Source organism: Mesorhizobium sp. M0052 (assembly GCF_040323255.1).
Taxonomy (GTDB): domain Bacteria; phylum Pseudomonadota; class Alphaproteobacteria; order Rhizobiales; family Rhizobiaceae; genus Mesorhizobium.
On the sequence record NZ_JAMYUS010000008.1, the window covers coordinates 1 to 54,606 of the forward strand.

General features: G+C 63.9%; 57 protein-coding genes, 1 tRNA gene, 1 pseudogene and 1 riboswitch (1 of these 60 only partly in view). Of the genes and pseudogenes, 32 read left to right on the forward strand and 27 right to left on the reverse strand.

All coding sequences use genetic code 11. The features are described from left to right. Positions 1-294: 294 nt before the first annotated feature. Positions 295-1,422, forward strand: a complete 1,128-nt coding sequence (locus tag NKJ77_RS12385; protein WP_023682070.1) for an ATP-dependent DNA helicase — start codon at positions 295-297, stop codon at positions 1,420-1,422. Between the two features lie 20 nt (positions 1,423-1,442). On the opposite strand, the gene NKJ77_RS12390 is transcribed toward NKJ77_RS12385, so the two are convergent. Then, on the reverse strand, positions 1,443-1,862 hold the full coding sequence (locus NKJ77_RS12390; RefSeq protein WP_023682069.1) for a SpoIIAA family protein: 420 nt from the start codon (positions 1,860-1,862) through the stop codon (positions 1,443-1,445). 112 nt (positions 1,863-1,974) lie between these two features. Between NKJ77_RS12390 and NKJ77_RS12395 the strand changes: the two genes are divergently transcribed. The 4 genes from NKJ77_RS12395 to NKJ77_RS12410 all read left to right on the forward strand — a co-directional run bounded on the left by NKJ77_RS12395 (position 1,975) and on the right by NKJ77_RS12410 (position 7,843). Further along, positions 1,975-2,715, forward strand: coding sequence for a pyridoxine 5'-phosphate synthase (locus tag NKJ77_RS12395; RefSeq protein WP_023833327.1), 741 nt, complete (start codon positions 1,975-1,977; stop codon positions 2,713-2,715). A 77-nt stretch (positions 2,716-2,792) separates the two neighbouring features. After that, positions 2,793-4,706 (forward strand): potassium transporter Kup, encoded by a 1,914-nt coding sequence (locus tag NKJ77_RS12400; protein WP_023823130.1) that lies wholly within the window; start codon positions 2,793-2,795, stop codon positions 4,704-4,706. A gap of 141 nt (positions 4,707-4,847) precedes the next feature. Beyond that, positions 4,848-6,767 (forward strand): potassium transporter Kup, encoded by a 1,920-nt coding sequence (locus tag NKJ77_RS12405; protein ID WP_352445548.1) that lies wholly within the window; start codon positions 4,848-4,850, stop codon positions 6,765-6,767. A 35-nt stretch (positions 6,768-6,802) separates the two neighbouring features. Next, positions 6,803-7,843, forward strand: coding sequence for an SDR family oxidoreductase (locus tag NKJ77_RS12410; protein ID WP_023830484.1), 1,041 nt, complete (start codon positions 6,803-6,805; stop codon positions 7,841-7,843). Positions 7,844-7,893: 50 nt separating this feature from the next. Here the strand turns inward: NKJ77_RS12410 and NKJ77_RS12415 are convergent, their stop codons facing one another. Continuing rightward, positions 7,894-8,784, reverse strand: a complete 891-nt coding sequence (locus NKJ77_RS12415; protein ID WP_023714294.1) for an SDR family oxidoreductase — start codon at positions 8,782-8,784, stop codon at positions 7,894-7,896. 138 nt (positions 8,785-8,922) lie between these two features. Here NKJ77_RS12415 and NKJ77_RS12420 point away from each other — a divergent pair, with 138 nt between their 5' ends. Both NKJ77_RS12420 and NKJ77_RS12425 read left to right on the forward strand, forming a co-directional pair. Further along, positions 8,923-9,330 (forward strand): winged helix-turn-helix transcriptional regulator, encoded by a 408-nt coding sequence (locus tag NKJ77_RS12420; RefSeq protein WP_023690335.1) that lies wholly within the window; start codon positions 8,923-8,925, stop codon positions 9,328-9,330. 75 nt (positions 9,331-9,405) lie between these two features. Then, a pseudogene (locus tag NKJ77_RS12425) lies at positions 9,406-10,647 on the forward strand (FAD-dependent oxidoreductase); the annotation flags it as partial. Here the strand turns inward: NKJ77_RS12425 and NKJ77_RS12430 are convergent. Then, entirely contained in the window at positions 10,604-11,362 is a 759-nt protein-coding gene (locus NKJ77_RS12430) for a glutathione S-transferase family protein (protein ID WP_155923914.1), read from the reverse strand. The pseudogene NKJ77_RS12425 and the gene NKJ77_RS12430 overlap by 44 nt on opposite strands. 1 nt (position 11,363) lies before the next feature. Beyond that, positions 11,364-11,669, reverse strand: coding sequence for a Rieske (2Fe-2S) protein (locus tag NKJ77_RS12435; protein WP_023830486.1), 306 nt, complete (start codon positions 11,667-11,669; stop codon positions 11,364-11,366). 95 nt (positions 11,670-11,764) lie between these two features. Here NKJ77_RS12435 and NKJ77_RS12440 point away from each other — a divergent pair, with 95 nt between their 5' ends. From NKJ77_RS12440 to ilvC, 3 genes are all read left to right on the forward strand, one after another. Beyond that, positions 11,765-12,223, forward strand: coding sequence for a MarR family winged helix-turn-helix transcriptional regulator (locus NKJ77_RS12440; protein WP_023690331.1), 459 nt, complete (start codon positions 11,765-11,767; stop codon positions 12,221-12,223). A gap of 143 nt (positions 12,224-12,366) precedes the next feature. Then, positions 12,367-13,032 (forward strand): TetR/AcrR family transcriptional regulator, encoded by a 666-nt coding sequence (locus tag NKJ77_RS12445; RefSeq protein WP_081726780.1) that lies wholly within the window; start codon positions 12,367-12,369, stop codon positions 13,030-13,032. A gap of 23 nt (positions 13,033-13,055) precedes the next feature. Then, positions 13,056-14,075 carry a ketol-acid reductoisomerase gene (ilvC, locus tag NKJ77_RS12450; RefSeq protein ID WP_013531065.1) on the forward strand — a complete coding sequence of 340 codons (1,020 nt, stop codon included), beginning with the start codon at positions 13,056-13,058 and terminating at the stop codon, positions 14,073-14,075. A gap of 80 nt (positions 14,076-14,155) precedes the next feature. Here ilvC and NKJ77_RS12455 read toward each other — a convergent pair whose 3' ends face one another. After that, positions 14,156-14,440, reverse strand: a complete 285-nt coding sequence (locus NKJ77_RS12455; protein ID WP_023685169.1) for a PilZ domain-containing protein — start codon at positions 14,438-14,440, stop codon at positions 14,156-14,158. 169 nt (positions 14,441-14,609) lie between these two features. Next, positions 14,610-15,203, reverse strand: a complete 594-nt coding sequence (locus NKJ77_RS12460) for a BA14K family protein (RefSeq protein WP_023830487.1) — start codon at positions 15,201-15,203, stop codon at positions 14,610-14,612. Positions 15,204-15,360: 157 nt separating this feature from the next. Here NKJ77_RS12460 and NKJ77_RS12465 point away from each other — a divergent pair, with 157 nt between their 5' ends. Next, on the forward strand, positions 15,361-16,473 hold the full coding sequence (locus tag NKJ77_RS12465; protein ID WP_023830488.1) for an endonuclease/exonuclease/phosphatase family protein: 1,113 nt from the start codon (positions 15,361-15,363) through the stop codon (positions 16,471-16,473). Between the two features lie 5 nt (positions 16,474-16,478). Beyond that, positions 16,479-17,198, forward strand: coding sequence for an NUDIX hydrolase (locus tag NKJ77_RS12470; protein WP_023830489.1), 720 nt, complete (start codon positions 16,479-16,481; stop codon positions 17,196-17,198). On the opposite strand, the gene NKJ77_RS12475 is transcribed toward NKJ77_RS12470, so the two are convergent. From NKJ77_RS12475 to NKJ77_RS12490, 4 genes are all read right to left on the reverse strand, one after another. Next, a complete protein-coding gene (locus NKJ77_RS12475) occupies positions 17,195-17,437 on the reverse strand; it encodes a hypothetical protein (RefSeq protein ID WP_023690325.1) in 243 nt (80 codons plus the stop codon). The genes NKJ77_RS12470 and NKJ77_RS12475 overlap by 4 nt on opposite strands. 68 nt (positions 17,438-17,505) lie before the next feature. Then, entirely contained in the window at positions 17,506-18,723 is a 1,218-nt protein-coding gene (locus tag NKJ77_RS12480; RefSeq protein ID WP_023685173.1) for an ABC transporter permease, read from the reverse strand. Next, the gene (locus NKJ77_RS12485; protein ID WP_023685174.1) at positions 18,720-19,424 is read right to left on the reverse strand and encodes an ABC transporter ATP-binding protein; all 705 of its coding nucleotides are present in this window, start codon (positions 19,422-19,424) and stop codon (positions 18,720-18,722) included. The genes NKJ77_RS12480 and NKJ77_RS12485 overlap by 4 nt, the downstream gene beginning before the upstream one ends. A 4-nt stretch (positions 19,425-19,428) precedes the next feature. After that, positions 19,429-20,715 carry an efflux RND transporter periplasmic adaptor subunit gene (locus NKJ77_RS12490; RefSeq protein ID WP_023805503.1) on the reverse strand — a complete coding sequence of 429 codons (1,287 nt, stop codon included), beginning with the start codon at positions 20,713-20,715 and terminating at the stop codon, positions 19,429-19,431. Between the two features lie 113 nt (positions 20,716-20,828). On the opposite strand from NKJ77_RS12490, the gene NKJ77_RS12495 reads away from it, so the two are divergent. Together NKJ77_RS12495 and NKJ77_RS12500 are read left to right on the forward strand one after the other, a co-directional pair. Next, positions 20,829-21,737, forward strand: coding sequence for a PhzF family phenazine biosynthesis protein (locus NKJ77_RS12495; RefSeq protein ID WP_023685176.1), 909 nt, complete (start codon positions 20,829-20,831; stop codon positions 21,735-21,737). Between the two features lie 106 nt (positions 21,738-21,843). After that, positions 21,844-21,919 (forward strand) — tRNA-Lys (locus NKJ77_RS12500). A 169-nt stretch (positions 21,920-22,088) separates the two neighbouring features. Here NKJ77_RS12500 and NKJ77_RS12505 read toward each other — a convergent pair. The 8 genes from NKJ77_RS12505 to cbiE form a co-directional block, all read right to left on the reverse strand. Further along, positions 22,089-22,361, reverse strand: coding sequence for a hypothetical protein (locus NKJ77_RS12505; protein WP_352535277.1), 273 nt, complete (start codon positions 22,359-22,361; stop codon positions 22,089-22,091). 250 nt (positions 22,362-22,611) lie between these two features. Continuing rightward, positions 22,612-23,622: a nicotinate-nucleotide--dimethylbenzimidazole phosphoribosyltransferase gene (gene cobT / locus NKJ77_RS12510; protein WP_352535278.1), complete on the reverse strand. Its 1,011-nt coding sequence runs from the start codon at positions 23,620-23,622 to the stop codon at positions 22,612-22,614. A 24-nt stretch (positions 23,623-23,646) separates the two neighbouring features. Then, complete coding sequence (locus tag NKJ77_RS12515; protein WP_352535279.1) at positions 23,647-24,414, reverse strand: adenosylcobinamide-GDP ribazoletransferase; 768 nt, start codon at positions 24,412-24,414, stop codon at positions 23,647-23,649. Beyond that, positions 24,411-25,724 (reverse strand): cobyrinic acid a,c-diamide synthase CobB, encoded by a 1,314-nt coding sequence (locus NKJ77_RS12520; protein WP_352535280.1) that lies wholly within the window; start codon positions 25,722-25,724, stop codon positions 24,411-24,413. Before NKJ77_RS12520 ends, NKJ77_RS12515 begins: the two co-directional genes overlap by 4 nt. Then, entirely contained in the window at positions 25,721-26,533 is an 813-nt protein-coding gene (gene cobA / locus NKJ77_RS12525) for a uroporphyrinogen-III C-methyltransferase (protein WP_023744660.1), read from the reverse strand. The genes NKJ77_RS12520 and cobA overlap by 4 nt, the downstream gene beginning before the upstream one ends. Further along, positions 26,530-27,294 carry a precorrin-4 C(11)-methyltransferase gene (gene cobM / locus NKJ77_RS12530; protein WP_023830492.1) on the reverse strand — a complete coding sequence of 255 codons (765 nt, stop codon included), beginning with the start codon at positions 27,292-27,294 and terminating at the stop codon, positions 26,530-26,532. Before cobM ends, cobA begins: the two co-directional genes overlap by 4 nt. Beyond that, positions 27,291-27,677: a cobalamin biosynthesis protein gene (locus NKJ77_RS12535; protein WP_023685183.1), complete on the reverse strand. Its 387-nt coding sequence runs from the start codon at positions 27,675-27,677 to the stop codon at positions 27,291-27,293. Before NKJ77_RS12535 ends, cobM begins: the two co-directional genes overlap by 4 nt. Beyond that, positions 27,674-28,900, reverse strand: coding sequence for a precorrin-6y C5,15-methyltransferase (decarboxylating) subunit CbiE (cbiE, locus tag NKJ77_RS12540; protein ID WP_352535281.1), 1,227 nt, complete (start codon positions 28,898-28,900; stop codon positions 27,674-27,676). The genes NKJ77_RS12535 and cbiE overlap by 4 nt, the downstream gene beginning before the upstream one ends. 208 nt (positions 28,901-29,108) lie before the next feature. On the opposite strand from cbiE, the gene NKJ77_RS12545 reads away from it, so the two are divergent. Continuing rightward, positions 29,109-29,867: a cobalt-precorrin-6A reductase gene (locus tag NKJ77_RS12545; protein ID WP_031247073.1), complete on the forward strand. Its 759-nt coding sequence runs from the start codon at positions 29,109-29,111 to the stop codon at positions 29,865-29,867. On the opposite strand, the gene NKJ77_RS12550 is transcribed toward NKJ77_RS12545, so the two are convergent. The 9 genes from NKJ77_RS12550 to NKJ77_RS12590 all read right to left on the reverse strand — a co-directional run bounded on the left by NKJ77_RS12550 (position 29,831) and on the right by NKJ77_RS12590 (position 40,909). Next, positions 29,831-30,595, reverse strand: coding sequence for a precorrin-3B C(17)-methyltransferase (locus tag NKJ77_RS12550; RefSeq protein ID WP_023830494.1), 765 nt, complete (start codon positions 30,593-30,595; stop codon positions 29,831-29,833). The genes NKJ77_RS12545 and NKJ77_RS12550 overlap by 37 nt on opposite strands. Further along, positions 30,592-31,365 carry a precorrin-2 C(20)-methyltransferase gene (locus NKJ77_RS12555; RefSeq protein ID WP_352535282.1) on the reverse strand — a complete coding sequence of 258 codons (774 nt, stop codon included), beginning with the start codon at positions 31,363-31,365 and terminating at the stop codon, positions 30,592-30,594. The genes NKJ77_RS12550 and NKJ77_RS12555 overlap by 4 nt, the downstream gene beginning before the upstream one ends. Further along, the gene (locus tag NKJ77_RS12560) at positions 31,362-31,994 is read right to left on the reverse strand and encodes a precorrin-8X methylmutase (RefSeq protein WP_023830495.1); all 633 of its coding nucleotides are present in this window, start codon (positions 31,992-31,994) and stop codon (positions 31,362-31,364) included. The genes NKJ77_RS12555 and NKJ77_RS12560 overlap by 4 nt, the downstream gene beginning before the upstream one ends. Before the next feature lie 2 nt (positions 31,995-31,996). Beyond that, a complete protein-coding gene (gene cobG / locus NKJ77_RS12565; RefSeq protein WP_023830496.1) occupies positions 31,997-33,484 on the reverse strand; it encodes a precorrin-3B synthase in 1,488 nt (495 codons plus the stop codon). Next, positions 33,481-37,161 (reverse strand): cobaltochelatase subunit CobN, encoded by a 3,681-nt coding sequence (gene cobN / locus NKJ77_RS12570; protein ID WP_023830497.1) that lies wholly within the window; start codon positions 37,159-37,161, stop codon positions 33,481-33,483. Before cobN ends, cobG begins: the two co-directional genes overlap by 4 nt. An 18-nt stretch (positions 37,162-37,179) precedes the next feature. Beyond that, complete coding sequence (gene cobW / locus NKJ77_RS12575; RefSeq protein ID WP_023830498.1) at positions 37,180-38,232, reverse strand: cobalamin biosynthesis protein CobW; 1,053 nt, start codon at positions 38,230-38,232, stop codon at positions 37,180-37,182. 2 nt (positions 38,233-38,234) lie between these two features. After that, complete coding sequence (locus NKJ77_RS12580; RefSeq protein ID WP_023700378.1) at positions 38,235-38,660, reverse strand: DUF1636 family protein; 426 nt, start codon at positions 38,658-38,660, stop codon at positions 38,235-38,237. Positions 38,661-38,698: 38 nt separating this feature from the next. Next, a riboswitch (cobalamin riboswitch) is annotated at positions 38,699-38,905 on the reverse strand. Between the two features lie 58 nt (positions 38,906-38,963). Beyond that, positions 38,964-39,656, reverse strand: a complete 693-nt coding sequence (locus NKJ77_RS12585; RefSeq protein ID WP_023690307.1) for a DUF6348 family protein — start codon at positions 39,654-39,656, stop codon at positions 38,964-38,966. Positions 39,657-39,685: 29 nt separating this feature from the next. Then, positions 39,686-40,909 carry a winged helix-turn-helix domain-containing protein gene (locus NKJ77_RS12590; RefSeq protein ID WP_352535283.1) on the reverse strand — a complete coding sequence of 408 codons (1,224 nt, stop codon included), beginning with the start codon at positions 40,907-40,909 and terminating at the stop codon, positions 39,686-39,688. 327 nt (positions 40,910-41,236) lie between these two features. On the opposite strand from NKJ77_RS12590, the gene NKJ77_RS12595 reads away from it, so the two are divergent. The 17 genes from NKJ77_RS12595 to nuoL all read left to right on the forward strand — a co-directional run. Then, the gene (locus NKJ77_RS12595; RefSeq protein ID WP_023670825.1) at positions 41,237-41,602 is read left to right on the forward strand and encodes an NADH-quinone oxidoreductase subunit A; all 366 of its coding nucleotides are present in this window, start codon (positions 41,237-41,239) and stop codon (positions 41,600-41,602) included. Then, positions 41,593-42,174 (forward strand): NuoB/complex I 20 kDa subunit family protein, encoded by a 582-nt coding sequence (locus NKJ77_RS12600; RefSeq protein WP_023670824.1) that lies wholly within the window; start codon positions 41,593-41,595, stop codon positions 42,172-42,174. Before NKJ77_RS12595 ends, NKJ77_RS12600 begins: the two co-directional genes overlap by 10 nt. Before the next feature lie 4 nt (positions 42,175-42,178). Next, positions 42,179-42,781: an NADH-quinone oxidoreductase subunit C gene (locus tag NKJ77_RS12605; protein ID WP_023700377.1), complete on the forward strand. Its 603-nt coding sequence runs from the start codon at positions 42,179-42,181 to the stop codon at positions 42,779-42,781. Positions 42,782-42,814: 33 nt separating this feature from the next. Further along, entirely contained in the window at positions 42,815-43,192 is a 378-nt protein-coding gene (locus tag NKJ77_RS12610; protein ID WP_031193090.1) for a four helix bundle protein, read from the forward strand. Between the two features lie 66 nt (positions 43,193-43,258). After that, positions 43,259-44,449: an NADH-quinone oxidoreductase subunit D gene (locus tag NKJ77_RS12615; RefSeq protein ID WP_023670822.1), complete on the forward strand. Its 1,191-nt coding sequence runs from the start codon at positions 43,259-43,261 to the stop codon at positions 44,447-44,449. Next, entirely contained in the window at positions 44,449-44,961 is a 513-nt protein-coding gene (locus tag NKJ77_RS12620; protein ID WP_023700376.1) for a DUF7674 family protein, read from the forward strand. Before NKJ77_RS12615 ends, NKJ77_RS12620 begins: the two co-directional genes overlap by 1 nt. Beyond that, positions 44,962-46,293, forward strand: coding sequence for an NADH-quinone oxidoreductase subunit E (locus tag NKJ77_RS12625; protein ID WP_023830500.1), 1,332 nt, complete (start codon positions 44,962-44,964; stop codon positions 46,291-46,293). After that, the gene (locus NKJ77_RS12630; RefSeq protein ID WP_023830501.1) at positions 46,293-46,496 is read left to right on the forward strand and encodes a hypothetical protein; all 204 of its coding nucleotides are present in this window, start codon (positions 46,293-46,295) and stop codon (positions 46,494-46,496) included. Before NKJ77_RS12625 ends, NKJ77_RS12630 begins: the two co-directional genes overlap by 1 nt. A gap of 3 nt (positions 46,497-46,499) precedes the next feature. Then, on the forward strand, positions 46,500-47,804 hold the full coding sequence (gene nuoF / locus NKJ77_RS12635; protein ID WP_023670819.1) for an NADH-quinone oxidoreductase subunit NuoF: 1,305 nt from the start codon (positions 46,500-46,502) through the stop codon (positions 47,802-47,804). 74 nt (positions 47,805-47,878) lie between these two features. Continuing rightward, entirely contained in the window at positions 47,879-48,571 is a 693-nt protein-coding gene (locus NKJ77_RS12640) for a helix-hairpin-helix domain-containing protein (RefSeq protein WP_023830502.1), read from the forward strand. Positions 48,572-48,582: 11 nt separating this feature from the next. Continuing rightward, complete coding sequence (locus tag NKJ77_RS12645; RefSeq protein WP_023830503.1) at positions 48,583-48,864, forward strand: pentapeptide repeat-containing protein; 282 nt, start codon at positions 48,583-48,585, stop codon at positions 48,862-48,864. Beyond that, positions 48,864-50,945 carry an NADH-quinone oxidoreductase subunit NuoG gene (gene nuoG, locus NKJ77_RS12650; protein ID WP_023830504.1) on the forward strand — a complete coding sequence of 694 codons (2,082 nt, stop codon included), beginning with the start codon at positions 48,864-48,866 and terminating at the stop codon, positions 50,943-50,945. Before NKJ77_RS12645 ends, nuoG begins: the two co-directional genes overlap by 1 nt. A 2-nt stretch (positions 50,946-50,947) precedes the next feature. Next, on the forward strand, positions 50,948-51,991 hold the full coding sequence (nuoH, locus tag NKJ77_RS12655; protein WP_023685202.1) for an NADH-quinone oxidoreductase subunit NuoH: 1,044 nt from the start codon (positions 50,948-50,950) through the stop codon (positions 51,989-51,991). Then, positions 51,991-52,482: an NADH-quinone oxidoreductase subunit NuoI gene (nuoI, locus tag NKJ77_RS12660; RefSeq protein WP_023690956.1), complete on the forward strand. Its 492-nt coding sequence runs from the start codon at positions 51,991-51,993 to the stop codon at positions 52,480-52,482. Before nuoH ends, nuoI begins: the two co-directional genes overlap by 1 nt. A gap of 123 nt (positions 52,483-52,605) precedes the next feature. Continuing rightward, on the forward strand, positions 52,606-53,226 hold the full coding sequence (locus tag NKJ77_RS12665) for an NADH-quinone oxidoreductase subunit J (protein WP_023830505.1): 621 nt from the start codon (positions 52,606-52,608) through the stop codon (positions 53,224-53,226). Between the two features lies 1 nt (position 53,227). Then, positions 53,228-53,536: an NADH-quinone oxidoreductase subunit NuoK gene (nuoK, locus tag NKJ77_RS12670; protein ID WP_023670810.1), complete on the forward strand. Its 309-nt coding sequence runs from the start codon at positions 53,228-53,230 to the stop codon at positions 53,534-53,536. A gap of 10 nt (positions 53,537-53,546) precedes the next feature. Further along, positions 53,547-54,606: the 5' portion of an NADH-quinone oxidoreductase subunit L gene (gene nuoL, locus NKJ77_RS12675; protein WP_023830506.1), read on the forward strand. The gene runs 914 nt beyond the window's last position; 1,060 of the gene's 1,974 nt are visible here — the first part of the coding sequence; its start codon is at positions 53,547-53,549; its stop codon lies beyond the right edge, outside the window.

Here is a 54,606-nt window from a genome sequence, read left to right on the forward strand (position 1 = left end):
AACCATCGCCGGTCCTCCGGCGGACAAGAAAACTGTCACCCATGCTATCGGTCCATTCTGTTACCTATCTATCCGGTTCGGACACAGCCTTTTTCTCCCGGTCAGTATACGGGGAGAAATGCCCGGCAGGGCAATGAGGGGCAGCGCTGGCGGTTTGTCATTATCTGAAGCGATTGCCCTCCGTTCTCAATGCTTGTTCCCTTTACGTTCGGTTTCGGCGCTGTTAGCCTGAGCGCCTCCGGCATTGATGGCGGCGGCCTTGTCTTTCCCTTGCGAATCCGGTCTGTCGAACCGATGGAATTCTCCCCCCAACAGGACGAGGCTCTGAAAGCGGTGGCGCGCTGGCTGAAAGAGGGCCGGCCGCAGGTCTTCCGGCTGTTCGGCTATGCCGGCACCGGCAAGACCACGCTGGCGCGCTATTTTGCCGAGCATGTCGACGGGCAGGTGCAGTTCGCCGCCTTCACCGGCAAGGCGGCGCAGGTGCTGCGTTCCAAGGGCGCGGTCAATGCTCGCACCATCCATTCGTTGATCTACCGGCCGAAGGGCGAGGAATCGGTGTCGGACGAGGTGACCGGCAAGACCTCGATGTCGCCGACCTTCTCGCTCAACCGGCAAAGCCCTATTTCACGGGCGAAGCTGGTGGTCATCGACGAATGCTCGATGGTCGACGAGCAGCTTGGCCGCGACCTTCTGAGTTTTGGCACGCCGATCCTGGTGCTTGGCGATCCGGCGCAGCTGCCGCCGATCTCGGGCGGCGGCTTTTTCACCGAGCATGAGCCGGATGTGCTCTTGACCGAAATCCATCGCCAGGCGCGCGACAATCCGATCATCCAGCTGGCGCTCGACGTGCGCGAGGGCCGCGAGTTCATGCGCGGCGACTACGGCAGCGCGCAGGTCATCGGCAAGGAGGACGTCACCCAGGAGTTGGTGCTGAAGGCGGACCAGGTGTTGGTCGGCACCAACCGAACACGCCGCCGCTACAATCAGCGCCTGCGCGAGCTGAAGGGTTTCAATGCCGATTATCCGCAGGCCGGAGACAAGCTGGTCTGCCTGCGCAACGACCCCGCCAAGGGCCTGCTCAACGGTTCGCTGTGGAAGGTAATGACCTCGTCGCGCGAAACGGTGAAGCCGGGCATCAACCTTCTGGTCTCGCCCGAGGAGGACGATCCCGACCGCGGCGTCGCCAAGATCAAGCTGCTCAAGTCGGCTTTCGAGGATCCGGACGCCGATATCCCCTGGCAGCAGAAGAAGCGCTTTGACGATTTCGACTATGGCTACGCGCTGACCGTGCACAAGGCGCAGGGTTCGCAGTGGAACGATGTCGTGCTGTTCGACGAGAGCTGGGCGTTCAAGGAAACCCGCCAGCGCTGGCTCTATACTGCCATAACGCGGGCGGCAGAGCGGCTGACGATTGTTAGATAGCTGGCGTTAGATAGCCGGCGTCAGGTAGCAGCCGGCGCAGCAGGGCTGAGTGGCGTCGCACCCAGCCATTGCCAGGCATCCGCTTCATCCTCGGCCGCGAAGTGCCTGAACTCGATGGGTGGCGAAGCCGGAAGGAAGTTCCGCGCATCCGCTATCCAGTCGGGCTCACCGATCGTCGCGCACCGGGCGATATGCTCTAGCGCATGAACCGTACCTTGTTTCAGCGTCTCGTCGTCCATATCGATCCAGTCGACGCCCTCATGGTCGACCAGCCGCACCAAGACGTCGATCCTCGGGTGCAGCGCGTAGGCAGCCTCCAGCAATCCGAACAGATTTTCGCCGTCGGCGGCAGAGACATGGCCGACGACGTCGATGGCGAAAAGGTCCTCACGGTCGGTTTCGAGGCGGCGGATCGCGGGCACGGATTGGAGAAAATTCATTGGCTGGGTTCCCCCTTGCGAGCAGATGTCATCACTGGAACACCCGAAAGCCCCTGTCTGTTCCCATCAAAGGCAGTATAGATGCGCTGCACAAACAGCCGGACCTCACGCCATGCCCGCGAAACTCTCGGTCAATCTCAACGCCATCGCCATGCTGCGCAACCGCCGCGACCTGCCGTGGCCGAGCGTCACCGGGCTCGGCCGCCTGGCGCTGGCGGCCGGCGCGCACGGGCTGACGGTTCATCCGCGGCCCGACGAGCGCCACACCAGGCATTCCGACCTGCCGGAGATCCGGGCGCTGATCGACGACGAGTTTCCCAAGGCGGAATTCAACATCGAGGGCTACCCGACCGAGGATTTTCTGGCGCTTGTGGAAAGGCACCAGCCGGAGCAGGTGACCCTGGTGCCCGACGATCCGGCGCAGGCGACATCGGACCATGGCTGGAACTTTGCCGCCGAGGCGGCGTTCCTTATCCCGATCGTCAAGCTTCTGAAAAAAGGGGGCTTCCGCGTGTCGCTGTTTTCCGATCCGGATCCCACCGGCGTCAATGCCGCGCGCGATACCGGCGCCGACCGCATCGAGCTCTATACCGGGCCCTACGGCAGCTACCATTCCGATTCCGCCAAGGCGCGGAAGGAGCTGGAAAGATTGGGAAAAACCGCGGATGCCGCACTCGCCGCCGGGCTCCAGGTCAATGCCGGGCACGATCTGGTGGTGAACAACCTTCCGGCATTGGCAAAGCGCATTCCGGCATTGGCCGAAGTGTCTATCGGACACGGGTTGACAGCCGATGCGTTGGAGTATGGCATGGCCGGCACGGTGGGGCGGTTTCTGAAGGCTTGCGGTTGGTAGCGGTGGAAGGCTCGTGTCGAAGGTGATATCGCATGACAGCAAGCAAGGCGCACCGCGCGGTGATCGGGGAGTAGTCGATGGCTCTTTCCAGCATCGGTAGCGAGGCTGAACCCGTCGAACAACCGAACCACTCCCACACTGAACAGCACAGCACCAAAGTTCTGATGCTGGGCGCGCTTGGCGTCGTCTATGGCGATATCGGCACCAGCCCGATCTATGCCTTCCGCGAGGCGCTTCACGCTTCGCCTGGTACCGACACGCGCATAGATGTCCTGGGCGTGCTGTCGCTGATCGTCTGGGCGCTGACGATTATCGTCACCATAAAATACGTCGCTTTCGTGCTTCGCGCCGACAACAAGGGCGAGGGCGGCACGCTGTCCCTGATGGCGCTGGCGCGCAGCGCCTATCCAAAAGGCGCCAAGCTTATCCTCGGCATCGGACTTTGCGGGGCGTCGCTTTTTTTCGGAGACGCTATCATAACTCCGGCCATTTCCGTGCTGTCGGCAGTTGAGGGCCTGGAAGTGGTGACACCGACGCTGGAGGCCTATGTCGTTCCGATCACCTTGGTCATCCTGGCGTTTCTGTTCTCCGTGCAGCGCTTCGGCACGGGGAAGGTGGCGGCAGTATTCGGGCCGGTGACGGCGCTATGGTTCCTGGCCATCGGCGTTTCCGGGCTCTACCACCTGATGGATGATCCTTCGGTGCTGTTGGCGATCAACCCGTATTATGCGATCGCCTACTTAGCCGGCACGCCGACCGCCGCTTTCGTGACCGTTGGTGCAGTGTTCCTGGCGGTAACGGGGGCCGAGGCGCTTTATGTCGACCTTGGACATTTCGGGCGCAAGCCGATCGTGCTCGCGTGGTTTTCCGTGGTGTTTCCTTGCCTGCTGCTCAACTACTTCGGCCAGGGCGCCTTTGTGTTGGCGAATGGCGGCAGGCCGACCAATCCATTCTTCGAGATGTTGCCGGATTGGGCGCTGATGCCAATGGTCGGCTTGGCAACGGCCGCCACCGTGATCGCCAGTCAGGCGGTGATCTCGGGTGCTTTTTCGCTGGCACGTCAGGCAGTGCAACTCAACCTGCTGCCCCGCATCGAGGTGCAGCACACGTCCGAAATGCAGAGCGGCCAGATTTATATGCCGCGCGTCAACCTGCTCATCGCCCTGGGAGTGATGCTGCTGGTTGTCGGCTTCGGCAGCTCGAGTTCGCTGGCTTCCGCTTACGGAATTTCGGTGACCGGCGAGATGCTGATGACAACCATTCTGCTGTTCGTTGTCATGCGCAATTTGTGGAAATGGCAGCTTGGGCTCGCCCTGGCATTGGCGCTGCTGTTCGGCACCATCGACATGGGTTTCTTCCTGGCGAATGTCGTCAAGATCGTGGAAGGCGGATGGGTGTCAATATCCGTTGCCTGCCTCATGGGGCTGATCATGACCACCTGGATACGCGGCAGCCGCTATCTGTTCGACAAGACCCGGCGCAACGAAATCCCGCTCGATTTCCTCGCCGGCAATCTGCTGAAGAAGAAGCCGCAGCTGGTGTCCGGCACCGCCGTGTTCCTGACCAGCGATCCGCAAAGCGCGCCGACAGCGCTGATGCACAGCCTGAAGCACTACAAGGTGCTGCACGAGCAGAACGTCATTCTGTCGGTGGTCACCGCACCGCAACCGCTGGTGCCCGACAGCGAGCGGGTCAAGATGGAGACAGTCAACGAGTTGTTCATGCGGGTGACGCTGACCTTCGGCTATATGGAGCAGCCCAACATTCCGCGCGCGCTGGCGATCTGCCGCAAGCAGGGCTGGAAGTTCGACATCATGACGACGTCGTTCTTCCTGTCGCGGCGCTCGCTCAAGGCATCGCCCAATTCCGGCATGCCGGTGTGGCAGGACAAGCTGTTCATCGGGCTCGCCCGCTCGGCGGCCGATGCGACGGAGTATTTCCAGATCCCGACCGGACGTGTGGTCGAGATCGGCACGCAGGTGGCGATCTGAGGTTTCCGGCAGCCTTTGACGCCACGCACCGGTCATTGCGGGGCAAGCCCTGCGCTGGGAACATGGTAGCCCTACCGTCACGGCACTTGATATTGCATCGCAGCAAGCGTAGAGCACCGCGCGCTTATCGGAGTGTCGTCCATGGCCCTTACCAATGCTGGTATTGAGGCAGAACCTGTCGAACAATCGAGCCATCCCGAAATCGAACAGCACAGCACCAAAGTTCTGATGCTGGGCGCGCTCGGTGTGGTCTATGGCGACATCGGCACCAGCCCGATCTACGCCTTCCGGGAAGCGCTTGTTGCGTCCTCCGGCGGCGAAATCGCCGAGCGCGGCGATATTCTGGGCGTGCTGTCGCTGATCATCTGGTCGTTGACGATTATCGTCACCATCAAATACATCATGTTCGTGCTCAGAGCCGACAACCGAGGCGAGGGCGGCGTGCTGTCGCTGATGGCGCTGGCGCGCGGCAGTTTCCCGACCCGCTCGGCGATCATCCTGGCCATCGGTGTTGTCGGCGCGTCATTGTTCTTCGGTGACGCCGTCATCACGCCGGCAATCTCGGTGCTTTCGGCGGTTGAAGGCATGAATGTCGTTACCCCGACCTTCCAGCCCTACGTCGTGCCGCTGACGCTGGTCATCCTGGCGATCCTGTTTTCGGTGCAGCGCTTCGGCACCGGCGGTGTGGCGCTGATCTTTGGCCCGATCACGGCGGTCTGGTTCCTGGCTATCGGTCTTTCGGGCTTGAACCACATCATCGCCGATCCCGAAATCCTGTGGGCGGTCAGCCCGCACTACATCGTCGCCTTCCTGATCAATTCGCCCGATGTCGCCTTCGTCACCATCGGCGCCATCTTCCTCGCCGTCACCGGTGCCGAAGCGCTTTATGCCGATCTCGGCCATTTCGGCCGCAAGCCCATCGTGCTCGCCTGGCTGGCCATCGTGTTTCCCTGCCTGCTGCTAAACTATGCCGGGCAGGGCGCTTTCGTGCTGGCGAAGAACGGTCACGTCGGCCACCCATTCTTCGAGATGAACGAAGGCTGGACGCTGATCCCGATGGTGGTGCTGGCCACTGCCGCGACGGTTATCGCCAGCCAGGCGGTGATCTCCGGCGCCTTCTCGCTGACCCGGCAGGCGGTGCAGCTCAATATGCTGCCGCGGCTCGAAATCCTGCACACGTCGGAACGGCAGTCGGGCCAGATCTACATGCCGCGCGTCAATGTTTTGCTGGCGTTGGCGGTGATGTTGCTGGTCGTCGGTTTCGGCGAATCGAGCAAGCTCGCCTCCGCCTATGGCATCTCGGTGACCGGCAACATGTTGGTGACGACGGTGCTGCTGTTCGTCGTCATGACCCGCATCTGGAAATGGCGGCTGTGGGTGGCGGTCGCCATGACGGCGCTGTTCGGCTTCATCGACATCGGCTTCTTCGCCTCCAACATCGTGAAGGTGTTCGAGGGCGGCTGGGCGTCGCTTGCGGTGGCCTTCACCATCGTTCTGGCGATGTGGACCTGGGTGCGCGGCAGCCGCTATCTGTTCGACAAGACCCGGCGCAACGAAATCCCGCTCGATTTCCTCGCCGGCAATCTGCTGAAGAAGAAGCCGCAGCTGGTGTCCGGCACCGCCGTGTTCCTGACCAGCGATCCGCAAAGCGCGCCGACAGCGCTGATGCACAGCCTGAAACACTACAAGGTGCTGCACGAGCAGAACGTCATTCTGTCGGTGGTCACCGCACCGCAGCCGCTGGTGCCCGACAGCGAGCGGGTCAAGATGGAGACAGTCAACGAGTTGTTCATGCGGGTGACGCTGACCTTCGGCTACATGGAACAGCCCAACATTCCGCGCGCGCTGGCGATCTGCCGCAAGCAGGGCTGGAAGTTCGACATCATGACGACGTCGTTCTTCCTGTCGCGGCGCTCGCTCAAAGCATCGCCCAATTCCGGCATGCCGGTGTGGCAGGACAAGCTGTTCATCGGGCTCGCCCGCTCGGCGGCCGATGCGACGGAGTATTTCCAGATCCCGACCGGACGTGTGGTCGAGATCGGCACGCAGGTGGCGATCTGAGGGTCTCGAACGGATAAATCGTCGAGGAGGCTAATATGAGCGGCGAATTGGTGCTGGTCACGGGCGGGTCCGGCTTCCTCGGCGCTCACTGCATCCTCGAACTGTTGAAGGCCGGCTACCGCGTCCGCACCTCCGTGCGATCGGCCAGGCGCGAAGCCGATGTGCTCGCCATGCTCAAGGCAGGTAGCACGGAGCCCGGTGACGCCCTTTCATTCGCCCATGCCGATCTGATGGCCGACGCAGGCTGGCCGGCGGCGGTGGCCGGCTGCGATTACGTGCTGCATGTCGCATCGCCTTTTCCGCCCGGCGTGCCCACGCATGAGGATGACCTGATCCTTCCGGCGCGCGAGGGCGCGTTGCGCGTGCTGCGGGCGGCGCGGGATGCCGGGGTCAGGCGCGTCGTGCTCACCTCATCCTTCGCGGCCGTCGGCTATGGCAAGATGCGCGCGGATGGGCAGCCTTTCAACGAGGAAAACTGGACCGATCCGGCAGGCAAGGTCAGCGCCTATGTGAAGTCCAAGACGCTCGCCGAGCGCGCGGCCTGGGATTTCATCGCCGAGCAGGGCGGCGCGCTGGAGCTTGCGGTCGTCAATCCCGTTGGCATCTTTGGACCGGTGCTCGGCGCGGACCATTCGACCTCGACCGAATTTGTCCAGCGCATGCTGAACGGCGCCGTGCCTGGGCTGCCGCGCCTGTCCTTCGGCGTCGTCGACGCGCGCGACGTGGCGGATCTGCATGTTCGCGCCATGACCCACCCCGCCGCCAAGGGCGAACGGTTCCTGGCTGTCGCCGGCGATTTCATGACGGTGCGCGAGATCGCGCAGACCCTGAAGACGCGGCTCGGGCCGGCGGCGTCGCGCGTCTCGACGCGGGAGTTTCCCGATTGGCTGGTGCGCATCATCGGGCTGTTCGATCCGGAAGCGGCACAACTCGCAACGGAACTGGGCAAGATCAAGAACGCCACCAACGCCAAGGCGGTGCGCGTGCTCGGCTGGGCGCCACGCTCGCGCGAAGATGCTTTGATTGCCACGGGCGAAAGCCTGATCCGGCTGGGACTGGTCAAGCGACGTAAGTAATTGTGCGGGAGGCCGAACCTTAAGGGCTCGGCGTCCCGCAATGGCAGCTTTCAGCCGGCCAGTGCAGCCTTGTTCGTCTCCAGAAACTGCTTCAGCGGCACCGACTTTCGGCCGGAGAGTTTTTCGACCGCGTCGGTCACCATGCCGAGGTCACCGGCGCGGGCGGCGGCGTCGAATGAAACCAGCACCTTGGCGAAGGGTTCAGGCAGGCCGGCCGACTTCATTCCCTCGGTCAGGGCTTCGTCGGAAAGCTGGATGACCTTGATCGGCTTGCTGGTGACCTCGGTGACCAACGCCGCCACTTCGGCAGCCGTATACGCACTGGGGCCGGTGAGCGTGTAAGTCGCGCTTTCGCTGCTGTCCGAGGCGAGCCCCGCTGCGATCGCCGCCGCGAAATCGTCACGCGTGCCGTAGGAAATGGCGCCGTCGCCGGCAGAGGTGTACCACTGACCCGACGCCAGAACCTGCGGCAACGCCATGAACAGGTTCTCGTTATACCAGCCATTGCGGAATATCGTGTAGGGGATCCCGCTCGCCTTGACCGCCTGTTCGGTGTCGTAGTGGTCGGGCGCGAAAACAACCGGCGAACCAGGCTCGGGGTTGGGCATCGAGGTGTACAGCAGGTGGCCGACGCCAGCCTGTTTGGCCGCCGTCACCGCCGCAAGCTGCTGCTCGCGCCGCTTCCCCTGTACCTCAAGTTCGTTGGTCGAGATGACGAGTGCCCGGTCGGCTCCCGCGAAGGCCTCGGCAAGCGATTGCGGGTCGTTGAAGTCAGCGGCTCTGACGACGACGCCGCGCGCCGCCAGATCGGCAAGGTTGGCGGGTGTACGGGTGGTGGCGATGATGCGGTTTGCGGGGATCTTTAATGTGTCCAGCAGGTGGTTGATGACGCCGCGGCCAAGCTGGCCGGAAGCGCCGGTGACGAGAAGGGTTGCGGTCATGGGGGATCCTGAAATTGCGCCGGGTGGCGGGTGCTTCTGACAGTCTCAAAAAGAGACCAGCACTAAAATAAGAATTGACCGGCCACCGTAAAGAAGGCAGTTTTTAGGGAGGTAGGCACCGCCAGGGAACCAGCAGCCATGGACGGCAAGGTCGTCAATCTGAGAACCAAGCTCAATATATTCAAAGCCACCAGCGATGGCGCAAACATTGCCGATTGCCCGGTTCGCGACGTGATGCAGGGCGTGAACGGCAAATGGAGTTCGCTGCTGATGGCGGCGCTCGCAGAGCAACCCTATCGTTTCGGCGAGTTGCGGCGCCTGGTGCCCGACATCTCGCAGCGCATGCTCACCCAGACGCTCCACGATCTGCAGCGCGACGGCTTTGTTCATCGCGAAGTGTTCCCGACCAAGCCGCCAAGCGTCGAATACAGCCTGACCGATCTCGGCCGTTCGATGTTCGGCGCCTTGCATCAATTGATCCTGTGGGCCGAACTCAACCATGGTGCGGTGCGCAAGGCGCGCGCTGCCTTCGACGCCGGTGGCTGATATTTTGGTCCATGCAGCAAAGGCTTGATTTGACAATGGCGCTGAAGGATTGTCCGGCCAGTAGTTGGGCGGGCAATGGAAAAATCTCTCGACATCGCGATTGCGGGCGCCGGCCCGGCGGGGCTCGCCACCGCGCTCTATCTCAAGCGCGCGGGCCACAACGTCACCATCTTCGAACGTTTCGAGGAACCCAAGCCCGTCGGTTCCGGACTGATCCTGCAGCCGACCGGGCTGAGCGTGCTCGCCGATCTCGGCCTGCTCGACGACATTCTGGCGCTGGGGAGCCGCATCGAGCGTCTGCATGGCGCCGATGCCTCGAGCGGCCGCACCGTGCTCGCCGTGCGCTACGACGCGCAGCCTGGCGGCCGTTTCGGGCTGGCGGTGCACCGGGCGGCGTTGTTCAACATATTGTTTCGCGCCGCGCAGCGCCAAGGCATCGCCATCGAAACCGGTGTCGAGATCGAGACGCTGGACGTCGGTGAGCGGGCGATCCTGATCTTCGACAAGAGCCGAACGGTGGGGGGCCGCAGGGCAGGGCCGTTCGACCTCGTGGTCGACGCCAGCGGCTCGCGTTCGAAGCTGCGCCGGTGCCTCAACGATCCGGCCCAGCCGCGGCAGCTCACTTACGGCGCGTTCTGGGCCTCGCTCGGCTGGCGCCAAGGCTTCGACGAAAATGCGCTGCTGCAGCGCTACGACAAGGCCAGCGTGATGATCGGCGTCCTGCCGATCGGCCGACCGGAACCGGGCGGGGAAAAGATGGCGGCGTTCTTCTGGAGCCTGAAGCCGGCGGATGCCGAAAACGTGCGCGCGGCAGGGCTCGACGCATGGAAGGCGAGACTGGTCTCGCTGTGGCCGCAGTGCGAGGCGTTCACCAGCCAGATCGACAGCTTCGACCAGCTGTCGCTGGCGCGCTACGGCCACCACACGATGAAGCTGCCGGCTGGCCGCAGGCTGGCCGTGATCGGTGATGCCGCGCATTCGACCAGCCCGCAGCTCGGGCAAGGCGCCAACATGGCGCTGCTCGACGCGGCAGCACTCAGCCATGCCTTGGCACAAACGGGCAACGTCGAGGCAGCGCTGGAAAGCTACGCCCGGGCGCGGCGATGGCATGTTTGGATCTTCCAGCTGCTGTCGCTGGCGCTGACGCCGTTCTACCAGTCGGACGGCACGATGCTGCCCTTCTTCCGCGACAGGCTGGTGGCAACCATCGCCAAAATCCCGCCAGTGCCAAGCGTGCTTGCCTCGATGGTGGCCGGCACGCTGATCGATCCGTTCAGGCGGATCGGGCTAGAGGAGGTGCACTGGCCAGATCATCGGGCGGGATCAGGGTCGAGAGAAACGAATTTCTCGCACGCAGGAATAGACGCAGCCGCTGCGGATAGTCCGGCGCCACGGCACCCTTGATCGAGGCGCGTTCGCTCAACGCCTTGCGCCAGGCCTGGACCAATGGCTTGCCGTCCAGAATGCCGAAATTGCCGATCCGGTCGAAGGCGTCGAGATAGCGGAAGACCGGGCCGTAGACGGCGTCGACGAGGCAAAAGCGCTGGCCGCTGAACCACGGTCCGGCCTGGTCGGCCAATTCGTTCTCGACACGATCGAACATGGCTGACAGCGCTGCGGATTCCGCCAGGAAGGCGGCCTCCGTCGAAGCCGTGTAGAACCGGCCGATGGTGTTCAATGTCGCCGAGCCGAACTCGATCCAGGCGCGATGCCGGGCACGGGCGTAGGCGTCGGCCGGATGCAGAGGATTGGCTTGCGTCTCCTCGAGGAATTCGAGAATGACGGCGGATTCGAAGATCACCGTCTCCTCGCCATTTGCCTGGACGATCAGCAGCGGCACCTTGCCCAGCGGCGAAATCGCCTTGAACCAGTCCGGCTTGTTGGCGAGGTCGATGGTGACACGCTCAAACGGCACGCCTTTCTCGGCCAGCGAGATCGCCGCGCGCTGCACATAGGGGCATAGATGATGGCTGACGAGAATGAGCTTGCCAGTCATTTCATTCTTCTCAGGCATTTCATTCTTCTCAGGCATGTCACTCTCCCCAGACATAGTTCAACGCGCCGTCCTCGACGCGCGTCGACAGGAACATCAGTCGCGACGCTTTTGGCGCCGGACCTTCGATCCGGTCGCCTGATGTCATGTCGAAGGCGGCGCCGTGCCATTGGCAGACCAGCTTGCCGTCCTTGCAGTCGAGCGGCCCGCCGAAATGCAGGCAGACATTGGCGGCGGCGCGGATGCGCTCACCGCTGCGCCAAATATGGACCTCGCGGCCGAAGAATGGCGCGATCAGGCTGCCCGTCTGTGGGACGTCGGCGACTTTGCAGGTTTCGTGTTTCATGGATCTTTCCCGGATTGATGCAATTGCATGCATATAGATGCAAGTGCATCGATCGTCAAGCTTGATGCAACTGCATCTATCGCCTAGGATGGGTCATGACCAAAACAACCACGCCTTCGCCCGAAGCCGTCAAGGCCTGGGCCCGCCTAATGCGGGTTTCGCGCCAGCTCATCGAAAAGGCGGAAGAGGCTTTGAAGACCAGCGGCTTGCCGCCGCTCGACTGGTATGACGTGCTGCATGAACTCGCCGAGGCGGGTGAGGGCGGGCTGCGGCCATTCCAGCTGACCGAGCGCACACTGTTTGCGCAGTATAACATCTCGCGGCTTCTGGCGCGGCTCGAGGCCGAAGGACTGGTCGAGAAACTCAGGGTTGCCGATGACGGCCGCGGCCAGACCATCCGCATCTCGGCCAAGGGCCGTCAGACGCGGCGACGGATGTGGGCTGTCTATGGACGGTCGATTGCGGAATTGGTCGGCGCAAAACTCTCCGCGGAGGAGCTGAAGATACTGGCGAGCCTGCTTGGAGAGCTGCGCCATCCGCCCGCCGATGATTGATCCGTCAGAATCTCGTGGTTTGCTCGGCGGCTCTCACGTCGACGATTTTTCTACCTAACCCCTTGCGTCGAGCACAGGATTGCGCAATATGCCGAACCGTAACGTACGGTACGCCGTTTGAGGCGACCCGGCGACCTCATCGAATGGGCAGGAAATTGTTGCAGGCGAGTGCCGAGATCGATACCAGCGAAGTGCTGACAGAGCGGCAAACGGCCGTCCTGGACGCGGCTTTGCGGCTGCTGGTCGAGGAGGGCGACAATCTGACCATGACGGCGGTGGCGCGGCGCGCCAGCTGCTCGAAGGAAACGCTCTACAAATGGTTCGGCGACCGCGACGGATTGCTGACGGCGACCGTGCAGTGGCAGGCATCGAAAGTGCGCGTGGTGCCGGTCGACGGTGAGCGGCTCGATCTTGCCTCGATGACGGCAAGCCTGGAAGGCTTCGCCTCGGACTGGCTAAAGGTGATTTCGAGCGATACCTCGATCGCGCTGAACCGCGTCGCGGTCGGCCATGCCGGATCCGGAAAGGACGATCTCGGCGCCATCGTGCTGGAGAATGGCCGTTTCGCGCTGGCCAGACGGCTGAAGCCGGTGCTGCTTGCCGGCAAGCAGGCCGGGCTGCTCGACTTTACGGACGCCGAAATGGCGTTCCGGACCTTTTTCGGGCTGGTCGCCCGCGACGTGCAGATCCGTCTCCTGCTCGGCGACCGGCTGGAATTGACTGAAGCGGCGATCGGCGGCGATGCCGCCCGGGCGACGCAGCAGTTTCTCGCTCTTTATGGAGCAAAAACCGGGCCGCAAGGCCTCTAATCACTGTGGGAAGGAAGCAAAAGATGCGTGTCTATTACGATCGCGACGCCGATCTCAATCTGATCAAGGGCAAGAAGGTCGCCATTATCGGCTATGGCAGCCAAGGCCGGGCGCACGCGCTCAACCTCAAGGATTCCGGCGCCAAGGAAATCGCCATCGGCCTCAAGGCGGGATCGGCGACCGCCAAGAAGGTCGAGGCTGATGGCCTGAAAGTGATGAGCGTGGCGGACGCTGCCAAATGGGCCGATTTGATGATGATGGCGACGCCTGACGAATTGCAGGCCGACATCTACAAAAACGAAATCGCGCCAAACATTCGTGACGGCGCCGCGATTGCCTTCGCGCACGGCCTCAACGTGCATTTCGGCCTCATCGAGCCGAAGTCGACCGTCGATGTCGTCATGATCGCGCCGAAAGGCCCCGGCCACACGGTGCGCGGCGAATACCAGAAGGGCGGCGGCGTGCCGTGCCTGGTCGCCGTCAACCAGGATGCTTCCGGCAATGCGCTCGATCTCGCTCTGTCCTACGCCTGCGGCGTCGGCGGCGGCCGTTCGGGCATCATCGAGACCAATTTCCGCGAGGAATGCGAGACCGATCTATTCGGCGAGCAGGTCGTGCTCTGCGGCGGCCTGGTCGAACTGATCCGCGCCGGTTTCGAGACGCTGGTGGAAGCCGGCTATGCGCCCGAAATGGCCTATTTCGAGTGCCTGCACGAGGTCAAGCTGATCGTCGACCTGATCTATGAAGGGGGCATCGCCAACATGAACTACTCGATCTCGAACACAGCCGAATGGGGCGAATATGTCTCTGGCCCGCGCATTATCACCGCCGAGACCAAGGCCGAGATGAAGCGCGTGCTGAAGGACATCCAGACCGGAAAATTCACCTCGGAGTGGATGCAGGAATACCGCGCCGGCATGTCGCGCTTCAAGGGCATCCGCCGCAACAATGACAGCCACCAGATCGAGGAAGTCGGCGCCAAGCTGCGCGCCATGATGCCCTGGATTTCCAAGAACAAGCTGGTCGACAAGGCCAAGAACTAACCCGCAGTCGTCGGGATTGGGAGCAAAGAGCCGGCGGAGCGATCCGCCGGCTTTTGATGCCGGTTTATCGATCAGGATACTCAGCCATAGTGCCAATGCGGCTTCGGCTCGGTGCCGGTGAACTCGACGCCGATGCGGTCGTCGCGGCGCCAGCGCACGATGGCCTTGTAGCCGATGCCGTCGACCGGCACATAGAGCAGGAACTCGTCCGGCACGCGCGCGTCTATAGACACTTTCAGCTCGGCGCCGCCGGCATGCATGTTGCGGACCGTGCACTTGACCTCGGAATTGGTGAGGCCGGTCAGAATCGTCGCGCCTTTCAGCACGCGCTGCCGGTGTTTGTTTCGCAATTCGTTGTCGGCCATGACGGCACGTCCTTCGCGACCGGATCGGCGCGATCGTCAGATGGGGCACGATATCACGGATAGGCTGAGCCGATAAACATATGGTTAGCGGTGACCGAGACCAGCCGTCTTTCCTAAATGAAAACGGCGCCGCGATGGGGCGGCGCCGTCGTGTATTGTCGTTTATAGTTCAGCTGTAGGGCGACCAGCATTGCTGGCGCGGGCCACCATAGGGCTGGAACGTGTTGTCCCAGGCCCGGTAGGACCGATAGCGGTCGTAGCACCACTGTACATGGGCGCTGGACAGACGCTGCGTGCGGTAATAGCGGCGGGGCGCCGGCTGCACGTAATAGCCGTCATTGTAATAGCCGTTGTTGTAGTAGCCGTTGTTGTAGATGCTGCCGAGGCCGAGACCCAGGCCGAGGCCGAGAACTGCTGCGGCGCCGGTGTCAAAATCACGGCCGCGATGGTGGCGGTGATGGCGCCAGCGCCAGTTGTCGCCGCCGTTCCAGTTGTGCCGGCTCCAGTTGCCGCGATCCCAGTTGCCCGACCTGGCGAAGCGACGGCCTTCACCACGGCGCCACTGCCAGTTGTTCATGCCCTGACGGTTGTTGCCGCCTCCCATGAATTCGCCGACTGGTGTAATTTTCGGGACTATGGTGCTTGCCGGCACCGACAAATCCGGCTGCAGGATCGGGCCCGCGGCGGATGGCGCCGTGAGACCCGAGAAAAGACCGAGCGCTAACAGCCCGGATTTGACTGTGGACGAAAAGAGCGAGCTCATTGCACTCTCCAAGTGATACAGGCCCCACGCCCGGATACCCCAGGGAAGTGGCCTATTGATGGACCTTGGCGTCTGAACGGAGGATGAACAGAAAGGTTCCATCAGCCATGACGAGCAGCCCTTGTTTTCATTGGCGCTTGCAGGCAAAGGTCAGTCCATGTCGCTGCGCCTCGCCACTTTCAATGTCGAAAACCTGATGAACAGGTTCGATTACTCGGGCTTCCGCAACCAGCTCAACGAAGACCGCACGCTGGCGCTTTTCGACATCCAGAGCGAAGCCGAATACCGGATGCTGGAGCAGGCGCGCGCCATCGCGCAATCCGACGATACGCGCCAGTTGACCGCGCTCGCCATTGCCGCCACCCGTGCGGACATCATCTGCATGCAGGAGGTCGACAACATCGAGGCGCTGAAGGCCTTCGAGTACGGCTATCTCTTCAAGATGGTGGGCGAGGGTTACCGGCAGAAATACACCACCGCCGGCAATGATTCGCGCGGCATCGACGTTGCCGTGATGATGCGCAACGAGACCGCGCAAGGTCAGCCGATCGAGTTCGTGCGCATGACCAGCCATGCCTATGTCACGTTCGAGCAGTTCGGATTGCAAACGCCTGAACTCGAGGCGCTCGGCAACCTGGCCAATGAACGCATCTTCCGGCGCGACTGCCTGGAGGTCGACATCAAGGTCGGCGGCGTGCCGCTGACGCTGTATCTCGTCCATTTCAAATCGATGGGCTCGCCGCGCAACGGGCTCGACGGACGCGAGGCGACGATGCCGGTGCGCATCGCCGAGGCGCAAGCGGTGCGCCGCATCATCGAGGAGCGCTTCGGCAAAGAGCACGCAGCCGATAAAAACTGGGCGATCTGCGGCGACATGAACGACTACCGCCAGCGGGTGAAGATCGAGGGCGACGCCGTCGACGGCTACCGCTTCCAGGTGATCGACGACAGCCAGTCCTGTATCGATGTGCTCACCGCCGGCGGCTTTTGCGAGAATGTCGTCGAACGCCGGCCGGAGATGGACCGCTGGAGTTTCTACCACACGCGCGGGCCGAAGGAGCGGCATCTGTGCCAGCTCGACTACATCCTGCTGTCGAAAGGGCTGGCGGCGAAGAATGCGACGGCGGTTCCCGACATCATCCGCAACGGCCAGCCCTGGCGCACCATCTTTCCGGCCGGACAGGCGGTGGAGCGCTTTCCGCGCGCCGGCTGGGACCGGCCGAAGGCGTCGGACCATTGTCCCGTCGCAATTACCCTGGACATGGCTTGAGCACGGTGAGCTTCGACCTGCCGCGCAACGTCATCCTGCCCGTCGACGAAATCGACGTCCGGCTCGACCCCGGCCCGCATCCGTTCGAGCGCGACAACGCGCAGGCGATCACTGACAACTGGCGGCGCGAGCTCACGGCCAATCCGGCGTTGTTCGACGGCACGGTGGTGCTGCTCTCGGCGCTCGCCTGGCGCGACAACCGGATCGTCGGGCGTTGTCACGCGGTGAAGTACTCGACCTTCCTGCTGTGGCGAAAGAACCGGCAGGGGACGGGCGCCGAGCATGCCTATGGCCACGCCATGCTGGTCGCCGGCGACAACGCCCTGGTGGCGATCCGCATGGGCGCGCACACGGTCCCGGCCGGCAGTGTCTACTTCGCTGCCGGCTCGTTCGAGCCGATCGATTTTCGCGATGGCCGCGTCGATGTCGATTTCAACATGATCCGTGAAGTGCGCGAGGAGACCGGGCTTGACCTGACAGGCGCTGCGCGCGGCAAGCGCTACCATGCGCTGTCGACATCGACCGGCACGGTCCTCTTCCGCCGCTACCACGTCGATGCGCCGGCCGACGAGATTGCGCGGCGCATCGGCGCCTTCGTCGCGACCGAGACCGAGCCGGAGATCGAGGGGCCGGTGATCATCCGCCACGCCGCCGACCTGCCGGAAGGGCTGGCACCGCATATGAAGCCGCTGGTCGAGTGGCATTTTGGCGGTGGCGGGGGCTAACGGCGCGGATTGTTCTGCGCCGCCTTGCGGTCGTTGCGGGCGGCGACGAGGAACAGGATAACGCCGATGCCCAGTAATCCACCCATGACCATGCCCATCGTCTGGCCGACGACTGCCTGAAAATCGGCGGTGACACGATCGGGATTGGCCATGCCGTAGCGGGCGAGATACCACCAAAGTCCCGCAAGGGCGCCTTCGATGATCACCATCGTCAGAATCAGCCGCGCCTTCTTGCTCATTGCAACTCCTTGACCAGATGCTTTGCTCTAAAATTAGCATCGCAGACCGGATGACAACAAGTATTGCCTTATTCGTGGCGCAGCGCGTCGATCGGGTCGAGCCTGGCGCCGCGCAGCGCCGGGAAGAAGCCGAACACCATGCCGATCAGCGCCGAAAAACCGACGGCGAGCAGGATGACCGCCGGGCTCGGCGCAAACGGTATGGCCAGCGTTGCCGAGGCGAGGCCGGCCAGCGCCAGGCCGATCAGGATGCCGATAATGCCGCCGAGCAGCGACAGCACCGTCGCCTCGACCAGGAACTGGATGAGGATGTGCTTTTCATGCGCGCCGATGGCGAGCCTGATGCCGATCTCGCGGGTGCGCTCGGTGACCGAGACCAGCATGATGTTCATGATGCCGATGCCGCCGACCAGCAGGCTGACGCCCGCGACGGCGCCCAGCATGCCGGTCATGGTGGTGGTGGCGCTGGCCATGGCGTCGGCGATCTGGGTCATGTCGCGGATCGAGAAATCGTCTTCGCGGTCCGGCGTGATGCGGCGGGTGTCGCGCAAAATGTCCTCGACTCGCGGCTGCAATTCGGTGGTCGGGGTGCGGTCGTCGGCGGCGACGTAGATGTTGTCGATGTCGCGGTTGCCGGCGATGCGGCGCTGATAGGCGGCAAGCGGCATCAAGACGACATTGTCCTGGTCCTGGCCGAAGCCGGTATAGCCCTTGGGTTCGAGCAGGCCGATGATCTTGCACGAGGTGCGGTTGACGCGGATGATCTCGCCCTCCGGTTCGCCGGCGCCGAAGAATTGCTGGCGCACCGTTTCGCCGATCAGGCAGACGCCGGTGCCGGAGCGTGTTTCCGAATCCGAGAACGGGCGGCCCGACACCAGCTTCCAGTCGCGGGCGTCGAGATAGGCGCTGTCGGTGCCGGTGACGCCCGAGGTCAGGCTCTCGGTGCCGAAAATGACGCGGACTTGTTTCTGCGACGCCGGCGCAATGGCGCGCGCTCCGGTCAGGTGGGCTACGAGGGCGGCTACATCCTTGTCGGCCAGAGGCCGTACCGCCTGGTCGAGCCCGCCTGGTCCGCCGGTGCCTGCCGGGCGGCCGGAACGGACGACGAGCAGGTTCGAGCCGAGCTTGGCGATGTCCGACTTGACCTTGGCCGTGGTGCCCGAACCGATGGTCAGCATGGCGATGACGGCGGCGACACCGATGACGATGCCGAGCAGCGTCAGGAACGAGCGCAGCACATTGCGGCGGATGGAGCGCAGAGAGAGGCGGACGGTTTCCCAGATCATGACGCCAACTCCGACTTGGCCGTGTCGGACGCGACGTGGCCGTCGAGGAAGCGGATGGTGCGCTCGGCATAATCGGCGACATCGGCCTCGTGGGTGACCATGGCGATGGTCAAGCCGAGCTCCCGGTTCAGCCGCGTCAACAACTCCATGATCTCATGCGTGCGGGCGGTGTCGAGATTGCCGGTCGGCTCGTCGGCGACGAGCAGCGTCGGCCTGGTGACGATGGCGCGCGCGATCGCCACGCGCTGTTGCTGACCACCGGAGAGTTCGGCCGGCGTGTGATGTTCGCGCCCGACCAGGCCGACCTCCGCCAGCGCCTGCATGGCAAGATCGCGGCGCTCGCGGGCCGGCGCGCCGCGATAGATCAGCGGCAGCTCGACATTTTCCGCCGCCGTGGTGCGCGGCAACAGATTGTAACCCTGGAAGACGAAGCCGATATAGAGATTGCGCAGAAGCGCCCGGCGGTTGCGGTCGAGCCGCCCGGCGTCGATGCCCATGAAGGAGTAGGTTCCGGCCGTCGGCGTGTCGAGGCAACCGATGATGTTCATCGCGGTCGATTTGCCCGAACCGGACGGGCCCATGATGGCGACGAATTCGCCACGCTGGATGGCGAGGTCGACGCCGGCCAGCGCATGGACCTTGGCTTCGCCCTGGCCATAGCTCTTCCAGACCGTGTCGAAACCGATGAGGCCCGCGGCCATGGCGTCAGCTCCGCAGCTGCGAGGTCGTGATAACCTCTGCACCTTCATCCAGCCCGGAGGTGATCTCGGTCAGTTCGCCGTCGGTGGAGCCGATCTTCACGTTGACCGGGTGCGGCCGGCCGTTCTCCAGCACATAGAGCGTGCGTGAGCCGTCGGTGGGCGCCTTCACCGGCTGGCGGCGGTTGCCGCCACGACCCATGCGGCCGGTGAACAGATCGCTGAGGCTCCACGCGCGGGCAGCAGGTGCCGATGGCCGATAGCGAAACGCTGTTGAAGGCACGGTGAGCACGCCCTTGGCCTGCCTGGTGACGACCGAAACCGTGGCGGTCATGCCGGGCCGCAGCAAAAGCTCGTTATTGTCGACTTCCAACCGTGCATTGTAGGTGACGACGCCGTCGGTGGTGACCGAGGCGTAGGAGATGTCGCGGATCTCGGCGTCGAACGGCCGCTCGGGAAAGGCATCGACGGTGAAGCGTGCATGCTGGCCTGGTTTGACCGCGCCGATATCGGCCTCGTCGACCGCCGCCACCAATTCCATGTTCCTCAAATCGGCGGCGATGATGAACAGAACCGGCGCCTGCAGCGAGGAGGCGACCGTCTGGCCGGGGTCGACGGAACGCGTCAAGACGATGCCGTCAATCGGCGCATAGATGGTGCTCTTGGCAAGGTCGGTCTGCTGCGCCTTGAGATCGGCCTGGGCGATGGCGAGATTGGCCTGCGCACTATCGAGCGCCGCCTTGGAGCGGTCGCGCGTGGCAGTCGCCGCCTCGAGCGACTGATCGGTCGCCATGCCACGCCTGGTCAGTTCGGCCGCGCGGGTGAGGGCGCTTTCGTTCTCCTTCAGGGTTACCGTGGCGTCCTCGACATTGGCGGCAGCGGCCTTGGCCGAGGCTTCGGCGCGTTCGATCTGGACCTCGAGTTTCACCGTGTCGAGCGTCGCCAGCACGTCGCCCTTCTTGACCTGCTGGTTCTCTTCGGCCGAGACCGAGCGGATGATACCGGACAGCTCGCTTGAAATGTCGACCTGGGTGAGGGGCTGCAGCGTGCCGGTCGCCGAAACCGCGACGGTGAGGTCGGCAATGGTAGCCGGCGTGGTGGTGTAGTCGATCTTGGCCGGGGAGCCGGCAAACCACTGGTAGCCTGCCAACCCGGCGGCAAGTGCGATCAGCGCCAGCAGCGCGTAAAGCCAGCCCCGGCGGCGCGTCTTGCGCACGCCGCTCTGATCAAGCCCGAGCGCCGCCTCGATGGCGGAATCCGATTCCGTCTTTGGCAGATTGACAAGCTGGTCCACGCCGGACCCCTATGAAAGCGTAATGTCCCTAGTTGTGCACAGATCAGGCTTGGTGGTTCGAATATCAAATTAAATTTCGGCCATGTTCGGATTGAGGCGGAAGGTTTTTCAAGATGCAGACCCGCAATTACTTGCTCTACGATGTGTTTACGACGGAGCGGCTGGCCGGCAATCCGCTGGCTGTCGTGCTCGACAGCCAAGGGCTGGATACAGCCGCCATGCAGGCCATTGCGCGCGAGTTCAACCTGTCCGAATCGGTCTTCGTGCTGCCGCCGGACAATCCAAAACATCGCAACCGCATCCGCATTTTCACGCCCGACTATGAGATGCCGTTCGCCGGACATCCGACAGTTGGCGCCGCGATCGCGCTGGCCGAACTGACAGGCGAGGGCGAAGCCGGCATCTTCGTGCTGGAGGAGAATATCGGCCCGGTGCGCTGCGCCGTCAGCCGGCACGATGGCGCCACCTTTGCCGAGTTCGACCTGGCGAAGCTGCCGGAGCCGCTGAAGCTCGATGCCGACCCGGAGGCGATCGGCGCCGCCCTCGGGCTGGCGCCGCACGAGATCGGCTTCGAGAATCACCTGGTGTCGTTCTGGTCGGCAGGCGTGCCTTACGTCACCATTCCGGTTGCCAATCTGGAGGCTGCCGGCCGGATCAAGCTCGACAACCAGGCCTGGTCGGAACTGGCGCCGCGCAAGAGCGAATGGGCCTTCGCCAGCCCGTATGTCTATTGCCGCCAGACGGTGAACCATGACAGCGCCTTCCATGTCCGCATGATCGTGCCGGGCACGCCGTCCTATGAAGACCCGGCGACCGGGTCGGCGGCGGCGGCCTTTGCCGGCGCCATCATGCATTTCGATGCGCCCACCGACGGCATTTCGCAGCTGTGGATCGAGCAGGGGCTGGAGATGGGCCGCCCGTCACGTATCCGCTTGGAACTCACTGTCGAAGGCGGAAAACTGGCCTCCGCGCGCATCGGCGGCCATGCCATCAAGGTGGCGGAAGGCAGGCTGTTCGTGTGACCGCCTGCGGCAGTTCAGCGATTTGTCGGGAAATGATTCCGGCAGGGCTGGACAGGACCGGTATCGGCGGCTATATGCCCGCCAACGCCGGTTTTACCGGTCGAGTGGGTGCGTAGCTCAGTTGGTAGAGCAGCTGACTCTTAATCAGCGGGTCCACAGTTCAATCCTGTGCGCACCCACCAAATTTCTAGAAGAGTTGGTGGAAGACCTTGGAATGCCGGACGCGTTGACGCGCCTCGACATGCTGGGGCAGGTTTGCCTTAAACTCGGCGGCCGGTAAGCCGGTGCGCTATTTGGCGAAGGAGTGAAGGCCGCGCTGGATTAAGAAAAGCCCGGAAGCCGAAGCCGCCATCAATTAAAGCCAGTTTGAAACCATGGACTGGTGTCATACCCAAAGCGCGGATTATAATGATCCAGGAAGTTTTCGGCCCTATTTGACGGTCGCGCAACCACGGTGCCTGTCGATTTGCAATCCGGTTTCGCGGTCGGCTTGCTGCCAGCCTTCTTATGAGCTGTAGAACACGAGGTTGTAGCCTGAGCGGTGGCCACCTTTTTCTTCTCTTTCGCAGCAGCTGCTCCGGTAGCGGCCAATACTATTGCTACGCCAAAGACAACGAGTTTCATTGAAAACGCCCTCACCCTGCCCAATCCGTAATGATTGCGCCTGGTCACCGTTACGTCAATCACATTTTGTCGGCAACGGCGGCGAATAGTGCCAGTAAAAAGAGCCCACCACAGAAGCAGCGGGCCAACCCCCAGGTGGGGAATCTTTCAGCGGCCGTGCTGTTCGAGCCACCAGCCCGGAATGCCAGTGATCGGCCCGACGATGGTCAGTGAAGGTTCGGGCCGGCGCCCTCCCGTCAAATCGCTCTAGCTACTTCTCCGAAACACCAGCCTCGGCAAAGCTCGCCATGCCCGTGTGGCACTCCAGCGCCGAGCGGACGATGTTGACGGCTAGGCAGGCGCCGGAGCCTTCGCCGAGCCGCATGCCGAGGTCGAGCAGCGGCGGCAGGCCGAGCGCTTCGAGCAGGCGGCGGTGGCCGGATTCGGCCGAGACATGGGCGGCGATGGTGTGGGCGAGGCCAGACGGGTGCAGCCGCGCCAAGGGCGCTGCCGCGGCCGTGCAGACGAAGCCATCGAGCAGCACCGGGACATTGTTGCGGCGGGCGGCGAGCGTGGCGCCGAAGGTGGCGGCGAGTTCTCGTCCGCCAAGGGCGGCGGCGATCTTCAGCGGGTCGGACAGCGCGTCGGCATGGCGCTTGAGGCCGGATTCAATGGCGATGACCTTGCGCTTCAGCCCGGCATCGTCGACGCCGGTGCCGCGCCCGGTCCATTTTTCAGCGCCGCCGCCGAACAGGGCGGTCGAGATGGCGGCCGCCGGCGTGGTGTTGCCGATGCCCATCTCGCCGAAACAGACGAGGTCGAGGTCTTTCGTCACCGCGTCATAGCCAGCCGAGACGGCGGCGAGGAAGTTTTTTTCGTCCATTGCCGGCACGTCAGTGAAGTCGCCGGTCGGATGATCGAGATCGAGCGGGATGACGTCGAGTTCCGCGCCGGCGATGCGGGCAAGCTGGTTGATGGCGGCGCCGCCGCCGGCGAAATTCGCCACCATCTGCACCGTCACTTCCGAGGGAAAGGCTGAAACGCCTTGCGCCGTCACACCGTGGTTGCCGGCGAACACGAAGACTTTGACGCGGTCGAGTTTCGGCATGTCGCGACCCTGCCAGCGCGCCAGCCAGGCGGCGAGAGTTTCCAGCCGGCCCAGGCTGCCTTGAGGCTTGGTCAGCGTGTCCTGGCGGCGGGCGACGGCGTTGGCGGCGGTATCGCTGCCGGCAGGCAGATCGAAACAGGCGGCGCGCAGTTCGTCGAATGATTTGAATGGCATGGGGAAGGAATCTCCGGGGAAGAATCAGGACAGGGAAACGGAAGCGACGAGCAGGACAGTGATCTCGCCCAGCTGCTGCAGGGCGCCGATCGTGTCACCGGTGTGGCCGCCAATCTGGTTGAGGCAGAGCGCGCGCAAGGCGCTGAACACGAGAGCGAGCAGGATCAGTGCGGCAAAGGCGCCGCCGAGCCCCAGAGTCAGAAGCGGGATGGCCCCGAGCACGGCGCCGAGAACAGCTGTCTGGGTCGAGACGGTCCCGGCGCCGGCAGACAGGCCGTCACTGCGCGCCGCCGGCGCCAGATGCATGAACGCGCCGAGCAGGCCGCGCGATGCGGCGTGGGCGGCGATCAGCGCGAAGAGCACGCCTGTCGGATTGGCCAGTTGCGACAGCGCGCTCCAGCGGATGAGCATCGACAGGCCAAGAGCTGCTGCGCCATAGGCGCCGATGCGGCTGTCGCGCATGATCTCCAGTTTTTTATCGCGTGTCTTGCCGCCGCCAAAGCCATCTGCGACATCGGAAAGCCCGTCCTCATGCAGGCAGCCCGTGGCGAGCAGGGTTGCTGCAAGCGCAAGGGCTGCTGCCGGGCCGGGGGCAAGGCCGAGCTGTACGCCCGCGGCGTAGACGACAGCACCAGCCACAGCGACGGCGAGGCCGGCGACAGGCGCCGCCCAGATCGCATCGGCCAGGCTGCGGCCACGAAGGTCGAAGACCGGCAGCGGCAGCCGGGTGAAGAAGACGAGGCAAAGCGCGACGTCGTCGAGCGCTTGCCGGGGCGAGGGCACGGAGGTCATGCACCCCTCGCAATGGCGTGGAAGAAGGTGCCGCTGACATGGCCGCGGCGATAGCCGGAGGCGCCGAGCGGATTGCCCTGACCGTCGGCGAGATCGGCCAATGGCTCGTCATTGCCGGTCGCAATCATCTGCGCATAGTGGAATTCATGGCCACGGATCAGCGCGCCTTGCGGCCCCAGCGGACAGGCGACGCGCAGGCGTGCCTCGCGGTAGCCGAGGTTCATCTTGCGCTTGGCAAAGCTGGTGGAATGGCCGAGCAGGCCAAGCATGGCGTGCGTCTCGCCGGCCGCGTCCTCCAGCGCTTCGCCCAGCACCATGAAGCCGCCGCACTCGCCATGGATCGGCTTGGTCTCGGCAAACCTGGCCATGCCAGCTCGGAAATTGGTCGCCGCCGCGAGGCTGCCGGAGTGGAGCTCGGGATAGCCGCCGGGCAGCCAGCAGACATCGCAATTCTGCGCCGGTGCTTCGTCGGCGAGCGGCGAGAACGGCACGATCTCGGCGCCGGCCTGACGCCAGTGGGCGGCGACGTGCGGATAGAGGAAGGTGAAAGCGGCATCTTCGGCGAGTGCGATGCGCTGGCCGGGCGGCTGCAAGGCATTTTCGAAACTGCCTGATGCCGGCGAAAACGGCGCGGCCAGCGCCATGATGGCGTCAAGGTCGAGGGATTTCTCGACCATGTCGGCGAGGCGGTCGAGATGCGTCATCAGGTCGGCATATTCGCCGGCCTGGACGAGGCCGAGATGGCGCTCCGGCAAATTGAGCGTGGGATCGCGCAGGATGGCGCCGACGACCGGCAGGCCGAGCGTTTCGATCGCCTCGCTGCACAGCTTGCGGTGGCGCTCGCTGCCGAGACGGTTGAGCACGATTCCGGCCATGCGCACATCCGGGTCGTAGGTGGCAAATCCCTTCGCGACGGCGGCCGCCGTCGTCGACTGTCCCGAGACGTCGAGCACCAAAAGCACCGGCAGGTGGTAGAGCCGCGCCAGATCGGCGGCCGAGCCGGTGCGGCCTTGTCCGGCCGGGATGCCGTCGAACAGGCCCATGGCGCTTTCGAGGAAGATAAAATCGGCGTCCTCGGTGGCATTGCCGGCCAACGCGTTGAGCAGGTCAGGCGACATCGCCCAGCTGTCCAGGTTGACGCCGGACAGGCCAGTGGCGGCGGTATGAAAACCCGGATCGATATAGTCGGGGCCGGACTTGGCGCCGCGCACCTTGATGCCGCGCCGGGCGAGCGCGCGCAAAATGCCGATGGTGACGCTGGTCTTGCCGGAGCCGGAACGCGGCGCGCCGATGATGATGGCGCGGGTCATGCGTTACCCGCCAGTGCTGCGCGCATGGCGACGATGCCGCCGACGACAATGAGGGCCGGCGAGGCCAATTCCGCCGCGGCGGCCGCTTCGGAAATGGTGGCGAGTGTCGCGACGACGGTCCGCTCCTGCGGTGTCGTCGCCGAAACGATGACAGCCGCCGGCGTCGACGGCGCCAGCCCGCCTTCGAGCAGCGACGCGGCGATAACAGGCAGATTGGCCATGCCCATATAGATGACCACCGGCTGGCCGGTGCGGGCGATCGCGCCCCAGTCGAGATCGTCATCTGTGCCGGCGGCATGACCTGTCGCCAGGATGATCGCCTTGTTGATGCCGCGCATGGTTGCGGGAATGCCGGTGGCGGCCAGCGCGCTCAGCCCCGATGTCAGGCCGGGCATGACGCGGAAAGGGATTTTTTCGCGCGCCAGCGCCAGCGCCTCTTCGCCGCCGCGGCCGAAAATATAGGGATCGCCGCCCTTCAGCCGGACGACGCGGCGGCCCTCGCGTGCCAGCCGCACCAGCAAAGCGGTGATATCGTCCTGCCTCATGGACGGTTTGCCGCCGCGTTTTCCTGCAAAGAACAGCTGGGCATTGTCCGCAACGGCGACAACGTCAGAGGAGACCAGCGCGTCATAGACCACAGCGTCGGCCTCGGCCAATGCCGCCAGCACTTCCAGCGTCAGGCAGCCGGGATCGCCGGGGCCGGCGCCGGCCAGCCAGACATGGCCCGGCTCAAGCCGGCGCGGCTTGAAGTTCAGCCGGGCAAGGGCCTGTTCGAGCGTGGTGTTTTCGCTTTTGGTCTTGCCGCTCACAATCCGTCCCGCCCGCGAAAACGCCGCTGGTAGTGGGCGTCGTACAATGAACTCTCGCCAAAACCTTCCGCTGCCAGCGAGCGGCCGACGAAGATGATCGCCGTGCGCTCCATCGGGTCGGCGGCGAGCAGTGCCTCGATCGTGGCGAGCGTGCCGGTCAGCACGTGCTCGTCCCGCCATGAAGCGCGAAAGACGATCGCCACCGGGCAATCGCCGCCATAATGCGGCGACAATTCGGCGACGACTCGGTCGATGGCGTGGATGGCGAGATGAATGGCCAGTGTGGCGCCGGTGCGGCCGAAGCCGGCCAGCGTTTCGCCCGGCGGCATTTTCGAGGCGCGGCCGGAGACGCGGGTCAGCACCAGGCTTTGCGCCACCTCGGGAATGGTCAGTTCGCGGCGAAGGGCTGCGGCTGCGGCGGCGAAAGAGGGAACGCCCGGCGTCAGCGTGTAAGGAATGCCGTGTTTTTCCAGCCGGCGGATCTGCTCGGCCACGGCGCTCCACACCGAGAGGTCGCCGGAATGCAGGCGGGCGACATCGTGGCCGGCCTGGTGGGCTGTCACATATTCGACCTCGATTTCGTCGAGTGACATCGGCGCCGTATCGATCAGTTTGGTCCCCGGTGCGCAGTGTTGCAGCAATTCCGGCGCGACGATCGAGCCGGCATGCAGACAGACCGGGCAGCTTGCCAGCAGCTTGGCGCCGCGCAGTGTGATGAGGTCGGCGGCGCCGGGACCGGCGCCGATGAAATGCACGGTCATGGCGCGTCTCCGCTGATGGCGATGGCGCAGGTGACCGGGCCGAGCACGGTGCGTGGACCAAGCAGCTTTGCACCGGGGCCGGCAACGGTAAGGGCGGAGGCTTCTGAGACGGAGGGTGTGCCGGCGAGATCCTGCGAGAGATCGGATTTGCTGAGTGCCTCCGACGAGACGGCCTGAAGTGCTGCGTCATCAACGATGATGACGGGAAGGTTGAGCGTGCGGCCAGCGGCAGAGATCGCTTCTTCGTCTTTCTTGAGCGCGGCGGTCGCCAAGGCCGACAGCGCCGTTATCGCCAGCCCGTGCGCTTCGAGGGCGGTTTCGATCGCCGCGAGCACGTCTTCGACGCTCACGCCCTTCCGGCTGCCGATGCCCGCCACCATCATGGCTTCACCCAGCTCCACTGGGTGACCGGCATGGCCGGGCGCCAGGCCTGCATCGAACCGACAGGAGAAGCGCGGGAAATGGTGATGCGGGTAAGGTCGCCGCCGCGCTTGATGTGCTCCGCGAGAAGCAGCGCCTCCATCTCCAGCGTCACCGCATTGGCAACGAGACGGCCACGGGATGGCAGCGCCTTGATGGCGGCGTTCAGTACGCCGGCGTCGCTGCCACCTCCGCCGATGAAGATCGCATCCGGCGTGTCCAGCCCGGCCAGTGCCTTGGGCGCCGACCCTTCCACCACGACAAGACCGGCCACGCCGCAATGCGCGGCGTTGCGGACGATGCGGGCGGCGCGGTCGCTGTTGGCCTCGATGGCGATGGCGCGCATCGAGGGGTGAGCGAGCATCCATTCGATGCCGATGGAGCCGGAACCGGCGCCGATGTCCCACAGCAATTCGCCACGCCTCGGCGCCAGCGCCGCAAGCGTGATGGCGCGGATGTCGTGCTTGGTGATCTGGCCGTCGTGCTCGAACAGATGGTCGGCGCGGCCAACGGTCAGCGGCAGGATGCGGGCCCCTTGTGTCGATTCAAGCTCAAGCGCCAGCACGTTGAGCGGATTGATGTCTCTGAGATCGAAAGCGTCGGCACGTGCCGAGCGAAGCTTCTCGTTCGGTCCGCCCAGCGCTTCCAGAACGGTCAGCCGCGAACCGCCGAAGTCGAGCTCTACGAGCAGGCGCGCTATTGTCGCTGGTGCGTCGCCGTCCGATGTCAGCGCCAGGATGCGCGCCCTGGGATGCAGCAGCGGCCGGATCAGGTCGAGCGGCCTTCCATGCAGCGAGATCGTCTCGATGTCCTGCAACGCCCAGCCGAGCCGGGCGGCAGCCAGCGAAATCGCCGATGGCGCGGGGATGACATGCATCTCTTCAGGCTTGACCTTGCGGGCAAGGGTGGCGCCGACCCCGTGGAAGAATGGATCACCGGAGGCGAGCACGCAGACGCGCCGGCCGGCCAGCGCCAGCACGTCTGCCATGCCGGCATCGAATGGCACCGGCCATGGGCGCTGCTCACCCTTGATGAGCGAAGCCACCAGCGCCAGATGCCGCTTGCCGCCGAAGACGGTCTCGGCGTCAGCGATCTGCCGCTTGGCCTCGTCGCCGAGACTCGCTAAACCGTCCTCGCCGATGCCGACGATTGTAAGCCATTTTGGCGTGGGCTGTTTTTTTGACATGTCGCGCCGCCCCTCATCCGCCTGAGGCGTTCGTCGTTCGAAAAGTCAAGCAATTGACTTTTCGTCTGCCAGCCAGACCACTCCTCACCTCCCCGTGTAGTGACGGGGAGAAGGGAGACGCTCCGGCGCTGACGCCTCCCTCTCCCCGTTCTTCAGGGGGAGAGGGTAGGGGTGAGGGGCAGCGCAGACGCTGTTCAACATGGTGCTCATGAAGAAGATTCTGATCCTTGGCGGCACGACAGAAGCGCGCCAATTGGCCGGAAAACTGGTGGAAGATTTCCTCGTCACTCTGTCGCTGGCCGGCCGTACCGAAAGCCCGGTCGCGCAAGGCGTGCCGGTGCGCAGCGGCGGCTTTGGCGGCGCCGACGGGCTGGCGGCCTATCTCAAGGAGACGCGAACCGATCTGCTGATCGACGCGACGCATCCCTATGCCGCGCGAATTTCCGCCAATGCGGCGCAAGCCGCGCGCACTTCGGTTGTGCCGATCCTTGCTTTGCGCCGCCCTGGCTGGGAGCCAATAGATGGCGACCGCTGGACGCAGATCGATACGACAGGCGATGCGGTGCACGCGCTTGGGTCGCCGCCGCGCCGTGCCTTCCTGGCGCTCGGCCGGCAGGAGGTCGCGGCTTTCGAGGCGGCGCCGCAGCATCATTACCTTGTCCGCAGCGTCGATCCGGTCGAGCCGAAACTGGCGGTGCCTGATGCGACCTACCTGCTGGCGCGTGGGCCGTTTCGCGAGGCGGATGAACGCGCGCTGCTCGAGGAGCACCGCATCGATGTCGTCGTATCCAAGAACAGCGGCGGCGAGGCCACCTACGGCAAGATCGCGGCGGCGCGGGCGCTCGGTATCGAGGTGGTGATGGTGCGCAGGCCCATCCTGCCGGAGGTGCCGTCGGCCGAAACTGTCGAAGCATTGGCCGCGATGATCGATCATGGTCTCGACCCCGTCGCGGAACGCGGTGTGTAGACCAGCGCCGGTTTGTCACCGCGCTTGATGATCCTTGTCTCCGGCGAGCCGATGATGATGCAGGTCGCCATGTCGGCCCTTTCCGCCTCGACATCGGCCAACAGAAAAACCTCGATGCGCTCGTCCGGGCGGCCGGCGGCGCGGCCGAAGATGACCGGCGTGGTGCCGGGCAGGATGGCGCGCAGGCATTCGAAGGCACGGCCGAGCTGCCAAGGGCGCGCCTTGCTGATCGGATTGTAGAGCGCGATGACGAAGCCGGCGCCGGCGGCCGCCAAAAGGCGCAGCTCGATCAGATCCCACGGTTTGAGATTGTCGGACAGCGAGATGGCGCAGAAATCATGGCCGAGCGGCGCGCCGATGCGGGCGGCAACCGCCAACATGGCGGTGACGCCGGGCACGACAGTGACATCGACGGTTCGCCATTCGGCCGGGCCGGCCTCGATCGCCTCACAGACCGCGGCGGCCATGGCAAAGACGCCGGGATCGCCGCCGGAAACGACGGCGACGTCATGGCCCTCGGCAGCCCTGACCAGCGCGTCCTTGGAGCGGGCGAGTTCCTCGCGATTGTCCGAGGCGACGCGGGTTTGGTCGGTGCGAAGATCAAGCCGGTCGAGATAAGGTTTGTAGCCATAGAAGAATTTTGCCTGCGCCACGGCCCGGCTCGCCTCCGGCGTCACCTGATCGGCATTGCCTGGCCCAAGGCCGATGACGGTGAGCCGGCCGCTCATGGCTTGGCTTCCATAACGCCAGGCCGGCCGGACCAGCCGGCGACCAGCACGATGGCGAAATAAGGCGCCTTGTCGTCCGGCTTGTCGGCAAGCTTCATCGAGATGCTACCGGCCATGGTGCCGCGCTCGACATAAACGGCGCGGTCGAGCTTGCCGGTGGCCTCCAGCGCCCGCCTGATCTTGGGCAGATTGCGGCCGACCTTCATGATGACGGCGGCGTCGGTGTCTGCGAGACGGCGCGTCAGCTCGAACTCGCTCATCGTGCCGGGCAAAACCGTCAGCACATCGTCGCCCTGGACGATCGGCACGCCGGTCTGCGACCAGCAGCCCGACATGGCGGTGACGCCGGGGATGACTTCGGTCGGGAAGCGATGGGCGAGGCGGACATGCAGGTGCATGTAGGAGCCGTAGAACAGCGGGTCGCCTTCAGAGAGCACGGCGACCATGCGGCCGGCTTCGAGGTGTTCGGCGACCTTCTCGGCCGACTCCTCGTAGAAATCGGTGATCTGCGAACGGTAGTCGTCATGATCCTTGTCGATCTCGGTGGTGACGGGGTAGAGCAGCGGCAATTCCAGCATATCCGGCCGGAAGCGCGCCTCGACGATGGCGCGCGCATTGCTGTTGTTGCCGCGCTTGGCGAAGTAGGCGACGACATCGGCCTCGGCCAGAACGCGCGCGGCCTTCAGCGTCAGCAGCTCGGGGTCGCCAGGCCCCGTGCCCACGCCGACAAGACGGCCTTTTGCCAGATCTTCTTTGACGGCTGCGTTCACAGGCCGGGCCTCGCCAGCGAATTGAGGGCGGCTGCAGTCATGGCGCTGCCGCCAAGCCTGCCGCGCACGATGGCGTAGGGCACGCCGTAGGAGTTTTCAGCCAGCGCATCCTTGGATTCGGCGGCACCGACGAAGCCGACCGGCATGCCGATGATGGCGGCCGGTTTCGGCGCGACATCGCGCAGCTTTTCCAGGAGATAGAAGAGCGCTGTCGGCGCATTGCCGATGGCCACGACCGAACCGGCCATGCGTTCGCCCCAGAGGTCGATCGCGGCGGCCGAGCGGGTGTTGCCGATCTGCTTGGCGATGTCGTGCGTGCGCGGGTCGCGCAAGGTGCAGATCACCTCATTGCCGGCCGGCAGCCTGGCGCGGGTGACGCCATGCGAGACCATTTCGGCATCGCAGAAGATCGGTGCGCCGGCCGCCAAAGCGCTGCGGGCGGCGGCGACGAAATCGCTGGAGAAGACAAAATGACTTGATGCTTCGACCTGGCCGCAGGCATGGATCATGCGGATGGCGACGTCGGCTTCCGCCTCGGAGAACCGGGACAGGTCGGCCTCGGCGCGGATGATGGCGAAGGAACGTTCATAGATCGCGTTGCCGTCATGGATGTAGTCGTAGGCGGCCATGCTCATTTCCGTTGTTCAGTTTGTCGGTAAGCCTTGGCGATTGCCGCCGGTCCGAGCCTTGTCAGGCAGGCGGCGGCGGTTTCACCTGGATATCGAGCGCTGCGGACCATCGCTGCGACGCGACCGATGCCGCGCGCGGCGTCATAGCCCGGCCTGTAGCCCGCAGGAAGGGCCTTTGCCGTCGCGTTCACGACAAGTCCGGCTCCGTTTTCGCCGCCGACCAATGTCAGCGCCGCCGGACCGGGGTGCGCGCAGCCCTTGGCGCAGCCGGAAATGTGCAGTGTGAAGTCGAGACTATCGGTCATTTCGGCGGCGATTGTCTCGGCAATATCGCGCGTGGCGATTTGTCCGGATGCGCAGGCAGGAGTGCCGGGGCAGGCGGCGATGCGGGTGCGCGGGTCGGCGGCGGTGGTAACGAAGCCAAGGGCGGCGGCGGTGGCTCGCAGGGGGTGGTTTGCGGACGACGGTTGGCCGAGGAACAGCAAGGCGCGGCCGGGGGCGAGGCGGATTTCGGCGGTGCCGAGGTTCGACGCTCGGCTGGCAAGCTCGATAAGGTTTTGCGCTGGCATGCTGCCGAAGGGCAGGCCGATGCCGAGGGTGAAGATGTTGCCGGTTAAGGGGAAAAGGCCGATAGGCCGGCGCGAGGCACCCCCCTCTGTCCTGCCGGACATCTCCCCCTCAAGGGGGGAGATCGGCAGCTTCGACGCCGGCTTTTCCTTAACAACACCGGAGATTAGTGAAATCATCGGTGAAAGCGTAATCTCCCCCCTTGAGGGGGAGATGTCCGGCAGGACAGAGGGGGGCGCCTCGCGCAAACTTGTCAAACATAGCCAATCGGCAAGAGATGCCAATTGCCTCTCCGACAAATCCCGAGAATGTGCGTCACGCCCCTTCTCGGCAACCATCCTCAGCACAGCAACCGCAATATCGCGCGCTGCATCCTCATCGGCCGTCGCAAGCGGCCTCGCGCTTTGGCCATCGCCGGCAACAGACAAAGCCCACAGAACGTTACCGCCGTCCCGCACCGCCTTCAGCCTGACATCGGCCGTTACCCCATCCATCGTCAGCTGCCCACCACCATCGACAACCACCGAAACCTTCGGTCCGAGCCTTGGCGTCAGCCCAGCTTCCTCGACCGCAGCCCTAACCCGCTCAGCCAAAGCTCGCGGATCGGCAATCTTCCGCGGATCGATGCCGGCCAGCGGCCCGGTCTCGACCGGCACGCCGGTGCGCACGGCGATGCCCAGCGCATCCACCTCCGCCGCCAGCAGCCCAGCACTTTCCGCCGTCAGGCCGCGTATCTGCAGGCTACCTCGTGCGGTCACTTCCATGATGCCGTTGCCGTGCTTCAAGGCGGATTCGCAGAGTCCGATCAGCGATCTGGGGGAAAGCCCTCCCGCAACCGGGTTGAGCCGCATCAGCAGGCCATCGCCGGTCTGCATCGGCGCCGAGAGAGCCGGACAGGCGCCGCGGCGCGAGAAGGCGTTCATGCCGCGACTCCGAGCGCCTCGGCCTCGGCGATCAACGCCGCGAGATCGTCGTCGATCGCGTTGCGCAAGGGATGCCACAGCCCGCGCCGGCGCGCCGACAGGAAGCGTTCGGCGATGACTTTGGCTGCGGCCGGGTTTTCGCGCAGGATGAAAGCGCGAACATTGGCGTCGCCGACATAGGCGTCATGCACAGCCTCGATCACCGCGCCTGAAATGGCGTGGGTGGTTTCGGCGAAACCGATGAGACGGTCGACGGTCTCGGCGAATTCCGAGGCGCCGCGTGGGCCGTGCCGCATCTGGCCGGCGATGAAACGCGCATTGACGGCTCGCGCCCGCACAACCCGCGACACAGCCTCGCCGACCGAGCGCGGCTTCGGCTTTTGCGGGTCGGTGGTGTCGAGCACGATGACGTCGGCATTTCGGCCCAGTGCCGCCAGCGCCGCCGAAAAGCCGCCGATGAAGGCGACGTCGGCGGAGCCCTCGAGAATATCGCGGCCGGGATCGTCGCCGGTGTGGACGAGCAGATCGGCCTCGGCGATGCGGGTCTCGAAAGCGCCGGGGGAGGCAATGCCTTCGCCCTCGGCGCCGCCATAAGCATGTGATGTCGCATCGAGATAGGCGCGGCCGATTTCTTCGCGCGCGGCCCAGTCGCCACTCGACAACAGGTCCTCGACGCCGGCGCCATAGGTGCCGGGCGAGGTGCCGAAGATGCGCGGGCCGATCTTGCCATCGGCACGGGTTCTGGCGGCGAGCGGGTTTTCCGAATCCTCCTCGTCGCGGGCGGCAACGGCGTTGGCGGCGGCGTCGATCAGCGCGATCTGGGTCGGGAACATGTCGCGGAACAGGCCCGAAATCCGCCAGGTGACATCGACGCGCGGGCGACCGAGCGTGGCCGGCGGCAGCACTTCGATGCCGGTGATGCGGCCGGTGGCCGAATCCCATTGCGGCCGGCAGCCCATCAGCGCCAGGCCTTGCGCGATCTCCTCGCCGCCGGTGCGCAGCGAGGCCGAGCCCCAGAGGTCGATGACCAGCGAGCGCGGCCAGTCGCCATGCGACTGCATATAGCCGCGCACGACTTCTTCCGCAGCCGCCTTGCCCAATTCATAGGCGGTCGGCGTCGGCATGGTGCGCGGATCGGATGTGAACAGGTTGCGGCCGGTGGGCAGCACATCGGAGCGGCCACGCGCCGGTGCGCCCGCCGGACCCGCCTTGATGTGACGGCCGTCGAGCGCGGCAAGAAGTGCTGCTTTCTCGGCCTCCGCGCTTTGCACGCGCATGGCGTCGGGCTCGTCGTCGGAAGCGCGGCCATAGATGTGCAGGCCGTCCTTGATGGCGAAATCCTTGAGGTCGCAGAGCCAGGCGTCGATGCGGCGCAGCGCCTCGTCGGGCGCGTCGGTTTTGGCGACGCCGGCTTCGGAGGCGAGGCCGGTCTTCTGCGCGGTGTCGACGATCAGCTTGGCCAGACGGTCGCGGCGGCGGCGGTCGAGGCCGTCGGCCTGGGCATATTCGTCGACCAGCCGTTCGAGCTTGTGCTGCTCTTCGTCAAGGCCGGCGCCGGTCAGCGGCGGCGGCAGATGGCCAAGCGTGACGGCTGCTATGCGCCGCTTGGCTTGCGCCGCCTCGCCGGGATTTGAGACGATGAAGGGATAGATGACGGGCAGCGAGCCGGTGACGATCTCGGGGAAGCAGTTTTGTGAGAGCGCTACCGTCTTGCCGGGCAGCCATTCCAGCGTGCCATGGGCGCCGACATGGATGAGAGCATGGATGCGGAGCGATTTGCGCAGCCACAGGCCGAAGGCGAGCAGGGCGTGGCGCGGCGGGAGCGTCGGGTCGTGGTAGTCGGCGCGGCGGTCGGCGGAGCGGCCGCGATCGGGGGCGAGGGCGACGGTGACATTGCCGAAGGTGGCGGCGCGGAAGGGGAAGCCGCTCTTACCCTCCCCCTTGTGGGGAGGGTGGCCCGCAGGGCCGGGTGGGGGTGGTGCACCGCTACCCCCACCCCGTTTCGCGCCATCCGCTTCGCGAATGTCGCGAACCGACCCTCCCCACAAGGGGGAGGGTGAAGGGGCGCCCCATGCCGCCTCGACTGCAGCCAGTGCGTCAGCCGGCAAATCCTTTGAGAAGTCCAGATACTCTTCCAGCCCCAGCCCACCATCGCCCCGCTCCAACGAATCCAGCAACCCATGCGGCGTTTGCGGAATCCCTTCAACGCCATAGCCCTGCTCCTTCAGGTCATGCAGCATCGCCAGCACGCTCGACGGCACATCCAAACCCACGGCGTAACCGGTGCGGCCGGGCGCACTCGGGTAATCCGGTATGAGGATCGCCAAGTTGCGCGTCGCCCGGGGCGTCTGCTGCAGCTTGATGAACGCCGCCACGCGCTCCGCCACCTGTGCCACGCGGTCCGGTTCCGGCCGGTTGGCGAAGGCGCGGTGGCCGAGCGCCGGGTCGGTTTCGCTCTCGCCCTTGAAGGAAATTGCGCCGGCGAGGATGCGACCGTCGAGTTCGGGCAGCACGACATGCATGGCGAGGTCGGCGGGCGCCAGGCCGCGCTGGTTGTTGTCCCAGACGTGGCGGCGGGTGGTGGCGACGATGACCTGGAAGACCGGCACGCCGGCACGGTCGAACAGGGTTTGGACGCCGGGTTCGGCGCCGGAGGCGAAGGCGGTTGCGGTGATGATGGCGGCGGGGTTGAGCGCGGCCAGAGCAGTTTCGACGAAGGCCAGGGAGGTCGGGTCTTTGAGGCTGGAGACGAAGATCGGGACCGGTCTCATGCCGCGCTGGCGGAGTGCATCAAAGAGGGCATCGATTGGCGCGACATCGGCGGCCAGCAGCATCGAGCGGTAGAAGAGGATGGGGATGATGGGAGGGTTGATGTTGTCTGCGCCGAGTTCCCGCCCACCCCCCTCTGTCCTGCCGGACATCTCCCCCGCAAGGGGGGAGATTGCGCTGTCATCGAAGCTTTCGCCAATCGGGGATGTTGCAGAGGAATCTATTATCGGCTGGGCAGAAAAAGTGCCGAGGTCCGCGCCGGCTGATCTCCCCCCTTGCGGGGGAGATGTCCGGCAGGACAGAGGGGGGTGTGAAGGAACGCCGACATCGGCCAAATCCAACTTGCCTACGACGCCGCGGCCTGGCTCGTAGTAGCCAGCTTTCGGCACGCTGACCGGCTCAGCCGCCGCCACATCGGACCCAGCCAACCCCGCTAGCCGCTGCACCAGCGCCGTCATATTCTCCGGGCCACCCTCGCGGAAATAGCCAAGCAGGCCGTCCAACTCCTCGCGCGGCAGCGTCGAGGCTTCGATCAGCCTGAGATCCTCGTCGTGGCTTTCACCAGGCAGCAGCGCCAGCTTGATGCCGTTCGCACGGGCAGTCGCGGCAAGCTGGTCGCAGCCATAGCGCCACCAGTCATAGCCACCGAGGATGCGCACCAGGATGATCTTGGCGTGGCGGGCGACGCTGTCGACCCAGAGGTCGACGGACATCGGGTGGCGCAAGTCGCGCAGTGCCGCCAGCCGCATCGAGGGCAGGCGGCCGGCGTCCGCCTTCCACGCCGCCGCCAGTCCGGCAAGGTCGCTGTCGGTAAAGGACAGCGCCACGATATCCGCCGGCGTCTGCCGGAGATCAACTGGCTCGGCGAGATCGTCGAGCGAGGCGGAGGTCGTGGCGAGTATATGCATCGCGGCTCGTGCCTGAGATCAACCGGCGAGTATACGCTCGATCGCCGGACGGTTCAGCCCCTTCAGGCCAATGACGACGAGCCGCGAGCGGCGATCGTCCTCGGCCGTCCAGGCGCGGTCATAGTAATGGTTGACGCGTGGGCCGACGGCCTGCAGCAAAAGCCGCATCGGCTTGCCGCCGACATCGACGAAGCCTTTTACACGCAACACGTTTTCCTGTTCGGCGGCGGTGGCGACGCGCTTGGCCAGGTCGTCGGGATTGGCGATCGAGGGGATGTCGACGATGAAGGTGTCGAAATCGTCATGCTCATGATCGAAAGCGCCGTCGTGATGCGACTTGCGGTTCTCGATGTCGTCTTCGACGGCGAGACCGAGGCCAAGCAGCACCGACGGGTCGACCTTGCCATGCGCAGTCGGCACGATTTTTACCGCGCGAGCGGAATGCTCATTGATGATGGCGTTGGCGCGGGCCGAACCGGCTGAATCCATCAAATCGCTTTTCGACAGGATGATCAGGTCGGCGCAGGCGATCTGGTCCTCGAAGACTTCTTCGACCGGATCGTCGTGGTCGAGCGTTTCGTCCTGAGCGCGCTGAGCCTGCAGGGCGTCCATATCGTGGGCAACGCGTCCCTCAGCCAGCGCCGGGCCGTCGACCACGGCGATGACGCCGTCGACGGTTACCCGGCTTTTCACACTCGGCCACTGGAATGCCTGGACCAGCGGCTTGGGCAGAGCCAGGCCCGAGGTCTCGATCAGGATGTGGTCGACCTTCGGCGTCAGTGCGAGGATCTTGTCGAGCGCGGGCACGAAATCGTCGGCGACGGTGCAGCAGATGCAGCCATTGGCCAGTTCCACGATGTTTTCCTCCGGGCAGGTGTCGATGCCGCAGCCCTTGAGAATCTCGCCGTCGATGCCGATGTCGCCGAACTCGTTGACGATGATGGCGATGCGCTTGCCGCCGGCATTTTCCAGGAGATGGCGGACCAGCGTCGTCTTGCCGGCGCCGAGGAAGCCTGTAACGACAGTGCAGGGAACACGGGAGAGGTTGGCGGCCGGGTTTGAAGCGTTCATCGTCAGTCCTTCAGCATGTCGAGGGGTGGGATGCGGGCAACGAGGCCGCGCTTGAGGCTATCGGGCCGGCCGCGCCACGGGATGAGGCCGTCGGCCGAAGTCGCGAAGAGCTTTGCGCCGGTAACGAGGTCGGCGCCGCTGGTTGCGGTCAGATCGCCGAAGACATAGCTCCAGCAGCCATCGCGCAGGATCGCGGCGCTGAGGCGGCGCTTGCAATTGCCGAGACATTCGGCGGTGCGGACCCGGATATCGCCGGCAGCGGCGCGGCGTGTGTCCTCAGCCAGCAATTCGCCGGCGCGCGGATGGGCGTCGGAACCGGTCTCATCGCGGCAGGAGGCGCAGACGATGACGGTCACGCCGGTCAGGGCGTCGTTGTCGCCGGACGCAATGTCCGCTGTGCCAGCCGAAAAACTGCTGTTCTGGTCCAAAAACCGTGCTCCTTGCCCGGAAACCCGCCAGGCGATCGGATACTTTGTCTCAGACGGCAGGTCTCCTGGCTCGCGAGTCATTGCCTTGGTTAGCCGCCTTCCCGGTGTTACCCAGTGGCTTTCGGCCTTGGCTCTTCGCTTACAGTTGCGGGGACAGCCGCGGATTTGGGATTTTTTCGTCCCGCACCGCATTCCCTCTTGGCCCTTGCCGTTGCGGGCAGGGGACCGTCTGGAGCGGATTTAGGCTTTTGCAGGCAGCGGTGTCAACGCACGGCTACGACATGGCGATGTCGGCAGGGGCTGTCATGTCCCGGCTTCCGGCAGTGCCAGGATGACCTGTCGGATAGCTTGATAGCCATCGCTATAGTCCCAGTCATGACCGACAGCCAGATTCTGTCCCTCATGCCAAACCGCGTTGTCCAGAAGGACTTCGGCACTAATCAGCGTGCCCTTCAAGCCTGCCAGAAAGGTCCGGACAAAATGGCTTCCGGGGGGTACCGAAGCTGTGAACAGCTTTTCCAGCTTGGCATAGAATGCTGGATAGCCTGGTGTCAGCGAGCATAGCTCGGTTGTGGCCTGGGAAATGACCGGGCCGCTATAGATTTTCCAGCGGGCATCTTTTCGCCAGATCTTCCAACTGGCGCTGCTTCGCTGCCAAAGCTCTATTTCGGCCTGCATGTTCTCGCAGACGTGATCGGCCAGTCCCTCAATGGCCACATGGAAAACACCACGGAGAAACTTTTCAAACGCCTGGTTCAGTTCCTGTTCGCGCGTGTCGCCGAAGCCAGCAAAGGATTCAATGACCGGCTGAACATCAAGCAGCGGAGAAAAAATGTAGATTTCCAGGACCAGCCGGTCAGAACTCGTCTCGAACACCTCAGCCTCAAACCGAAGCTGCTTCGATTGGAGCATGACGTCCCTATCTCTGCGGACTGCATCTATTCCATGCGCAATGAGGGCGCCATGGATCATGTCGAGCACTTTGTCCGATGCCATTGCACAACCTACGAGGCTTATTGAGGCGTCTATGACAGACGCTGCAAGGGTTGGCCATCTCTCTCGCTAGCCAATGCCGGCCCCAGATTGCCGGCCGGCGTCACTTCGATGCGCTCAAGGCCAAGCCAGCCCTGCATCGCCTTTAGTTCCTCGAAAAGCTGCGCGGTGGTCTCAGGCGGTGCGCCTGCTTCGGCATAGGCGGCGTGGACGCGTAAGACACTCGCAGGCCGGTCGGCCTTGAGGTCGACGCGGGCGACGATCTTGTCGCCGAGCAAGAAAGGCAGCACGTAATAGCCATATTGCCGCTTGTCGGCCGGGGTGTAGATCTCGATGCGGTAGCGGAAATCGAAGAGACGCTCGGTGCGCGCGCGCTCGAAGACCACCGGATCGAAGGGGGCCAGCAAGGCGCGGGCCTCGATCTTTCGCGGCAGGCGGGCGTCCCTATAGAGGTAAGCCGGCTTGTCCCAACCTTCGACGTTTACCGGCAGCAACTCGCCCATCTCGACCAGTTCCTCCAACCGGCCCTTCATGTCGGCCGGCGACAAGCGGAAATAATCGCGCAGGTCACCCGACGTCGCGATGCCGTGGGCGCGGGCGGAAATGCGCAGCAATTCGCGGTGCGCGTCCTCGGCCGCCGGCACCGGCAGGTCGAGGATCGCCTGCGGCAGCACGCGCTCGGGCAGGTCGTAGAAACGCTCGAAGCCACGGCGGTGCGCCGTGGTGATGCGTCCGGCCCAGAAGAGCCATTCGAAGGCGTGCTTGGCGTGGCTCCAGCCCCACCAGCCGCCCGAACCTTTCTGGCCCTCCAGTGCCGAAGCGGCAATCGGGCCGCGCTCGGCGACCGCGCGGTAGATCTCTTCGATATAGGCGGCGTGCTCGCGGCCCCATTTGGCGAGGCCCAGATACATTTCGTCGCCGCTTTCAGCGCGCTGCATGCGCCAGCGCATCAGTGGGTAGGTCTCGACCGGCAGGAACGAGGCCTCATGCGCCCAGTACTCGAACACGGTGCGCTTGCGGGTGATTGCGGCATTGTCGAGCAGGGTGAGCGGGTAGGGGCCAAGGCGCGAATAGAGCGGCATATAGTGGGCGCGCACCACGGCGCTGACGGAATCGATCTGCAGCAGGCCGGTGCGCGACAGCACGCGGGCGAGGTGGCGGCGATCGGGCGTGCCGACCGGGCGGGGATCGAGAAATCCTTGCGCGGCGAGCGCGATGCGCCTGGCCGCGGGGAGTGAGATTTTGTCCTTCGTCAAAGTGTCTTGCCTCGAACCATTTTCCCGACTTTAGCCGGCGATTCCGGTCATGTTAGCAGGCAAATGGCGGGAGATGTGTCAGGAGACAAAAGTGGAGTGAAAGATGAAGGAAATCAAACAGGAGGAGATCGGACCAGTTTTTCCCGGCCTGCCGTCCAGCACTGTCTTTTGAACAAGGTTTGACTTGCTTCGCTGAAAGCCGTGCGCTAACCCTCGCCGCGTTGCAGCAAAGGCACCTAACACGGTTCAGCGGTTAAACTGTCGCGCTTCCGCATTAGGGTTGGTTGCTGTAATCAAAGTGGATTGGCCGCCAACGGAAAGCCGAGCATGAACGTACTCCTCAGTTCATACCTGCCCATCGTCCTCTTCATCGCCGTGGCCGCAGTTGTAGGCCTGGCGCTTATCATCGCGCCGTTCCTGGTGGCTTATCGCAATCCCGATCCGGAGAAGCTTTCCGCCTACGAGTGCGGGTTCAACTCGTTCGACGATGCCCGGATGAAATTCGACATCCGCTTCTACCTAGTGTCGATCCTGTTCATCATCTTCGATCTGGAAGTGGCCTTCCTGTTTCCGTGGGCGGTGTCGTTCTCGAAGATCGGCATGCTCGGTTTCTGGTCGATGATGGTGTTTTTGGCGGTGCTGACCATCGGCTTTGCCTATGAGTGGAAAAAAGGAGCGCTGGAATGGGATTGAACGACAGTTCCGGAACGCTCGTCGCGCCGAAGCCCAAAGGCCTGATCGACCCCAATACCGGACGTCCGGTCGGTTCCGACGATCCGTTCTTCCTCGAGATCAACAATGAACTGGCCGACAAGGGTTTTCTGGTCACCTCGACCGAGGCGCTGATCACCTGGGCACGCAGCGGCTCGCTGATGTTCATGACCTTCGGTCTCGCCTGCTGTGCCGTCGAGATGATCCACACCTCGATGCCGCGCTATGATTCTGAAAGGTTTGGCGTGGCTCCTCGCGCGTCGCCGCGCCAGTCGGACATAATGATCGTGGCGGGAACGCTGACCAACAAGATGGCTCCGGCTTTGCGCAAGGTCTACGACCAGATGCCGGAGCCGCGCTACGTCATCTCGATGGGCTCCTGCGCCAATGGCGGCGGCTATTATCACTATTCCTATTCGGTGGTGCGCGGCTGCGACCGCATCGTGCCGGTCGACATCTATGTGCCCGGCTGCCCGCCAAGCGCCGAAGCGCTGCTCTACGGCATTCTTCTCCTGCAGAAGAAGATCCGCCGCACCGGCACGATCGAACGGTAGACCCATGGCCGCATCCCTGAGCGAACTGTCGACTTATCTCGGCGAAAGGCTGCCGGGCCGCGTCACCGATGCAGTGCTTGCCTATGGCGAACTGACGATCTCGGTTGCTACAGACAATCTGATCGAGGTGACAAGCTTCCTGCGTGACGATTCGGGCTGCCAGTTCATTTCGATCATCGATATCTGCGGCGCCGACTACCCGTCGCGCGTCAAGCGTTTCGATGTCGTCTATCATCTGCTGTCGCCGAAGCAGAATTTGCGCATCCGCATCAAGGTGCAGGCCGACGAAGAGACGCTGGTGCCGTCGCTCACCGCTGTCTATCCCGGCGCCGACTGGTATGAGCGCGAAGCCTACGATCTCTATGGCGTGCTGTTCTCCGGCCATCCGGACCTGCGCCGCATCCTCACGGATTACGGTTTCGAGGGCCATCCCCTGCGAAAGGACTTCCCGCTGACAGGTTTCGTCGAGGTGCGCTACGACGACGAAGCCAAGCGCGTGATCTACGAGCCGGTGGAATTGAAGCAGGAATTCAGGAACTTCGATTTTCTCTCGCCATGGGAAGGGACGGACTACGTCCTGCCAGGCGATGAGAAGGCGAAACAGTGAGTAGGAAGTAGTGAGTAGTCAGTAGCAAAAGATTTGGAGCAACGGATCGAATCTTATCGCGACTTGAAGGTGTGGCAATCGGCGATGACGCTTGCTGAGGATTGCTACCGTTTCACCAAAGAGTTTCCGAGGGATGAGATTTACGGCATGACCTCTCAGATGCGCCGATCGGCGGTTTCGGTCGCAGCGAACGTCGCGGAGGGATACGGTCGGGAGAACAGAGGGTCGTTCGTTCAATTTTTGCGCATGGCGCAAGGCTCGTTGAAGGAACTGGAGACACACATACTGCTGGCATGTCGGGTTGGCCTGCTGCGAAAAGACAATGAGATTGAGCTGCTGCTGCGATGCGAAGAGATTGGAAAAATGATGAGATCTCTTATCCGAACGGTGCAGGCCAAGCAGGCGGAATGAAGCAGGCATTGAGATTGATGATCACTACTCACTACTCACTACTGACTCTTCGCCAGAGGCGCCAGAATGGCTGAAACCTCCGTCCGCAACTTTAACATCAACTTCGGACCGCAGCACCCTGCGGCGCACGGTGTTTTGCGTCTTGTGCTGGAGCTTGACGGCGAGGTGGTCGACCGCGTCGATCCGCATATCGGCTTGCTGCATCGCGGCACTGAAAAGCTGATCGAGCACAAGACCTATCTGCAGGCGGTGCCCTATCTCGACCGGCTCGATTATTGCGCACCGATGAACCAGGAGCATGCCTTCGCGCTCGCCACCGAGCGGTTGCTCGGCATCGAAGTGCCGAAGCGCGGCCAGTTGATCCGCGTGCTCTATTCCGAGCTCAGCCGCATCATGTCGCACATCCTCAATGTGACGACGCAGGCGCTGGATATCGGCGCGCTGACGCCGCCGCTGTGGGGTTTCGTCGAACGCGAAAAGCTGATGGTGTTTTATGAGCGCGCTTCCGGTTCGCGCATGCATGCGGCCTATTTCCGTCCGGGCGGTGTGCACCAGGATCTGCCGGCGAAGCTGGTCGAGGACATCGGCAAGTGGATCGACCCGTTCCTGAAGTCGCTTGACGACCTCGACAAGCTGCTTACCGGCAACCGCATCTTCAAGCAGCGCAATGTCGATATCGGTATCGTGTCGCTGGCCGACGCCTGGGCCTGGGGTTTTTCCGGCGTCATGGTGCGCGGCTCGGGTGCTGCCTGGGATTTGCGCAAGTCGCAGCCCTATGAATGCTATTCCGAGATGGATTTCGACATCCCGATCGGCAAGAACGGCGACTGCTACGACCGTTATCTCGTGCGCATGGAAGAAATGCGCCAGTCGGCCAAGATCATGCGTCAGTGCGTCGACCTTCTGCTCGGCAAGGAGAGCACCGGGCCGGTGTCGAACCTCGACGGCAAGGTGGTGCCGCCCAAGCGCCAGGCGATGAAGCGCTCGATGGAAGCGCTGATCCATCATTTCAAGCTCTATACCGAGGGTTACCGCGTGCCGGCCGGCGAGGTCTATGCCGCGGTCGAGGCGCCGAAGGGCGAGTTCGGCGTCTATCTCGTCTCCGACGGCACCAACAAGCCCTACCGCTGCAAGCTGCGCGCGCCCGGCTTCGCGCATCTGCAAGCCATGGATTTCCTCTGCCGTGGCCACATGCTGGCCGACGTCACCGCCGTGTTGGGCTCACTCGATATCGTCTTCGGGGAGGTTGATCGGTGATGGCGGCAGCCAATCCTACAGTGCGCTCTCAGGTCGGTGTTCGAGGGAATGCGGACGCTGCCCTGCCGCGGTGGCGCGAATTGGCAAAAGCCATGCTGCCAGTCGAGTTCGCCGAGGCTTCTTACAACTCGACTCAGCACTGTTCGATCTATGACTTCTTTTTTACCCTGCTACCCAAGACGCGCCTTGCCCACCGCGACAATGACGTCGACAAGCTGGGTAGAATGCATGGGTTCGCCCAATGGGCTGCCGTTCACCCGAACAAACAGATTTGGAATGCGGCTGGTGTCGCTTTTTACGAGCACTTGTTCGACGATGACATCGACGCTGATGCGGTCATGGCATGGATCTCGCCTCAAGTAAGGCAAACTGTTCTGGGGCTGTGGCAATACATGTTGCCCGCAGAGCGATTTGCGAGTGTTGCTCGATCTGCCGAACGCATTCCGTTTTCTCATCAGAAAGAATGTGAAACCGCAATAGCTCTCGTAGCAGAGCAGGGGCCCGATCGCTAAATGTCAGTCCGCCGTCTCGCAGATGCAAGCGTCCAGCCAGCCACCTTCGCCTTCAACCGGGCGAATGCGGCGGTTGCGAAGCAATGGATCAAGAAATATCCGAAGGGCCGGGAGCAGTCGGCGATCATTCCCTTGCTGATGATTGCGCAGGAGCAGGAAGGCTGGGTCACCAAGGCGGCGATCGAGACGATTTCGGACATGCTCGGCATGCCGCGCATTCGCGGGCTCGAAGTCGCGACCTTCTACACGCAGTACCAGCTCAATCCGGTCGGCACGCGCGCGCATATCCAGGTCTGCGGCACCACGCCCTGCATGCTGCGCGGCTCGGAAGCGCTGATGGATGTGTGCCGCTCGAAAATCCATCACGACCAATTCCACACCAACGACAAGGGCACACTGTCGTGGGAGGAAGTCGAATGCCTCGGCGCCTGCGTCAACGCGCCGATGGTGATGGTCTTCAAGGATACGTTCGAGGATCTCACCCCCGAGCGGCTGGCCGAAATCATCGATCTTTACGATGCGGGCAAGGGCGCCTCGGTTCCCACGGGACCGCAAAACGGCAGAACCGGCTCGGAGCCGGCGCCTGGCCTGACGACGCTGAAGAGCGAAAAGGCGATCCTCAAAGCGACTCGCGACAAGGAAGCCAGGGCGGCGAGCAAGGCTGCCCACGCGGCGCCCGACGCGATCATTGCAGCGCCTGTTCCGGCGCCTGCGGCTCCTGCAGCGGCCGCCCCGGTGGCGCCATCCAACGCCGGCAAGCCGAAAACCGATGCGCCGGAAACCAGCTCGGCGTTGAAGTCGCCCTCCAGGGCCAAGGTTGCACCGGCGGCGGAAAAAGCGGCGAGCGTCCCGGCGCCCCTGCATTCGGCCGCCAACGCCAACACCGCGGCGCCTGAAGTCGAGAAGGTCGCCAAGCAGCGTAATGGCCCGAAGACCACCGCCACGCCGGCAACTGCCTTCACTGCGCCGGAATTCAAGGCGCCAGCGGCCAAGGCCACGGTGGCCCCGGCCGTCAAGGCGCCGGCAGCCAGGCCCGCAAAGCCGTCGCTCGAGGACAAGAACCGTCCGGCCGGAATCGACAGGCCGGCTGCGGTCGACGATCTCAAGCTGATCTCGGGCATCGGCCCGAAGATCGAGGGCATCCTTCACTCGCTTGGCATCTTCACCTTCACACAGGTCGCATCCTGGAATAAGGCCGAGCGCGACTGGGTGGATGGATATCTCGCTTTTCAGGGCCGCATCGAGCGCGACGACTGGAGCAAGCAGGCCAAGGCGCTCGCCAAGGGCGGCGTCGCCGAATACATCCGCGTCTTCGGCAAGGAGCCACGTTGATGGCTGAAGCGCAAAGCACCGGATCTTTGCTGACGCTGCGCAGCATTGTCATCGGCATTGTCTGCATCGCTGCTGCCAACATCCTTCTGGAGGGGCTTCGGCGCCTCGTCGAATTGCCGTTTTCGGATACCCTGGAATCGATGGCCGCGACCGGCATGGGCGTGCTGGTGTGGTTCTCGATCGTCTTGCGGGGAAAGAGGTAAGTCATGCTGGCCGACAAAGACCGCATCTTCAACAACATCTACGGGCTCTTCGACAAGTCACTGGCCGGCGCGATGGCGCGCGGCGCCTGGGACAACACGCCCGGCATCATCGCCAAGGGGCGAGAGTGGATCGTCAATGAGATGAAGGCGTCCGGCCTGCGCGGCCGTGGCGGCGCCGGCTTCCCGACCGGGCTGAAATGGTCGTTCATGCCCAAGCAGAGCGACGGAAGGCCGAGCTATCTCGTTGTCAACGCCGACGAATCCGAGCCCGGCACGTGCAAGGACCGCGATATCCTGCGCAACGATCCGCACACGCTGGTCGAGGGCTCGTTCATCGCCGGCTTCGCCATGGGCGCGGTCGCCGCCTACATCTATGTGCGCGGCGAGTTCATCCGCGAGCGCGAAGCGCTGCAGCGCGCCATCGACGAGGCCTATGAGGCCAGGCTGATCGGCAAGAACAACACGTCCGGCTACGATTTCGACATCTACATGCACCATGGCGCCGGCGCCTACATCTGCGGCGAGGAAACAGCGCTGCTCGAAAGCCTCGAAGGCAAGAAGGGCCAGCCCCGGCTGAAGCCGCCATTCCCGGCCAATGTCGGCTTGTACGGTTGTCCGACAACCGTGAACAATGTCGAGTCCATCGCGGTCGCGCCGACCATTTTGCGCCGTGGCGCCGCCTGGTTCTCGTCCTTCGGCCGGCCCAACAATGTCGGCACCAAGCTGTTTTGCATCTCCGGCCACGTCAACAATCCGTGCACCGTCGAAGAGGCGATGTCGATCCCGTTCCGCGAGCTGATCGAGACGCATTGCGGTGGCATTCGCGGCGGCTGGGACAATCTCCTCGCGGTCATTCCGGGCGGCGCTTCGGTGCCGCTGGTGCCGGCCGAGCAGATCATCGATGCGCCGATGGATTTCGATGCTTTGCGCGACCTGAAATCCGGGCTCGGCACGGCGGCTGTCATCGTCATGGACAAGTCGACCGATATCGTGAAGGCGATTGCCAGGCTGTCCTATTTTTACAAGCATGAGAGCTGCGGCCAGTGCACACCATGCCGCGAAGGCACCGGCTGGATGTGGCGGGTGATGGAGCGGCTGGTGCGCGGCGAGGCGCAGAAGCGCGAGATCGACATGCTGCTCGACGTCACCAAACAGGTGGAGGGTCATACGATCTGCGCGCTGGGCGATGCCGCGGCATGGCCGATCCAGGGCCTGATGCGGCATTTCCGCGGCGAGGTGGAGCGGCGCATCGACGAGTTTTCGCGCAACGCGCACCGGGCCGAACCGGTGATGGTGGCGGCTGAGTAGATTTGAAATACGGGCGCAAGCCCGGGACTGACACAGCGGGGCGGGGCAAGCGAAGAAACGACCAGGAGATGTCTATGGCGCCGTATTCGAACCCTTTGATGCCCAATTTGGACCAGCTTGAAAAGATGAACCAGGATTTGACCAGGATGATGCCGAAGGAGATGGCCAGCGCCGTCAACCTTCTCGCGCATCCTGTCGCGGGTGCCGCCGCGATGTCGGCGCTGGGCTTCGGCCTTGCCAACCATGCATTTGGCGTGTGGCTCGGCGCCTTGTCGGGTGCTGCCGAGGCATCGCAGCGGATTTTCCAGCCGATCATCGACGATTTCGAACAGCGCAGCCAAGGGTTCGCCGAGACCGCCCCCGCCACCAAGGCGCGCGCGGCGACCAGAACCCTGATCGCCGAGGCGCAGAGTTTTGCCCAGGATGTGACCGATATTGCCGCTCTCACCGTCGATGCCGAGCCGGAGAAGACCGAGGCCGTCGCCGAAGGCGCGACGATCGGATTGATGCCGGAGGATTTCAGACAGCCCAAGGCCGTGGCTCGTCCGGCCAAGCCGTCGGATCTCAAGGCGATCACCGGCGTTGGGCCGAAGCTGGAAAAGGTGCTGAACGGCCTCGGCATCTGGACCTTTGCCCAGATCGCCGCCTGGGCGCCAGAAGAGATCGCCTGGGTCGAGGACTACCTGTCGCTCACCGGCCGTATCGGCCGCGACGAGTGGACCCGCCAGGCCGCGGCGCTGACGCTGGCCGCCAAGGCGAAGAAGTAGGGGTGGCAGGCATGGAGATCCACGACAGGAGCGATGTTCTCGATGTGCGCGATGCCATCGTCAGCAACTCCAGATTTGACGATGTGAACTTGTCGAACACGCAGTTTCACAACGTCGACCTGTCGGCGGCCGTTGTGGAGGACGCGAACCTCTCGGACGCGTTTTTCAGCAATGTGAATATGAGCAATTTGAAGATAGAAAACGCTGAAGTCGCCGGCATGATGATCAATGGCATCAGGCTGAGCGATCTGTTTCAGGCATATGAGACGGCGCAGACCGCCAGGGGCAATTGATGGCAAAGCTCAAGGTCGACGGGAAAGAGATCACTGTACCCGACCACTACACGCTGCTACAGGCGGCCGAGGACGCCGGCGCGGAAGTGCCGCGCTTCTGCTTCCATGAGCGGCTGTCGATCGCCGGCAATTGCCGCATGTGCCTGATCGAGGTGAAGGGCGGGCCGCCGAAGCCGCAGGCCTCCTGCGCCATGAATGTGCGCGACCTCCGTCCGGGACCCAATGGCGAGGCGCCTGAAATCTTCACCAACACGCCGATGGTCAAGAAGGCCCGCGAAGGGGTGATGGAATTCCTCTTGATCAACCATCCGCTGGATTGCCCGATCTGCGACCAGGGCGGCGAATGCGACCTGCAGGACCAGGCGATGGCCTTCGGCGTCGATTCCTCGCGCTATCACGAGAACAAGCGCGCGGTCGAAGACAAATATATCGGCCCATTGGTCAAGACGGTGATGAACCGCTGCATCCACTGCACGCGCTGCGTTCGCTTCACCACGGAAGTTGCGGGCATTTCCGAGCTTGGCCTGATCGGCCGCGGCGAGGATGCCGAGATCACCACCTATCTCGAAAGCGCCATGACCTCGGAGCTGCAGGGCAATGTCATCGACCTCTGCCCGGTCGGCGCGCTGACGTCGAAGCCTTTCGCCTTTCAGGCACGGCCGTGGGAGCTGACCAAGACAGAATCCATCGACGTCATGGACGCCGTCGGCTCGGCAATCCGCGTCGACAGCCGCGGCCGCGAGGTGATGCGCATCCTGCCGCGCGTCAATGAAGCGGTGAACGAGGAGTGGATTTCCGACAAGACCCGCTTCATCTGGGACGGATTGCGCACGCAGCGCCTCGACCGCCCCTATGTCCGCAAGGACGGAAAGTTGGCGCCGGCCAGCTGGGCCGAAGCCTTCGTTGCGATCAGGGATGCGGTGTCGAGTGCTGCGCCCCAGAAAATCGGCGCGATTGCGGGCGATCTTGCCGCCGTCGAGGAAATCTACGCACTGAAGCAGCTTATGGCTGCGTTGGGCTCAAGGAACACCGATTGCCGCCAGGACGGCGCCGCACTCGATCCCGCGCTCGGCCGCGCCAGCTACATCTTCAACCCGACCATCGAGGGCATCGAGCAGGCCGACGCGGTGCTGATCATCGGCGCCAATCCGCGCTTCGAGGCCTCGGTGCTAAATGCCCGCATCCGCAAGCGCTGGCGGATCGGCAATCTGCCGGTCGGCATCATCGGCGAGGTCGGCGACACACGCTACGATTATGAACAGCTCGGCGCCGGTCCGGAATCTCTGAAAGATCTGGCCGATGGCAATGGCAAGTTCTTCCAGGTGCTGAAGAAGGCGACGCATCCGCTGATCATCGTCGGCCAGGGCGCGCTGTCGCGTGCCGACGGCGCGGCGGTGCTCGGCCAGGCGGCGAAACTCGCCACCGCCGTCAACGCTGCCCGCGCCGACTGGAACGGCTTTGCCGTGCTGCACACTGCGGCCGCGCGCGTCGGCGGTCTCGATGTCGGCTTCGTGCCTGGCAAGGGCGGCAAGAACGTTGCCGGCATGCTGGGGGAGAGCGAGGTTCTGTTCCTGCTCGGCGCCGACGAGATCGACATGTCCAAGACCGGCGGCGCCTTCGTCGTCTATGTCGGCACGCATGGCGACGCCGGTGCGCACCGCGCCAATGTCATCCTGCCGGGAGCCGCCTACACCGAAAAGTCCGGCACCTATGTCAACACCGAGGGACGCGTGCAGCAGACCAACCGCGCCGGCTTCGCGCCGGGCGATGCGCGCGAAGACTGGGCGATCCTGAGGGCGCTGTCGGATGTGCTCGGCAAGAAACTGCCATTCGATTCGCTGCAGCAGCTGCGCGCCAAACTTTATGGCGAATACCCGCATCTCGCCCGCATCGATCATGTCGAACCCGGCAATGCCGATGACGTCGCCAAGGTGGCGAAGCTCGGCGGGCGGCTGAACAAGGGCACTTTCACCTCGCCGGTCACGGATTTCTATCTGACCAACCCGATCGCGCGGGCCTCCGCTGTCATGGCGGAATGCTCGGCGCTGGCGAAAAACGGCTTCAGGCAGGCGGCAGAGTAGACATGGACACCTTCTTCTCCTTCTACGTGCTACCGACGCTGATCATCCTTTTGAAGTCGGTCGTGCTGATCGTCGTTTTGCTGATCGGGGTCGCCTATCTGCTTTACGCCGACCGCAAGATCTGGGCGGCGGTGCAATTGCGCCGCGGCCCGAACGTCGTCGGCCCGTGGGGCACGCTGCAGGCTTTCGCCGATCTGCTGAAATTCGTCTTCAAGGAACCGGTCATTCCGTCCGGCGCCAACAAGGGCGTGTTCCTGCTGGCGCCGCTGGTGTCGGCCGTGCTGGCAATCTCAGCCTGGGCGGTCATTCCCGTCAATGCGGGCTGGGGGATCGCCAACGTCAATGTCGGCATCCTCTACGTCTTCGCCATCTCCTCGCTCGAGGTCTATGGCGTGATCATGGGCGGCTGGGCGTCCAACTCGAAATACCCGTTCCTCGGCGCGCTGCGCTCGGCGGCGCAAATGGTGTCCTACGAAGTCTCGATCGGCTTCGTCATCGTCACCGTGCTGCTCTGCGTCGGCTCGCTCAACCTGTCGGACATCGTGCTGTCGCAGCAGGACGGTCTGGGCACCAAGCTTGGCCTGCCCAACAGCTTCCTCGACTGGCACTGGCTGGCGCTGTTCCCGATGTTCGTCATTTTCTTCATCTCGGCGCTGGCCGAGACCAACCGCCCGCCCTTCGACCTGGTGGAAGCCGAGTCGGAACTCGTCGCCGGCCATATGGTCGAATACTCCTCGACGCCGTTCCTGTTGTTCTTCCTCGGCGAATACGTCGCCGTGGTGATGATGTGCGCGCTGGCCACCATCCTGTTCCTCGGCGGCTGGCTGCCGCCCTTCGACTTCGCCCCCTTCACCTGGGTGCCCGGCGTGATCTGGTTCGTGCTCAAGATCTGCCTGATGTTCTTCATGTTCTCGATGGTGAAGGCCTTCGTGCCGCGCTACCGATACGACCAGCTGATGCGGCTCGGCTGGAAAGTGTTTTTGCCGATCTCGCTGTTCATGGTCGTTGCCACCGCGGCCTTCCTCAAGATCACGGGGTTTGCGTGATGTCCGCTCTTGGCCAGGCCGCCAAATCGCTGCTGCTGCAGGATTTCGTCAGCGCCTTCTTCCTGTCGATGCGCCAGTTCTTCGCGCCGAAGGAAACGATCAACTATCCGCACGAGAAAGGGCCGACCAGCCCGCGCTTCCGTGGCGAGCACGCGCTGCGCCGCTATCCCAATGGCGAGGAACGCTGCATCGCCTGCAAATTGTGCGAAGCGATCTGTCCGGCGCAGGCGATCACCATCGAGGCCGGCCCGCGCCGCAATGACGGCACGCGCCGCACCGTGCGCTACGACATCGACATGGTGAAGTGCATCTATTGCGGCTTCTGCCAGGAAGCCTGCCCGGTCGACGCCATCGTCGAGGGGCCGAATTTCGAGTTCGCGACGGAGACGCGCGAAGAGCTTTACTACGACAAGGACAGGCTGCTGGCGAATGGCGACCGCTGGGAGCGCGAACTGGCGCGCAACATCTCGCTGGACTCGCCCTACCGCTGACATTTGACGCATGGACGGGGCGAGGGGCCTCGTCTAAGGACAACGCAACTTGCCGGCCGGAGGCGGTCGCAGAAATCAAACAGGACGGATGTCCTGTTTGGACAGGAACCCGGGGGATCCCCAATGCTGAGTGGACTAGAGGCGGCCTTTTTCTACCTCTTCGCCTTTGTCGCGGTGGCGTCGGCCTTCATGGTCATTTCGTCGCGCAACCCCGTGCATTCCGTGCTGTTCCTGATCCTGACCTTCTTCAACGCCGCCGGCCTGTTCATGCTGACCGGCGCCGAGTTCCTGGCGATGATCCTGCTCGTCGTCTATGTCGGCGCGGTCATGGTGCTGTTCCTGTTCGTCGTCATGATGCTCGACGTCGACTTCGCCGAGATGAAGGAAGGCGCCCTGCAATATGCGCCGATCGGCGCGCTGGTCGGGCTGATCCTGGCGGCGGAGCTGATTGTGGTGCTCGGCGGCTACACATTCGCGCCGCAACTGGCTTCGACGGTCTCCAAACCCATCCCGGATCTTGCCGCGCGGACAAACACCGCAGCACTCGGCGACATCCTCTATACCGACTACCTCTACTACTTCCAGATTTCGGGCCTCATCCTGCTGGTCGCCATGATCGGCGCCATCGTCTTGACGCTGCGCCACAAGCCGGGCGTCAAGCGGCAGTCGATCGCCGCCCAGGTCGGCCGCACGCCGGCGACGGGCATGGAAATCCGCAAGGTCAAGTCGGGCGAGGGGCTCTGAGATGGTCGTCGGCATCGCACATTATTTGACTGTATCGGCGATTCTGTTCACGCTCGGCGTGTTCGGCATCTTCCTGAACCGCCGCAACATCATCGTCATCCTGATGTCGATCGAGCTGATCCTTTTGGCGGTCAACATCAATTTCGTCGCCTTCTCGGCGGCATTGGGCGATCTCGTCGGACAGGTGTTTGCGCTGTTCGTGCTGACGGTTGCAGCCGCTGAAGCGGCCATCGGTCTTGCCATTCTCGTCGTCTTCTTCCGCAACCGCGGCTCGATCGCGGTCGAAGACGTGAACCAGATGAAGGGTTGACGGGGCTAACATGTATCAAGCGATCGTCTTCCTTCCGCTGCTCGGCTTCCTGATCGTCGGCCTGTTCGGCAATGCGCTGGGCGCCAAGGCCTCGGAATACATCACCTCCGGCTTCCTGGTGATCTCGGCCGTGCTGTCCTGGGTCGCCTTCTTCTCGGTCGGCTTCGGCGAAGGCGAAGTGTTCACCGTGCCGGTGCTGCGCTGGATCCAGTCGGGCGGGCTCGACGCCAATTGGGCGCTCAGGATCGACACGCTGACCGTGGTGATGCTGGTCGTGGTCAACACGGTGTCGGCGCTGGTCCACATCTATTCGATCGGCTACATGCACCACGACCCTAACCGGCCGCGCTTCTTCGCCTATCTGTCGCTGTTCACCTTCGCCATGCTGATGCTGGTGACGGCCGACAATCTGGTGCAGATGTTCTTCGGCTGGGAAGGGGTGGGTCTCGCCTCTTATTTGCTGATCGGCTTCTGGTACAAGAAGCCGTCGGCCAATGCAGCGGCCATCAAGGCCTTCGTCGTCAACCGCGTCGGCGATTTCGGCTTCGCGCTCGGCATTTTCGGCGTCTTCGTTTTGTTCGGCTCGGTCAATCTCGGCACCATCTTCGCCAATGCCGCGACGTTCATTCCGGCCGAAGGCGCGCCGCAAGGGGCCGCCGTGCTGACCTTCCTCGGCTATGCGCTGGACAAGCAGGCGGCCATGACCATCGTCTGCCTGCTGCTGTTCATGGGCGCCATGGGCAAGTCGGCGCAGGTGCCGCTGCACACCTGGCTGCCGGACGCGATGGAGGGCCCGACGCCGGTTTCCGCGCTGATCCATGCCGCCACCATGGTGACGGCCGGCGTGTTCATGCTGGCGCGGCTGTCGCCGCTCTTCGAACTGTCGCATTCGGCGCTCACGGTGGTGACCTTCATCGGCGCCTTCACCGCCTTCTTCGCGGCGACCGTCGGCCTGGTCCAGAACGACATCAAGCGCGTCATCGCCTATTCGACCTGCTCGCAGCTCGGCTACATGTTCGTCGCGCTCGGCGTCGGCGCCTATGGCGCGGCGATCTTCCATCTGTTCACGC

What these genes read in the sequence shown, in the direction of transcription:
- NKJ77_RS12385 (WP_023682070.1), top strand. Translation starts at nt 295, where the DNA reads ATGGAATTCTCCCCCCAACAGGACGAGGCTCTGAAAGCGGTGGCGCGC.
- NKJ77_RS12390 (WP_023682069.1), bottom strand. Translation starts at nt 1,862, where the DNA reads ATGAATTTTCTCCAATCCGTGCCCGCGATCCGCCGCCTCGAAACCGAC.
- NKJ77_RS12395 (WP_023833327.1), top strand. Translation starts at nt 1,975, where the DNA reads ATGCCCGCGAAACTCTCGGTCAATCTCAACGCCATCGCCATGCTGCGC.
- NKJ77_RS12400 (WP_023823130.1), top strand. Translation starts at nt 2,793, where the DNA reads ATGGCTCTTTCCAGCATCGGTAGCGAGGCTGAACCCGTCGAACAACCG.
- NKJ77_RS12405 (WP_352445548.1), top strand. Translation starts at nt 4,848, where the DNA reads ATGGCCCTTACCAATGCTGGTATTGAGGCAGAACCTGTCGAACAATCG.
- NKJ77_RS12410 (WP_023830484.1), top strand. Translation starts at nt 6,803, where the DNA reads ATGAGCGGCGAATTGGTGCTGGTCACGGGCGGGTCCGGCTTCCTCGGC.
- NKJ77_RS12415 (WP_023714294.1), bottom strand. Translation starts at nt 8,784, where the DNA reads ATGACCGCAACCCTTCTCGTCACCGGCGCTTCCGGCCAGCTTGGCCGC.
- NKJ77_RS12420 (WP_023690335.1), top strand. Translation starts at nt 8,923, where the DNA reads ATGGACGGCAAGGTCGTCAATCTGAGAACCAAGCTCAATATATTCAAA.
- NKJ77_RS12430 (WP_155923914.1), bottom strand. Translation starts at nt 11,362, where the DNA reads ATGCCTGAGAAGAATGAAATGCCTGAGAAGAATGAAATGACTGGCAAG.
- NKJ77_RS12435 (WP_023830486.1), bottom strand. Translation starts at nt 11,669, where the DNA reads ATGAAACACGAAACCTGCAAAGTCGCCGACGTCCCACAGACGGGCAGC.
- NKJ77_RS12440 (WP_023690331.1), top strand. Translation starts at nt 11,765, where the DNA reads ATGACCAAAACAACCACGCCTTCGCCCGAAGCCGTCAAGGCCTGGGCC.
- NKJ77_RS12445 (WP_081726780.1), top strand. Translation starts at nt 12,367, where the DNA reads ATGGGCAGGAAATTGTTGCAGGCGAGTGCCGAGATCGATACCAGCGAA.
- ilvC (WP_013531065.1), top strand. Translation starts at nt 13,056, where the DNA reads ATGCGTGTCTATTACGATCGCGACGCCGATCTCAATCTGATCAAGGGC.
- NKJ77_RS12455 (WP_023685169.1), bottom strand. Translation starts at nt 14,440, where the DNA reads ATGGCCGACAACGAATTGCGAAACAAACACCGGCAGCGCGTGCTGAAA.
- NKJ77_RS12460 (WP_023830487.1), bottom strand. Translation starts at nt 15,203, where the DNA reads ATGAGCTCGCTCTTTTCGTCCACAGTCAAATCCGGGCTGTTAGCGCTC.
- NKJ77_RS12465 (WP_023830488.1), top strand. Translation starts at nt 15,361, where the DNA reads ATGTCGCTGCGCCTCGCCACTTTCAATGTCGAAAACCTGATGAACAGG.
- NKJ77_RS12475 (WP_023690325.1), bottom strand. Translation starts at nt 17,437, where the DNA reads ATGAGCAAGAAGGCGCGGCTGATTCTGACGATGGTGATCATCGAAGGC.
- NKJ77_RS12480 (WP_023685173.1), bottom strand. Translation starts at nt 18,723, where the DNA reads ATGATCTGGGAAACCGTCCGCCTCTCTCTGCGCTCCATCCGCCGCAAT.
- NKJ77_RS12485 (WP_023685174.1), bottom strand. Translation starts at nt 19,424, where the DNA reads ATGGCCGCGGGCCTCATCGGTTTCGACACGGTCTGGAAGAGCTATGGC.
- NKJ77_RS12495 (WP_023685176.1), top strand. Translation starts at nt 20,829, where the DNA reads ATGCAGACCCGCAATTACTTGCTCTACGATGTGTTTACGACGGAGCGG.
- NKJ77_RS12505 (WP_352535277.1), bottom strand. Translation starts at nt 22,361, where the DNA reads ATGAAACTCGTTGTCTTTGGCGTAGCAATAGTATTGGCCGCTACCGGA.
- cobT (WP_352535278.1), bottom strand. Translation starts at nt 23,622, where the DNA reads ATGCCATTCAAATCATTCGACGAACTGCGCGCCGCCTGTTTCGATCTG.
- NKJ77_RS12515 (WP_352535279.1), bottom strand. Translation starts at nt 24,414, where the DNA reads ATGACCTCCGTGCCCTCGCCCCGGCAAGCGCTCGACGACGTCGCGCTT.
- NKJ77_RS12520 (WP_352535280.1), bottom strand. Translation starts at nt 25,724, where the DNA reads ATGACCCGCGCCATCATCATCGGCGCGCCGCGTTCCGGCTCCGGCAAG.
- cobM (WP_023830492.1), bottom strand. Translation starts at nt 27,294, where the DNA reads ATGACCGTGCATTTCATCGGCGCCGGTCCCGGCGCCGCCGACCTCATC.
- NKJ77_RS12535 (WP_023685183.1), bottom strand. Translation starts at nt 27,677, where the DNA reads ATGATGGTGGCGGGCATCGGCAGCCGGAAGGGCGTGAGCGTCGAAGAC.
- cbiE (WP_352535281.1), bottom strand. Translation starts at nt 28,900, where the DNA reads ATGTCAAAAAAACAGCCCACGCCAAAATGGCTTACAATCGTCGGCATC.
- NKJ77_RS12545 (WP_031247073.1), top strand. Translation starts at nt 29,109, where the DNA reads ATGAAGAAGATTCTGATCCTTGGCGGCACGACAGAAGCGCGCCAATTG.
- NKJ77_RS12550 (WP_023830494.1), bottom strand. Translation starts at nt 30,595, where the DNA reads ATGAGCGGCCGGCTCACCGTCATCGGCCTTGGGCCAGGCAATGCCGAT.
- NKJ77_RS12560 (WP_023830495.1), bottom strand. Translation starts at nt 31,994, where the DNA reads ATGGCCGCCTACGACTACATCCATGACGGCAACGCGATCTATGAACGT.
- cobG (WP_023830496.1), bottom strand. Translation starts at nt 33,484, where the DNA reads ATGAACGCCTTCTCGCGCCGCGGCGCCTGTCCGGCTCTCTCGGCGCCG.
- cobN (WP_023830497.1), bottom strand. Translation starts at nt 37,161, where the DNA reads ATGCATATACTCGCCACGACCTCCGCCTCGCTCGACGATCTCGCCGAG.
- cobW (WP_023830498.1), bottom strand. Translation starts at nt 38,232, where the DNA reads ATGAACGCTTCAAACCCGGCCGCCAACCTCTCCCGTGTTCCCTGCACT.
- NKJ77_RS12585 (WP_023690307.1), bottom strand. Translation starts at nt 39,656, where the DNA reads ATGGCATCGGACAAAGTGCTCGACATGATCCATGGCGCCCTCATTGCG.
- NKJ77_RS12595 (WP_023670825.1), top strand. Translation starts at nt 41,237, where the DNA reads ATGAACGTACTCCTCAGTTCATACCTGCCCATCGTCCTCTTCATCGCC.
- NKJ77_RS12600 (WP_023670824.1), top strand. Translation starts at nt 41,593, where the DNA reads ATGGGATTGAACGACAGTTCCGGAACGCTCGTCGCGCCGAAGCCCAAA.
- NKJ77_RS12605 (WP_023700377.1), top strand. Translation starts at nt 42,179, where the DNA reads ATGGCCGCATCCCTGAGCGAACTGTCGACTTATCTCGGCGAAAGGCTG.
- NKJ77_RS12615 (WP_023670822.1), top strand. Translation starts at nt 43,259, where the DNA reads ATGGCTGAAACCTCCGTCCGCAACTTTAACATCAACTTCGGACCGCAG.
- NKJ77_RS12620 (WP_023700376.1), top strand. Translation starts at nt 44,449, where the DNA reads ATGGCGGCAGCCAATCCTACAGTGCGCTCTCAGGTCGGTGTTCGAGGG.
- NKJ77_RS12625 (WP_023830500.1), top strand. Translation starts at nt 44,962, where the DNA reads ATGTCAGTCCGCCGTCTCGCAGATGCAAGCGTCCAGCCAGCCACCTTC.
- NKJ77_RS12630 (WP_023830501.1), top strand. Translation starts at nt 46,293, where the DNA reads ATGGCTGAAGCGCAAAGCACCGGATCTTTGCTGACGCTGCGCAGCATT.
- nuoF (WP_023670819.1), top strand. Translation starts at nt 46,500, where the DNA reads ATGCTGGCCGACAAAGACCGCATCTTCAACAACATCTACGGGCTCTTC.
- NKJ77_RS12640 (WP_023830502.1), top strand. Translation starts at nt 47,879, where the DNA reads ATGGCGCCGTATTCGAACCCTTTGATGCCCAATTTGGACCAGCTTGAA.
- NKJ77_RS12645 (WP_023830503.1), top strand. Translation starts at nt 48,583, where the DNA reads ATGGAGATCCACGACAGGAGCGATGTTCTCGATGTGCGCGATGCCATC.
- nuoG (WP_023830504.1), top strand. Translation starts at nt 48,864, where the DNA reads ATGGCAAAGCTCAAGGTCGACGGGAAAGAGATCACTGTACCCGACCAC.
- nuoH (WP_023685202.1), top strand. Translation starts at nt 50,948, where the DNA reads ATGGACACCTTCTTCTCCTTCTACGTGCTACCGACGCTGATCATCCTT.
- nuoI (WP_023690956.1), top strand. Translation starts at nt 51,991, where the DNA reads ATGTCCGCTCTTGGCCAGGCCGCCAAATCGCTGCTGCTGCAGGATTTC.
- NKJ77_RS12665 (WP_023830505.1), top strand. Translation starts at nt 52,606, where the DNA reads ATGCTGAGTGGACTAGAGGCGGCCTTTTTCTACCTCTTCGCCTTTGTC.
- nuoK (WP_023670810.1), top strand. Translation starts at nt 53,228, where the DNA reads ATGGTCGTCGGCATCGCACATTATTTGACTGTATCGGCGATTCTGTTC.